This is a genomic window from Patescibacteria group bacterium (assembly GCA_027858235.1).
Taxonomy (GTDB): Bacteria; Patescibacteriota; Patescibacteriia; order Patescibacteriales; family BM507; genus BM507.
In genome coordinates this window covers 1-57,671 of sequence record JAQIDC010000072.1, presented here as the reverse complement: position 1 = coordinate 57,671, position 57,671 = coordinate 1, and the positions used below count along the sequence as shown (strand labels likewise).

General features: G+C 32.7%; 61 protein-coding genes, 1 tRNA gene and 1 pseudogene (1 of these 63 running past the window's edge). 61 read left to right on the top strand and 2 right to left on the bottom strand.

The window, feature by feature from the left end:
* From PF572_06755 to amrB, 11 genes are all read left to right on the top strand, one after another.
* Positions 1-2,573, top strand: partial view of an insulinase family protein gene (locus tag PF572_06755; protein ID MDA3840753.1) — the 3' portion only. It extends 325 nt beyond the left edge of the window; 2,573 of the gene's 2,898 nt are visible here — the last part of the coding sequence; its start codon lies beyond the left edge, outside the window; the stop codon is at positions 2,571-2,573.
* Positions 2,574-2,718: 145 nt separating this feature from the next.
* Positions 2,719-3,039 (top strand): hypothetical protein, encoded by a 321-nt coding sequence (locus PF572_06750; GenBank protein MDA3840752.1) that lies wholly within the window; start codon positions 2,719-2,721, stop codon positions 3,037-3,039.
* Positions 3,040-3,159: 120 nt separating this feature from the next.
* Positions 3,160-4,716 (top strand): sucrose phosphorylase, encoded by a 1,557-nt coding sequence (gene gtfA / locus PF572_06745; GenBank protein MDA3840751.1) that lies wholly within the window; start codon positions 3,160-3,162, stop codon positions 4,714-4,716.
* Positions 4,717-4,768: 52 nt separating this feature from the next.
* The gene (locus tag PF572_06740) at positions 4,769-6,130 is read left to right on the top strand and encodes a PIF1 family DEAD/DEAH box helicase (GenBank protein ID MDA3840750.1); all 1,362 of its coding nucleotides are present in this window, start codon (positions 4,769-4,771) and stop codon (positions 6,128-6,130) included.
* Positions 6,131-6,571: 441 nt separating this feature from the next.
* Entirely contained in the window at positions 6,572-7,372 is an 801-nt protein-coding gene (locus PF572_06735; GenBank protein MDA3840749.1) for a hypothetical protein, read from the top strand.
* Between the two features lie 41 nt (positions 7,373-7,413).
* A complete protein-coding gene (locus PF572_06730; protein MDA3840748.1) occupies positions 7,414-8,031 on the top strand; it encodes a histidine phosphatase family protein in 618 nt (205 codons plus the stop codon).
* 105 nt (positions 8,032-8,136) lie between these two features.
* Positions 8,137-8,898 (top strand): alpha/beta fold hydrolase, encoded by a 762-nt coding sequence (locus PF572_06725; GenBank protein ID MDA3840747.1) that lies wholly within the window; start codon positions 8,137-8,139, stop codon positions 8,896-8,898.
* 150 nt (positions 8,899-9,048) lie between these two features.
* Positions 9,049-10,542, top strand: coding sequence for a DUF2779 domain-containing protein (locus tag PF572_06720; protein ID MDA3840746.1), 1,494 nt, complete (start codon positions 9,049-9,051; stop codon positions 10,540-10,542).
* 75 nt (positions 10,543-10,617) lie between these two features.
* Positions 10,618-11,874 (top strand): tyrosine--tRNA ligase, encoded by a 1,257-nt coding sequence (tyrS, locus tag PF572_06715; GenBank protein ID MDA3840745.1) that lies wholly within the window; start codon positions 10,618-10,620, stop codon positions 11,872-11,874.
* Between the two features lie 113 nt (positions 11,875-11,987).
* Positions 11,988-13,805 (top strand): hypothetical protein, encoded by a 1,818-nt coding sequence (locus PF572_06710; GenBank protein MDA3840744.1) that lies wholly within the window; start codon positions 11,988-11,990, stop codon positions 13,803-13,805.
* Between the two features lies 1 nt (position 13,806).
* Positions 13,807-15,690 carry an AmmeMemoRadiSam system protein B gene (gene amrB, locus PF572_06705; protein MDA3840743.1) on the top strand — a complete coding sequence of 628 codons (1,884 nt, stop codon included), beginning with the start codon at positions 13,807-13,809 and terminating at the stop codon, positions 15,688-15,690.
* Between the two features lies 1 nt (position 15,691).
* Here amrB and PF572_06700 read toward each other — a convergent pair whose 3' ends face one another.
* On the bottom strand, positions 15,692-16,468 hold the full coding sequence (locus PF572_06700; protein MDA3840742.1) for a double zinc ribbon domain-containing protein: 777 nt from the start codon (positions 16,466-16,468) through the stop codon (positions 15,692-15,694).
* Positions 16,468-17,715, bottom strand: a complete 1,248-nt coding sequence (locus tag PF572_06695; protein ID MDA3840741.1) for a hypothetical protein — start codon at positions 17,713-17,715, stop codon at positions 16,468-16,470. Before PF572_06695 ends, PF572_06700 begins: the two co-directional genes overlap by 1 nt.
* 132 nt (positions 17,716-17,847) lie before the next feature.
* On the opposite strand from PF572_06695, the gene pilM reads away from it, so the two are divergent.
* From pilM to PF572_06445, 50 genes and pseudogenes are all read left to right on the top strand, one after another.
* The gene (pilM, locus tag PF572_06690) at positions 17,848-18,885 is read left to right on the top strand and encodes a type IV pilus assembly protein PilM (protein ID MDA3840740.1); all 1,038 of its coding nucleotides are present in this window, start codon (positions 17,848-17,850) and stop codon (positions 18,883-18,885) included.
* A gap of 8 nt (positions 18,886-18,893) precedes the next feature.
* Positions 18,894-19,664, top strand: coding sequence for a hypothetical protein (locus PF572_06685; protein ID MDA3840739.1), 771 nt, complete (start codon positions 18,894-18,896; stop codon positions 19,662-19,664).
* 155 nt (positions 19,665-19,819) lie between these two features.
* Positions 19,820-20,302, top strand: a complete 483-nt coding sequence (locus tag PF572_06680) for a hypothetical protein (GenBank protein MDA3840738.1) — start codon at positions 19,820-19,822, stop codon at positions 20,300-20,302.
* A gap of 2 nt (positions 20,303-20,304) precedes the next feature.
* The gene (locus tag PF572_06675) at positions 20,305-20,607 is read left to right on the top strand and encodes a hypothetical protein (protein MDA3840737.1); all 303 of its coding nucleotides are present in this window, start codon (positions 20,305-20,307) and stop codon (positions 20,605-20,607) included.
* 10 nt (positions 20,608-20,617) lie between these two features.
* Positions 20,618-22,357 (top strand): GspE/PulE family protein, encoded by a 1,740-nt coding sequence (locus tag PF572_06670; GenBank protein ID MDA3840736.1) that lies wholly within the window; start codon positions 20,618-20,620, stop codon positions 22,355-22,357.
* Positions 22,358-22,365: 8 nt separating this feature from the next.
* Positions 22,366-22,743: a response regulator gene (locus PF572_06665; protein MDA3840735.1), complete on the top strand. Its 378-nt coding sequence runs from the start codon at positions 22,366-22,368 to the stop codon at positions 22,741-22,743.
* A 3-nt stretch (positions 22,744-22,746) separates the two neighbouring features.
* Positions 22,747-23,781, top strand: a complete 1,035-nt coding sequence (locus tag PF572_06660; protein ID MDA3840734.1) for an ATPase, T2SS/T4P/T4SS family — start codon at positions 22,747-22,749, stop codon at positions 23,779-23,781.
* Between the two features lie 2 nt (positions 23,782-23,783).
* Positions 23,784-24,983 carry a type II secretion system F family protein gene (locus PF572_06655; protein MDA3840733.1) on the top strand — a complete coding sequence of 400 codons (1,200 nt, stop codon included), beginning with the start codon at positions 23,784-23,786 and terminating at the stop codon, positions 24,981-24,983.
* A 218-nt stretch (positions 24,984-25,201) separates the two neighbouring features.
* A pseudogene (locus PF572_06650) lies at positions 25,202-25,279 on the top strand (prepilin-type N-terminal cleavage/methylation domain-containing protein).
* A gap of 105 nt (positions 25,280-25,384) precedes the next feature.
* Positions 25,385-25,684, top strand: coding sequence for a hypothetical protein (locus PF572_06645; protein ID MDA3840732.1), 300 nt, complete (start codon positions 25,385-25,387; stop codon positions 25,682-25,684).
* Between the two features lie 143 nt (positions 25,685-25,827).
* Positions 25,828-28,131, top strand: a complete 2,304-nt coding sequence (locus tag PF572_06640) for an O-antigen ligase family protein (protein ID MDA3840731.1) — start codon at positions 25,828-25,830, stop codon at positions 28,129-28,131.
* A 77-nt stretch (positions 28,132-28,208) separates the two neighbouring features.
* A complete protein-coding gene (locus PF572_06635) occupies positions 28,209-29,030 on the top strand; it encodes an ABC transporter permease (GenBank protein ID MDA3840730.1) in 822 nt (273 codons plus the stop codon).
* 46 nt (positions 29,031-29,076) lie between these two features.
* Positions 29,077-29,745, top strand: coding sequence for a hypothetical protein (locus PF572_06630; GenBank protein ID MDA3840729.1), 669 nt, complete (start codon positions 29,077-29,079; stop codon positions 29,743-29,745).
* Between the two features lie 18 nt (positions 29,746-29,763).
* The gene (locus PF572_06625; GenBank protein MDA3840728.1) at positions 29,764-30,294 is read left to right on the top strand and encodes a hypothetical protein; all 531 of its coding nucleotides are present in this window, start codon (positions 29,764-29,766) and stop codon (positions 30,292-30,294) included.
* A gap of 59 nt (positions 30,295-30,353) precedes the next feature.
* Positions 30,354-31,586, top strand: a complete 1,233-nt coding sequence (locus PF572_06620; GenBank protein ID MDA3840727.1) for an ABC transporter ATP-binding protein — start codon at positions 30,354-30,356, stop codon at positions 31,584-31,586.
* 4 nt (positions 31,587-31,590) lie between these two features.
* On the top strand, positions 31,591-32,142 hold the full coding sequence (locus PF572_06615) for an acyltransferase (protein MDA3840726.1): 552 nt from the start codon (positions 31,591-31,593) through the stop codon (positions 32,140-32,142).
* A complete protein-coding gene (locus tag PF572_06610; protein ID MDA3840725.1) occupies positions 32,129-32,755 on the top strand; it encodes an FkbM family methyltransferase in 627 nt (208 codons plus the stop codon). The genes PF572_06615 and PF572_06610 overlap by 14 nt, the downstream gene beginning before the upstream one ends.
* Entirely contained in the window at positions 32,740-33,648 is a 909-nt protein-coding gene (locus PF572_06605) for a glycosyltransferase family 2 protein (GenBank protein ID MDA3840724.1), read from the top strand. Before PF572_06610 ends, PF572_06605 begins: the two co-directional genes overlap by 16 nt.
* Positions 33,639-34,526, top strand: a complete 888-nt coding sequence (locus tag PF572_06600; GenBank protein ID MDA3840723.1) for a glycosyltransferase — start codon at positions 33,639-33,641, stop codon at positions 34,524-34,526. The genes PF572_06605 and PF572_06600 overlap by 10 nt, the downstream gene beginning before the upstream one ends.
* A complete protein-coding gene (locus PF572_06595) occupies positions 34,523-35,407 on the top strand; it encodes a glycosyltransferase family 2 protein (GenBank protein ID MDA3840722.1) in 885 nt (294 codons plus the stop codon). Before PF572_06600 ends, PF572_06595 begins: the two co-directional genes overlap by 4 nt.
* Positions 35,408-36,211, top strand: coding sequence for a prepilin peptidase (locus PF572_06590; protein ID MDA3840721.1), 804 nt, complete (start codon positions 35,408-35,410; stop codon positions 36,209-36,211).
* A gap of 112 nt (positions 36,212-36,323) precedes the next feature.
* Positions 36,324-36,914: a prepilin-type N-terminal cleavage/methylation domain-containing protein gene (locus tag PF572_06585; GenBank protein MDA3840720.1), complete on the top strand. Its 591-nt coding sequence runs from the start codon at positions 36,324-36,326 to the stop codon at positions 36,912-36,914.
* A complete protein-coding gene (locus PF572_06580) occupies positions 36,904-37,452 on the top strand; it encodes a type II secretion system protein (GenBank protein ID MDA3840719.1) in 549 nt (182 codons plus the stop codon). Before PF572_06585 ends, PF572_06580 begins: the two co-directional genes overlap by 11 nt.
* Positions 37,453-38,079, top strand: coding sequence for a prepilin-type N-terminal cleavage/methylation domain-containing protein (locus tag PF572_06575; protein MDA3840718.1), 627 nt, complete (start codon positions 37,453-37,455; stop codon positions 38,077-38,079).
* The gene (locus PF572_06570; GenBank protein MDA3840717.1) at positions 38,072-38,503 is read left to right on the top strand and encodes a hypothetical protein; all 432 of its coding nucleotides are present in this window, start codon (positions 38,072-38,074) and stop codon (positions 38,501-38,503) included. The genes PF572_06575 and PF572_06570 overlap by 8 nt, the downstream gene beginning before the upstream one ends.
* 12 nt (positions 38,504-38,515) lie before the next feature.
* Positions 38,516-40,618, top strand: a complete 2,103-nt coding sequence (ligA, locus tag PF572_06565; protein ID MDA3840716.1) for an NAD-dependent DNA ligase LigA — start codon at positions 38,516-38,518, stop codon at positions 40,616-40,618.
* A gap of 59 nt (positions 40,619-40,677) precedes the next feature.
* Positions 40,678-40,968: an Asp-tRNA(Asn)/Glu-tRNA(Gln) amidotransferase subunit GatC gene (gatC, locus tag PF572_06560; GenBank protein MDA3840715.1), complete on the top strand. Its 291-nt coding sequence runs from the start codon at positions 40,678-40,680 to the stop codon at positions 40,966-40,968.
* 41 nt (positions 40,969-41,009) lie between these two features.
* Entirely contained in the window at positions 41,010-41,354 is a 345-nt protein-coding gene (locus PF572_06555; protein MDA3840714.1) for a four helix bundle protein, read from the top strand.
* A 44-nt stretch (positions 41,355-41,398) separates the two neighbouring features.
* Complete coding sequence (gatA, locus tag PF572_06550) at positions 41,399-42,850, top strand: Asp-tRNA(Asn)/Glu-tRNA(Gln) amidotransferase subunit GatA (GenBank protein ID MDA3840713.1); 1,452 nt, start codon at positions 41,399-41,401, stop codon at positions 42,848-42,850.
* Between the two features lie 27 nt (positions 42,851-42,877).
* On the top strand, positions 42,878-43,630 hold the full coding sequence (locus tag PF572_06545) for a DsbA family protein (protein ID MDA3840712.1): 753 nt from the start codon (positions 42,878-42,880) through the stop codon (positions 43,628-43,630).
* A 24-nt stretch (positions 43,631-43,654) separates the two neighbouring features.
* Positions 43,655-43,903 carry a GIY-YIG nuclease family protein gene (locus PF572_06540; protein ID MDA3840711.1) on the top strand — a complete coding sequence of 83 codons (249 nt, stop codon included), beginning with the start codon at positions 43,655-43,657 and terminating at the stop codon, positions 43,901-43,903.
* Between the two features lie 5 nt (positions 43,904-43,908).
* A tRNA-Ser gene (locus PF572_06535) sits at positions 43,909-43,992 on the top strand.
* A gap of 226 nt (positions 43,993-44,218) precedes the next feature.
* Entirely contained in the window at positions 44,219-44,512 is a 294-nt protein-coding gene (locus tag PF572_06530) for a hypothetical protein (protein ID MDA3840710.1), read from the top strand.
* The gene (locus PF572_06525) at positions 44,490-45,116 is read left to right on the top strand and encodes a nucleotidyl transferase AbiEii/AbiGii toxin family protein (protein MDA3840709.1); all 627 of its coding nucleotides are present in this window, start codon (positions 44,490-44,492) and stop codon (positions 45,114-45,116) included. The genes PF572_06530 and PF572_06525 overlap by 23 nt, the downstream gene beginning before the upstream one ends.
* A gap of 5 nt (positions 45,117-45,121) precedes the next feature.
* The gene (locus PF572_06520) at positions 45,122-45,580 is read left to right on the top strand and encodes a PH domain-containing protein (protein MDA3840708.1); all 459 of its coding nucleotides are present in this window, start codon (positions 45,122-45,124) and stop codon (positions 45,578-45,580) included.
* A 266-nt stretch (positions 45,581-45,846) separates the two neighbouring features.
* Complete coding sequence (locus PF572_06515; protein MDA3840707.1) at positions 45,847-46,152, top strand: hypothetical protein; 306 nt, start codon at positions 45,847-45,849, stop codon at positions 46,150-46,152.
* Positions 46,149-46,919 (top strand): sugar transferase, encoded by a 771-nt coding sequence (locus PF572_06510; GenBank protein MDA3840706.1) that lies wholly within the window; start codon positions 46,149-46,151, stop codon positions 46,917-46,919. The genes PF572_06515 and PF572_06510 overlap by 4 nt, the downstream gene beginning before the upstream one ends.
* Positions 46,920-46,994: 75 nt before the next feature.
* On the top strand, positions 46,995-47,537 hold the full coding sequence (locus PF572_06505) for a nucleotidyltransferase domain-containing protein (GenBank protein ID MDA3840705.1): 543 nt from the start codon (positions 46,995-46,997) through the stop codon (positions 47,535-47,537).
* The gene (locus PF572_06500) at positions 47,534-47,947 is read left to right on the top strand and encodes a hypothetical protein (protein MDA3840704.1); all 414 of its coding nucleotides are present in this window, start codon (positions 47,534-47,536) and stop codon (positions 47,945-47,947) included. The genes PF572_06505 and PF572_06500 overlap by 4 nt, the downstream gene beginning before the upstream one ends.
* A 5-nt stretch (positions 47,948-47,952) precedes the next feature.
* A complete protein-coding gene (locus tag PF572_06495) occupies positions 47,953-49,074 on the top strand; it encodes a glycosyltransferase (GenBank protein MDA3840703.1) in 1,122 nt (373 codons plus the stop codon).
* 588 nt (positions 49,075-49,662) lie between these two features.
* Complete coding sequence (locus PF572_06490) at positions 49,663-50,259, top strand: hypothetical protein (protein ID MDA3840702.1); 597 nt, start codon at positions 49,663-49,665, stop codon at positions 50,257-50,259.
* Positions 50,252-51,025 (top strand): nucleotidyl transferase AbiEii/AbiGii toxin family protein, encoded by a 774-nt coding sequence (locus PF572_06485; protein MDA3840701.1) that lies wholly within the window; start codon positions 50,252-50,254, stop codon positions 51,023-51,025. The genes PF572_06490 and PF572_06485 overlap by 8 nt, the downstream gene beginning before the upstream one ends.
* A gap of 310 nt (positions 51,026-51,335) precedes the next feature.
* On the top strand, positions 51,336-52,310 hold the full coding sequence (locus PF572_06480; protein MDA3840700.1) for a winged helix-turn-helix transcriptional regulator: 975 nt from the start codon (positions 51,336-51,338) through the stop codon (positions 52,308-52,310).
* A 601-nt stretch (positions 52,311-52,911) separates the two neighbouring features.
* Complete coding sequence (locus tag PF572_06475; GenBank protein MDA3840699.1) at positions 52,912-53,481, top strand: hypothetical protein; 570 nt, start codon at positions 52,912-52,914, stop codon at positions 53,479-53,481.
* Positions 53,471-54,160 (top strand): nucleotidyl transferase AbiEii/AbiGii toxin family protein, encoded by a 690-nt coding sequence (locus tag PF572_06470; GenBank protein ID MDA3840698.1) that lies wholly within the window; start codon positions 53,471-53,473, stop codon positions 54,158-54,160. The genes PF572_06475 and PF572_06470 overlap by 11 nt, the downstream gene beginning before the upstream one ends.
* A gap of 5 nt (positions 54,161-54,165) precedes the next feature.
* The gene (locus PF572_06465; protein ID MDA3840697.1) at positions 54,166-54,339 is read left to right on the top strand and encodes a hypothetical protein; all 174 of its coding nucleotides are present in this window, start codon (positions 54,166-54,168) and stop codon (positions 54,337-54,339) included.
* 651 nt (positions 54,340-54,990) lie between these two features.
* Positions 54,991-55,503: an NYN domain-containing protein gene (locus tag PF572_06460; GenBank protein ID MDA3840696.1), complete on the top strand. Its 513-nt coding sequence runs from the start codon at positions 54,991-54,993 to the stop codon at positions 55,501-55,503.
* Positions 55,504-55,692: 189 nt separating this feature from the next.
* Complete coding sequence (locus tag PF572_06455; protein MDA3840695.1) at positions 55,693-56,106, top strand: hypothetical protein; 414 nt, start codon at positions 55,693-55,695, stop codon at positions 56,104-56,106.
* Positions 56,107-57,035: 929 nt separating this feature from the next.
* A complete protein-coding gene (locus tag PF572_06450) occupies positions 57,036-57,221 on the top strand; it encodes a hypothetical protein (protein MDA3840694.1) in 186 nt (61 codons plus the stop codon).
* A gap of 1 nt (position 57,222) precedes the next feature.
* On the top strand, positions 57,223-57,671 hold a 449-nt coding region (locus tag PF572_06445), incomplete at its 3' end, for an NAD(P)-binding domain-containing protein (protein ID MDA3840693.1).

The window sequence follows — 57,671 nt, the reverse complement described above, 5'->3', positions numbered from 1 at the left end:
TTACTTCTGAGGATTGGACAGCCTATCCTTTTTCTACACAAAACAAAAAAGATTTTTATAATCTTTTATCAGTTTATCTTGATGCAAGTTTTTTTCCAAAAATTTCCGAATTAAGTTTTCGACAAGAAGGGTGGCGTTATGATTTTGAAGGGAAGCGATTGGTCCACAAGGGAGTTGTCTTTAACGAGATGAAAGGCGTAATGTCCTCTCCAGACCGCATCATGGCCGAAGCAATAAAACAATCACTTTTTGATAAATCAAGTTATAGAGTTAATTCAGGAGGAGAACCTGTAAAAATTGTTAATCTTGCATACGAAGATTTAAAAGCTTTTCATAAGAAATTTTATCATCCCAGCAATGCTTGGTTTTTTAGTTATGGAAATTTACCACTGAAAAAAACTCTAGAACAAGTTTCAATAAATGTTTTAAGTCGTTTTAAAAGAGAAGAACAAAATAATGAATTTATTCTTGAACCTCGTCGCCAAGAAGAAAATAAATTAACTATAGAATTTCCTGTTGATCGAGAAGAAGAAGCATCCAAAAAATATCAAACTTGTGTCAATTGGCTCATTTGTCCTGGAGAAGATACTTATCGTGTAATGTCTGCCAATCTATTGTTTGATATTTTGATAGGAAATACGGCTGCTCCCTTAAGACATTCTTTGATTGAGTCGGGTCTTGGTAATGACATGTCTGATAATACTGGATATGATTCTGAACTTAGAGACACACTTTTTAGTGTTGGTCTCAAAGAAATTAAAAAGGGAGATGTTTCAAAAGTGAAAAATTTGATCTATGAAACTTTGGAGGGGATAAAAGAAAAGGGAATTGAAGAAGATTTAGTTAAGGCGGCTATGCATAAATTAGAGATAAGCAGGAAAGATATTTCAAACCTACCTTATCCCCATGGTTTAAATGTTTGGCTTGATATGATTACACCCTGGATTCATTCTTGTGATCCTTTAACTTTAATTGAACAAGAAAAAAATATTGCAAAATTAAAAAAAGAAATAAAGAAAGGTAGATTCTTCGAAAATTTAATAGATGAGTATTTGTTAAAAAATAAACATTGCTCTCAAGTTATTTTAAAACCCAGCAAGGAGTTGCAAGAGGAATTAATTAAAAAGGAAAATTTTCAGTTAGATCAAGCTAGGAAGAGTTTATCTAATAAGGAAATTAAAGAGATAAAAGATCTCGCAAAAAATTTAGAAATACTACAATCTAGTAAAGAAGAGTTAAATGTTCTTCCTATTATTGAGCTTGAAGATATTGATAAAACTGTTGAAAAACTGGAGAAGTCAAAAAGAATATCAGAAAATTTTGTGAAATATAGAGTTGACACAAACGGTTTGTTTTATTTTTCCTGCCTTTTTGACGTTAAAGGAATTGAAAAAAAAGAAGAAAACTATTTGCCATTACTTTGCTATCTTTTTTCGAGAATGGGGACAAAGAAGAGGGGGTATAAAGATTTAGCTAATTATCTTGAAATTAATACTGGCGGAATAAATTTTTCTACTCCTATTACTTCAAATAAAGCGACAGGTGATCTTGTTTCCCCTTTCGTGGTTAAGGGGAAAAGTCTTGAAGTGAATAAAACAAAGTTGCTTGAAATTTTTGAGGAGATCATTTTGCAAACTGATTTCAGTAACTCAAGCTTGCTAAAAAGATTTTTACTAGAAAAAATAGCAGGGATTGAGTCACAAGTTATAAGTAGCGGCCATACATATGCTATAACCAGGGCAGAGAGTAGTTTGGGGGAAGTGGCAGAGACTAATGAGCGTCTACATGGTATTAGCCAGTTGGATTTTTTGAAAGAATTGGCAAAGGATTTGAGTCTAGAAAACTTGAAAGCTCTATCTTTAAGACTCGAAAAAATCGCCAAGAGTTTTATATCAAGCAATAAGGTGAAGTTTGTTATTTTTAGTTATAAAGAGGACGATAAAGTTGATAATTATGTAAAAGAGATCTTAAGTAATTTTCCCAAAGTTAACTTTATAGAAAAAGATAAACAAGTTTTTAGCTCGAAAAATTTGAAAGAAACTAAAGAAGTCCCTTCAGCGGTTTCTTTCGTGGCTGCATCAATTAAAATACCTGAAATAAACATTGAACAAAAAGCGACTTTCTTTGTCTTGGCCAAAATGCTTGCAAGAGGTTTTTTGCACAATGAAATAAGAGAAAAAGGCGGAGCTTATGGAGGCTTTGCAGAGTTCTCAATTTTTGAAAATATTTTTTCTTTTGGATCATATAGAGACCCGAACGTCGAAAATACTTTAAAAACTTATGCTAGAGCTCGTGATTATATTTTAGACCTTAGCATAAGTAAAGAAATGATGACCGAGGCGATTATAATGTCTATTTCAAAACTTGACAAAGCCAAAACCAAAACCGAAAAAGCTCAAAGTGACTATTTTGATGAATATGCTGGTTATGATATTGAGATAAAGCAAAACTTTCGTGACGCAATTTTTAGAGTTAACCCGGCAAAGATAAAAAAAGTTGTTAAGAATTATTTGCCAGGAGATATAAAGAAAATGTCCGTCGTTGTGTTTGGTCCGAGAAATATAAAGATATAAATAATTATGTAGCAACTGGGCCAGATCTAGCTTCCAGTCTTTCATAATTTATTATATTGAAATAAAACAAAGGATTTCATATAATGTAGAATGTGATATTCTAAAGATAAAGAAAAAATCATAATAAGTAATTGAAATAATAAGAATGGGTGAATTATTACAATTTCCAGGTGGTGGGAGAGAAAAAAAAGAACCAATCAAGGAATCTGAAGAGAGTCCTGATTTTTCAAGTTTTGACGAAAGAACTGCAATAAACACATTGTTTAGGGATAGGTTTGATTTTATGGTGAACTTAAAAAAAGGGAATCCCGTAAATAAATCTTCAGATACCTATGTGAATGCTTATGATCTTTTGAAAAAATCTTCAAGAGTGAGTATTGCGGAAATGATAAATAATGCTTCTGAAATTGAAATAAAGATGAAGCCAGCTTATTATACTGCTGCATTTAATATTCTTTGCGAGTAGTTGGGGACAGGCCTTTCTTTTCTCTTTTCTATAATTTTTTAAAAAAATATCAAAAACTTGATTACGTCACTTTATTGAGTGGCGTTTTTTAAATTATCTGACATATGTTAAAATGATATTATGAAAGATAACATTGAATATAAAGAAAATTCGGGCGTACAGTTAATTACTTACGCAGACTCATTGGGTAATAATTTGAATGACTTGAAATACGTTCTAGATACTCATCTTAAAAGTGTGGTGAAAGGTGTTCATATTTTGCCTTTTTATCCATCCTCTGGGGATAGAGGTTTTGCGCCTTTGACGCATAGAAAGATTGATCCAGCTTTCGGACGAGTTGAGGATCTTTCTGCTATCAGTGCTGATTACAATCTCATGGCTGATTTGATTGTTAATCATGTTTCCAAAGAATCAAAATATTTTCAAGATTATTTGGCCAAAGGGGATAGGTCCAAGTATCATAATTTTTTTATCAATGCTAGATATTTTTCCCGGCGTTGGTACAAAAGACCGAAATCGAAATTAGGTCGGTTTTTCTATTTTAGCATTGGTCAGATTGTGACAATTATGCGAAACCTGGATTTCATTTTTCATGAGCAAGGTGTAAACCGTTTGATATTGAAAAAGATTTATCGTCCACGTCCTGGTTCTCCTTTTGTGAAATTCATCCGTGCTGATGGTAGTAAACGCTACCTTTGGTGCACTTTTTCTCCCGAACAGATTGATTTGAATATTAAAAGCTTGGCGGTCCGTCGTAAATTCCGTCGGGACATTCGGTTTTTGGAAACTCTGGGAGTGAAATATTTGCGTCTGGATGCAGTTGCTTATGCTGGCAAACAAAGGAGTACAAATAGTTTTTTGATACCGAGAACCTATATTTTTATTAAATGGTTGGCTCGACATGCTCATCATCATGGTATGAAGGTTGTGCCAGAAGTTCATTTTCACTACAAAACACAAATCTCACTAGCTCATTTGAATGGGGTGGATTATGTTTATGATTTTGCTCTACCTTTTTTAATGCTGAATGCACTATTTAGCGGACGGGGGCAGTATCTGAAAAATTGGTTTAAGATTAGACCGCAGAACAGTATCTCGAACCTAGATACACATGACGGTATTGGTGTAGTTGATGTGGAAGACTTATTACCGCCAGAAGAAATTCAAAAGACCACAGATCAAGTCTATCGAAACGGTGGTAACGCAGCCACGCGAGCATCTGGCAGTAGTTCTGTGAATGTTGATGTTTATCAGATTAATTGCACTTATTACAGCGCATTGGATAAAAATGATAAAGCCTATCTGCTAGCTCGTGCTATCCAGTTGTTTTTGCCGGGCATCCCACAAATTTATTATGTAGGACTTTTTGTCGGGGCTAATGACAAAAAGCTTTTAAATAAAACAAAAAATGGCCGAGATGTGAACCGCCACTATTATACTTTAGCTGAGATAGAACAGGAAAAAGAAAGAGAAGTGGTGAAGAAATTATTTAAGCTTTGTAAATTAAGGAATTCGAACCCAGTGTTTAGAGGAAAATATAAATTAGACAATACGTCTGAAAATATTATTGGCATCACTTGGAGAAAAAACGGGAAAAGCTTGAGTCTAAAAGCTGATTTGGAGACTAAAAGTTTTGAAATCAGAGATGAATTAGAAAGAACAATTTTCTCGGTCTAGATTTAGAATTGAGCCTTTTATGGTTGATTAATATTGACATAAATATATTTGAATGATGAAACAAAAGGATGCTATCGACATTTTAAAACAGGGGAACAATGTTTTTCTTACTGGTCCAGCTGGGTCTGGTAAGACTTTTTTGTTAAATAAATACATTGAATATTTAAAGAAGAACAAAATTAAAGTTTCAGTAACAGCCTCAACTGGCATTGCGGCCTCACACATCAATGGTCGGACAATTCATTCATGGTGTGGAATTGGGATAAATGAAAAACTTACAGATTCACAGCTAAAAGGTTTAAAAGAAAAAGATAATCTGTCTTCTAGAATTATTCCCGCTAAGGTTTTGATTATTGATGAGATATCAATGCTGAATGCTAATAGACTCGACTTGATTGACCAAGTTTGCAAAGTATTTAAACAAGATTTGAGACCATTTGGTGGCATGCAAGTTGTTTTATGTGGAGATTTTTTTCAACTTCCCCCGGTGTCTAGAGGCAAGGAAGACGATAGATTTGTCACGGAATCAAAAATTTGGAAAAATATGGATTTGAAAATATGTTATCTCGAAGAACAGCATAGACAGGAAGATAAAAAGTTTTTAAGTGTGCTTAGCGATATTAGAAACAATACCGCTAACCTAAAAACTCACGAGTTATTACAGGGAAGATTGAACAAAGAAATTAAATCAAAAATTAAACCAACAATACTTCACACCCACAATATAAATGTTGATACACACAATAATATTGAGTTGGATAAACTAGAGGAGGACGGATATATTTACGAGATGCATTCAGAAGGCGTTCCATATTTGGTCGAGAGTTTAAAAAATGGATACTGCCTTGCTCCTGAAGCTTTAAAATTGAAACTTGGAGCAGTGGTGATGTTTGTTAAAAATAATTTTGTCAAAAAATTTGTAAATGGTACTCTGGGTCGTGTTGTCGGCTTTGATGATGATAATCACTACCCCATTATTGAAACTTTTTCTGGCGATCTTATTACCGCTTTTCAGGAGAAATGGATAATTGAAGAAGGGGGAGAGACTGTTGCCTCTGTTAGCCAAGTTCCCCTGCGTTTGGCCTGGGCTATAACTATTCACAAGAGTCAAGGAATGAGTTTGGATTGTGCCGAAATTGACCTAAGTAAAACCTTTGAATACGGAATGGGCTACGTTGCTCTTTCTCGTGTTCGTTCACTTGATGGAATAAAACTAGTTGGCATCAACGACCAAGCCTTAAAAGTTAATGACAAGGCCATTGATTTTAATAAAAAATTGATTAAAAATTCCAAAAAAGATTTGAAAGAATACAGCGAGCTTGGTAAGATTGCTGTAAAGAAAATGCAACAATCATTTTTACAAAACAATAAAGAAAGTAATTCAGTTGGGGGATTGTTTACAGCACGTTATTAGGAATGATTGAGGAAAGATTTTGAATTAAGACTTTTAAATATAGTAGTCCAGTTTTTGACAAAAAATTGATATAATGATAATCTATTTTTAGTTAATTAAAAATTAGAAAATCCATAATTAGTTCCTCGGGTTTGCCGGGGGTTGGGACTAGTTGGCAAATTTTGCAGGATGGCTTTTGCGTTAGTGAAAGCTCGGTTTCCTCCGTAATCATGGGATATCTGATGTCGCTTCATATGAAGGTCATGAGTCAGTAAAAGTGATTTTGAATCCGTTTTACTGACGGATTTTTTAATTCGTTAGTTTGATTCAAAATAATAAAGGTGGTACCGCGGGTGGTCTTGATCCCTCGTCCTTTTGTCAATTACTTTTGTAATTGGCAAAGAGATGAGGGATTTTTTTGTTCTTTTAAACTATCAATACTAACCAAGAGAGGAGTTAGCTATGAAGATTAATCTTGATAACTACAGTGCATTTAGTGAGTTCGGATTACCAATATATTTCTCAAGAAAAGATGAGAGAAGAATAAGAAAGATGAACGGGAGAGTACGTGTTGTTTCTACGGTATGTCCAGATTATCCCCATGATGGAGAGAAATATGTTTTTAATGGGGACCTAGGGGAGAGTGCGAGTCTGACAGCTATTAGACATTTGCGTGCAGTACCTGGTTTTCTGGATAGTCTCAGTGAGATTGGACTCGAGGTCGATTGGACGATTTTGGTCGCTGATTTACCAGAACTGGTTGATGCTCAAAAAGAATTTTTTGAAAGGGTAGCGGGAAGTAAGGAGGAATATATCAGAAGGTGTTGTCACTCAGTAATAAATATAGAGAAAATGGCTACGAGGAAATGCGGTGTAATGACCTTTAGTCAGTTTTATTCAGAGATTGATTATTTGTTTCATCAGGAAGAGGTAGCTAGAAATATATTAGCTGCTGCAGAGCATAGTGATTTCAGTTCAAAGTTCAATTCATTTGTAGCTGAGAGAGCTGAGCTGGCAAAACTTTTTCGAGGACGAGCGCTCTCTAGAGATGAGTTGCGTGAAGCAGCTGCACATGGCATGAGTTTGTATGTAACTCATGGTACACTGATTAGAGAGAGGTTTTTGGGTGATAATGTTATTATTGTTAATCACTTAACAACTAATCTGACGAACTTTCATCTTGCTAAGTTTTTCAAAGGACATGAAAGTCTTGAGAATACTCCTAAAATCCCTCTGGGAATAATTGATAGCCAAATGTATTAATTATATACTGCCTTATCTTCGGATGAGGCAGTATAAAAGCTATGTTCAAATTTATAAAAATAGGACCATATAGTCCAACAAAAAATAATTTATCAAAATTCGAAAGCGTCAAATTATTGACTCAGAATAAATATAATCCACCTCTTGATAAAGACCTGATAAAAGATTTTCAGCTAGACAGGGAGAGCTTGGCTAAAATTGATTTTGTTCTCTTTTCAAGTCTGGGTAGATCAACGCAGAGTTTTGAATATTTAAAAAACAATTATTTAAACACAGAAGTTAAATACAGGAAAACTGACTTGTTAAAAGAAATACATTTTGACATATCACAAGACTGCACAAAGGAAAGCTATGAAAAAGAAGGAAGCAATGAAGTGAGAAGAATATTTATCAAACAATTTATAAATAATAATCTTCTTGAAAAAAGAGAACAACTAATAGGAAGAATAAATTTATTAAATACTGAACTTGAAGAACTCTCAAAAGAATATAAAAATATTTTGTGTCTCTCTCATACATTTTTTATAAAAATATATCAAATCCAAAATCTCAACAAATATTTTCTCGGGAATAATCCCAAGTTAATAAATAAATTCATAAAACAAGAAAAAAAGATAATGGAATTTTTCGAAATTTCTAATAGTAATAAAATTTTATAGAATATGCTAATATATAGATATTAAGAAAATATTTAAAGTATTATAGATGTTCGTAACGAAAACATATTATCTTGAATATTGATAATAAATTTAGGATTATAGCCTATGGAAGTAAATAAAATAAAAATTCCAACTGAGAAAGGAAATATTTCTGCGGTCATAAATAAGTCTAGCTCTAAAACAGATCAGCTAGCTATTTTGTGCCCCGGTTTTTTAGATTCAAAAGATTATAATCATTTAGAAAAATTAGCTGTGTTACTGAGTGAGAATGGATATACTACAGTCAGATTTGATCCAATAGGAACATGGGAAAGCGATGGAAACATATCCGAATATACCAATTCTCAGTGTTTAAAAGACATAGAAAATGTTTTTGAATATATGAATAAAGAGAATGAGTATAAGAAGATTTTGCTTGGTGGTCATAGTCGTGGTGGACAACTCTCTATTTTGTATGCGGCACGAGATTCAAGGATAACTACAGTTCTCGGTATTATGCCATCTTCTGGTCCAATAAGAGATGGACAGTGGCGCAGAGAATGGGAAGATAGAGGGCTTCTTGTTGCAAAGCGAGATTTGCCAGCTAATGTGGAAAAATATATAGAATTTCAACTTCCATTTGCCCATGTAATTGATGGAGATAAATACAGCGCTTTAGTAGACATAAAAAATGTTAAAGTACCAATTATTCTAATTGCAGGAGAATTGGATGAAATGATATTACCAGAGAATGTTAAAAAACTCTATGACAATGCCAATGATCCAAAAAAGTTTGTAAATATTTCTGAGATTGGTCATAATTATCGCCACAACGATAAAGAGATAAAAATTATAAATAATGAAATCCTTAAACTAATTATTTCATAAAGATATTTATGAAAATATAAAATAATTACAATAATTGGGGTTAGGTCCATCTTTCCCACATTCATGACCTGTTGATATCGAAATAAAAATAGGGTACTCTATAGGGTACTCTATAGAGTACCCTATTTAAAGATTTAAAATTTAAAAAAAATGTTCATAACAAAAACAGATTATCTTGAATATACATTTTGTAAAAAGAATCTTTGGTTGAAGAAACATAAACCGAGTCTTTTTGAGGGGGTGGAATTGTCTGCTTTTGAGAAGAAGATTATTGAGGAGGGGAATATGGCGGATGCTGAGGCTAGGAATCTTTTCCCGGAAGGGGTATTGGTTGATTCTCAGGGTAATGATGCTGTTTTGGATACTAAGCAATATTTAGAAAAAAAAGAGAGTGTTATCTTTCAGGCTACTTTTTCGGAAGAGTCTTTTTTTATTCGAGCTGATATTCTTGTCTACGATAAGAAAAATGATGGTTATGAACTTTATGAGGTGAAGGCATCCAATGAGATAAAAAGAAAAGAGCCTCATCACTATATTCATGATCTTGCTTTTCAGAAAAGTGTTATAGAAAAAAGTGGAATAAATATTATTAAAGCAGGAGTTATTTATCTCAATAGAGAGTATAAAAAGAATGGCGAGGTAAATTATAGGGAACTTTTTATTATTGAAGATCTGAGCGATGAGGTGGCTGATTCTTTGGAGGGAGTTCAAAATCAAATGAGTGATATGAAAGAATATTTATCCATGGAGGAAGAAAAAGGTTGTGAGTGTTTGTATCGAGGGAGGAATAATCATTGTACGACTTTTCAATATTCAAACCCAGAAGTGCCCGAATACTCTGTCCATGATATCGCTCGTATTGGTAATAGTAAAAAACTTTTATTTGATTGGATAGATAGGCGGATTTTTTCTCTCGATGATATTGATAATCCAGAAGCATTAACTGGTGCCAAAAAAATGCAGTACGATGCCTATATCCTAGGTCGTCCCATAATTGATCCTGTCGCCATTAAGCAAGAACTCGATGCTCTAGAATTTCCCCTGTACTTTTTTGATTATGAAGGCTTTGTCTCGGCCGTTCCGATGTTTGATGGATTTGGAGCATATGAACAAGTGCCTTTTCAGTATTCCTTGCACATTATGCAGGCGGATGGAAGTATTGAACACAGAGAATTTTTGATAACTGAACCAGTTGGTGATATTACTAAACCCTTGGTTGAAAGAATTGTTGAAGATATAAAAACAAAAGGGACGGTAGTTTCTTGGTATAAAACATACGAAAAACAGCGTAATCAAAAATTAGCCGAGTTACATCCTGAACATGCGGAATTCTTTGAAGTGATAAACGAAAAGATGTTTGATTTGATGACAATTTTTTCAAATAATTATTATGTTCATCCAGCCTTTATGGGGAGTTCTAGTATTAAAAAAGTTCTACCAGTCATTGTTCCAGAGTTTACATACAAGAATCTAAATATTTCAAAAGGCGACCAAGCCAGTGAACGATGGGAGAGAATGATTTCCCCTGATACTTCCGAGGAAGAAAAAGAAATGATAAAAAGAGATTTACTTGAATATTGTAAATTGGATACTTGGGCAATGGTGAGAATCTATGAAAAATTAAAAAATATTTCACATGGATGATAATTGTTTTTTGAGTAATTTGACTAAAATAACCAAAAAAAGCTATTATTATATTAATATTATTAAAAACATTATATGATAAAAATCAGTTTAGCAGATGAATTAAAAGAACGAGGATATATATATCAATATTCAACAGATAAGTTGGAAGATATTTTGAACGAAAAAGAAAAAAGGACTATTTATCTTGGAGTTGATCCAACTGCTGGTTCTATTCATGTTGGACATCTAGTGGTTTATATGTTGACTTATCACTTGCTTCAGGCTGGGCACAAGGTTATCTTGCTTATCGGTGGTGCTACTGCTTTGATTGGAGATCCTTCCGGGAAAGACATGGAAAGACAATTTCTGAAGGAAGATGATGTGGCTAGAAATGCCCTAAGTTTAACAAAACAAATTGAAGGACTTTTGAAAATTGACAATATTGAAATGGTAAATAACTATGATTGGTTTTCTAAAATGAATGTTATGGAGTTTTTGAGGGAGGTTGGAAAGCATTTTACAGTTAACAATATGATTAAAAAAGAATCTGTTGCCAGAAGAGTGGAGGGAGAAAACGGAATATCTTTTACAGAATTTTCTTATACCTTGCTTCAGGGATATGATTATTTTTACCTAAACCAAGAAAAAAAGTGTGATTTGCAGATTGGTGGTTCTGACCAATGGGGAAATATTGTTTCCGGAGTTGAATTAATCAGAAGAAAAACAGGAAAAGAATCCTTTGGAATAACCGTGCCACTGCTAGTTGATAAAAATACAGGAAGAAAGTTTGGTAAGAGTGAGGGGAATTCTGTTTGGCTTGATCCAGAGAAAACCAGTCCATATGAATTTTATCAATTTTGGCTTAATTCAAATGATGAAAATTCCATTGAATATTTAAAGCTGTTTACAATAATGTCTTTGGAAGAAATTAAAGACATTGAAAATGAAATGAAAAATTATCCAGAGCAAAGAATGGCTCAAAAAAGTCTGGCTTATGAGGTGACAAAGTTTGTTCATGGAGAGGAATTGGCCGGGTCCATTAAAAAAATAGCTGAAATTTTGTTTAGCGGAGAGGGAACTAATAATTTGAATGAAGATGAAAAAGAGCTTTTACTAAAAGAAGCACCAAGTTTCAATGTCTATGAAGATATGAGTCTTGTGGATATTCTGGTTGATTCAAAACTTGCCTCAAGTAAGAGAGAGGCTAGAGAATTTATAGAAAATGGAGCTGTTAGTGTTGATAATGATAAAGTTACAGATACAATGTTTAGACTAAATCCCAAACTAACTACAAATACAATTGCGATTTTAAAGAGAGGGAAGAAAAATAAGATTATTTTAAGTTTTTAATTCTTGGTTTACATATAAAAAGCCTACGCAAATCTTTGTGTAGGCTTTTTTCTTTACTGTATTATAGATAGGGTATATTATATAAATATAAATATAAATATTAAGTTATTAATATGGAAAATATTGAAACAACGGAAGTAAAAACAAACAAGAGCAATGTTTTATTATATGTTATAGTAGCCCTTCTTTTAATTAGTAACGTTGTTGCATTTTATTTTTTGTTTTCAGGATTAAATAAAAACAGCGTTGTTGAAAATGTTAATACTAATCTAGATTCAGATGAAGTTGTGCAAGATAATAATGTCGTCGATGAAATTCAAGATGAAGTAGCGACTAGCTCGGAGGATATTGAAGAAGTGAATAGTGATGATGATAAACTAGTTTTAAAGGGAGATGAGATAACCGTAACCTGGAACAAGTGGCCAGTTGTTAGCACTTTTTATGATTTGTTCGATTATAATAAAATCTATGGTTTATTGGAGACTCATAATAACAAAAGTGAGAATAAATATAACCCAATAGCAATTGAAGAATTTTCAAGAATACACACTATATACAAGGTCGGAGTGATTGATAATGGTCCTTATTCAGGAAAAGATTTGTTTATAGTTACTTATAGGCCAGAGGGTCCAGTTCATAGAGATAGTATGAGCCGGGTAGTCAAAGACGAAGGCAGACTAGTTTTGTTAGCTAATTATTCAGATGCTCCGTGGGGAATATATGAAGATTTATACGTGAAGGACAGTGGGACAAAAATATTGAACTACAGCTCCCCAGAAAAAATCCAAATTCCTGATTCGGATATATTTTTAATAAAAAGAGAAGAGGAACCTTTTTTATTAAAAATGAATGTTGATAACCCCAAAGAAATGTTTAGTTATGAGGGAGGAGTTGTTTATAGAGACACGCAAGCAGATTGCTTTTTTACCGAAGAGGGCGATGGGACTATCAGATATTATAATATTGACTCAGCTACTGCTAAACTTGATAAAACTTCCGGAGATATAGCTCCTAGTGTTCCTGCGGTACTAGATATTGTTTGGAAAAATGGTGAGAAAAATATTGATGAGTATATATCAAAGGCAGGCGGATGTAGTTTTGGTACTTGTTATAATTATGTTGATTACGTAGGTATTGATGACTTAGCATTAATAGGAGAAGGCCCATCTGGAAAATATTACTATCTTAAGGACATAGCATTTACTATGGAGGGAAGAGATAAGTCATTGCTCCAAGAAATGTATGACATGTATTATGTCCCAGAGCAAAGTGAGAAGCTGAGCTACGAAGATTTTTTAACAAAAAAACCAATTATATATTGGCAAGACCCTTTTGGGGATTTTATAGAATATAGCAATGCTGCATTTATTCCAATGGCTGAATGTGGTAAGCCTGTTATTTATCTTTATCCAGAGCAGGAAATGAACGTGTCGGTTTGGGTAGAACCAAGTGGTGGATTTACGGTGACAGAACCAGCTTATAACAATGGCTGGAATGTTCGCGCTACACCTGATAGCGATATATATAATTACGGTGATGACAATGTTTATCCTTATCTTTTTTGGGAGGGTTATGGGATGGATTATATTCGTCCAGACGAGGGCTTCGTCGTGAAGAAAGAAAATGTTAAATCATTTTTAGAAGAGAAACTTTCCGAGATGAACTTAATTAAAAAAGAATACGATGATTTTGTAGAATTTTGGTTACCTCGAATGCAAGCTAGTGATTTTTATTTTATAACCTTTATGCCCCAAGTTGATTTTGAGAAGATGGCACCATTAACAGTCAACCCAAAACCAGATACAGTCATTAGAGTCTTTATGGACTTTGAAGGGCTAGATAATTATACTCAAGTTACAGAACAAAAAATTGAAAGAAAAGAAAGGCTAGGATTTACTGTAGTTGAGTGGGGCGGAGCTCTCCATAAATAAAATGGAAAAGATTGGTAAAATAGTTATATATTTTCTCCTTATTCTTTTTTTGATACAAATTGGAATTTTGACAGCTAGGAGTAGTAGTGATTCGGTCGAACAGAAAATATGGCTTTCAAAGTTATTCAAAAATGTAGAGCGAGTGCTTCCGAACCACTATTCGTATTTTTCAAAAAAAGAATTTTTTGATGAGGCCTACCAGAATGCAAAATTGCAAATAAAAAAGCCAGCAGGATTTGTTTCAGGTGGTATTATACCGCATCATCTCATAGTAAAAGATAAAATAGCAGCATTTTTTGCTGGAATAGAGGGCACTTCTTACGAGACCGTTGTTTTAATTGGCCCAAATCATTTCTCGGTAGGGGAGTCTAATATAATTTCCTCAGTTGCAAATTGGAAAACACCTTACGGTGTTCTAGAGCCAGATTTAGAATTGATTGATTTTTTGAGAGATAGTGACATCTTGAAAATAGAAGAAAAACCATTTGTTCAAGAACACTCCATTTCTGGGCTTGTATCTTTTGTAAAAAAAAGTTTTCCAAATGCAAAATTTGTTCCAGTTATTTTGAAAGTAGGGACTAGTGAAAAAGAGTCTGAAGTCTTGGCTAGCGTTTTATCTAAAAGTATTGAAAAAAAGAATGTTCTTGTTATCTCAAGTGTTGATTTCTCTCACTATCAGCCAGTCTCTGTAGCTGATTTTCATGACGAAAAAAGTAGGGCTGTTATAGAAAGTTTTGATTTTGAACGAGTCTATGACCTGGAGATTGATTCTCCTTCATCTATTTATGTTTTGCTTAAATATCTTGATTTGCAGGGCTTTCGACATTCGGAAAATATTTTTTCTACTAATTCTGGAAGATTAGTTGGTCTGCCTGACGAGCCCACGACTAGTCACAATTTATATTATTTTAGCGAAGGAGAAAAGACCGACACTCCTCTAGTAAATTTTCTTTTTTTAGGAGACTTGATGCTTGATCGTCATGTTGCCGAGAGGATTGATGATAAGGGAATTGATTATATATTTGAGAAACTGGCGGGGGATGAGAATAGATTTTTTCAGGGGATAGATGTTGTCGGAGCCAATCTTGAAGGAGTCGTAAGTGATGATGGTGAACATTATATGCCACAAAATATTTTTGATTTTGCATTTGGCCCAGAAAAAATATTTCAAATAAAAAAGTACAATTTCAATTTTTTCAATCTAGCTAATAATCATTTTGCTGATCAAGGAAGACAGGGGGAGGAAGAAACCAGAGAGAACCTAGACAAGCTAGATTTTTCTTATGTTGGTTGTCGAGATAAAGAAATTGGAGAGTGTAGCACGAAAATAATTGAAATCGGTGGAAAAAAAATAGGGATGGCTGGGTTCAGCATGGTATATGGTCTGTTTGACCAAGAGGCAGCTAAGGCAACTATTGAAGAGCTTAGGAGCAAATCGGATTTTGTGATTACCAATGTCCACTGGGGAGTAGAATATCAACACAATTTCAATCAGACACAAAGAATGGTTGGACATGAGCTGATTGATGCCGGATCAGATGTTATTATTGGCCACCATCCACACGTTGTTCAAGGGATGGAAATGTATAAAGGAAAACCGATTTTTTATTCTTTGGGTAATTTTGTTTTTGATCAATATTTTTCCAAGGATACACAAGAGGGTCTTGCAATTGGTATAAGCTATGAGAGCGACAAACTTGCATTATTTCTCTATCCTCTAAAATCAAATATGAGTCAGATTGATTTAATGCTCGGGAAAGAAAAGAATGAGTTTTTGCAAAATTTTATAAGCTGGTCTAGTGGAATAAATCAAATAGAAGAAATTCAAGAAGGACGAATTGTTCTGAAATTAGATAATAATACTAACCAAAACAGCAAGCAGTAGTTTATCCATGAGCAATAACTAAACCCCAGACTTTGTTGGCTCCAGCTTTTTTTAAAACTTTAGCGCACTCATTGAGAGTGGCAGTGCTAGTACTAACATCATCAATAAGTATGATGTTTTTTTTATCTATTTCACTACCGTTCCAGATAAAACTGTTTTTTATGTTATTAAATCTTTCATCTTTATCTAGGGCTGTTTGTGGTTTTTTGAATATTATTCTTTTTAGATTTTCTGCGTTTATTCTTAGTTTAAAATGTTCAGCAACTATTTTTGCTAATTCTTCCGATTGATTGAAGCCCCTCCATCTAAATCTTTTTTTGTGAAGAGGAACGGGAATGACAATATTTTTTGTAAAATTATTTATAATATTTTTTTGTGAACCATGCCAAAAATAATTTTTTTCAGGATCTTCTAAAATTTGAGTAAGCAAGTCAATTAATAGTTGAGAGAGGGGAATGGATAAGCCTTTTACAAGTTTATACTTGTAGGATTTTATTGCTTGAGACAATAATTTATCGTCATAATTTGAGGCAACCAATACTCCGTCAAGAAAGTTGTTATTTTTACATTTTTTACAGAATGATCCGAGAAGATTATTTTTACCGCAAGAAAGGCATTGCTGGGTTTGTTTTATAATAATATCTTTATAGCAATTATTACATATCCACTTGGATTCAATTGAGCAAGACAAGCATTCAATGGGGAAAATTAAATCTAATAAAAAATTACGCCAAATTGTGACGTAATTTTTTGCAGTATTTAAAGCACGACTAAGCATTATTTAAGGTTTATCCTGTGGATTCTACTTGTTGTTTCATCAGTAAAATAAAGATAACTTTCATCTTCACTTATTATTATGTTTGAAATATTGTAATCATTCTCAGGGATAGCTATTATTTTTTTAGCTCCAGTGTTTGTGTCTATCCTGTATAGTTTGTCCACAGTATTTTTAGCAAGTTCTGGGAAAAGACCCGCCCCTTCTTCAAGCTCGTTTGGTACAGCACAATATACTTCATTGGCGCTAGAGAAATTACATTTTTCTGCCCAGGTATCAATACGCAGACTTTTTCTGTTAGAGCCAATATCTTCTCCTTGGGAGTTAACTAGCCATAGAGATGGTTTCATTTCATTGTCGGAAGAATAAACGCTGTAGAGTAGTTGATCACCATCGGGGGACCATTTTGGTTGGAAGCCTCTACCTTCGATAACGGTGGATTTAAAATTCTCGTTATTTTGTCCAATGAAAAATACTTCTTGTCTATTAAAATCTATTCCTTCGGTAAATAGAGCAACAACTTGGTCATTAGGCGACCACGAAGGATAAACATCGTCGGCATTGTTTCCTATCTTATCAATAGTTTTTGCCATTGAACCGTCAGTGTTAGCCACTGCCAAGTATCTATTACTTGGGTCAAGCCCAATACTTTTCATTGTAATTTTGTCACCGCTTGAGGAAAATTGAAAATCTTCCCAATGTTTCGGGAGAGTTACTTGTTTACCTGTTTCGAAGTTGTAGACTATGTTTGAACCGTCTGGATATTCTAGAATAGCTTCATTTCTTTTACTTGACCAAGTAGTTTTTTCAACATTGTGAAAAACTTTATCCGACATTGGAGTAATGTTTCCTTTCGAATCAATATAATAAAACTTTCCATCACTGTTGTCGTAGAATTGAAGTTTTTTTCCATCAGAGCTAAGAACAACATCAGAACTTTCTGTTTTGTTTAACTTAGTCGTTTTTGTTAAGCCTCCTCGAGCTACTTCACTGGCTATTAGTTGGGGAAAATCATTGGTTTTTAAATCCTGAGTATAGTCGTTGTTTGGAGTGCTTACTACATTGGGGTCACCACCTTCATTTGCAATTGGGAGAGATCCAGTGCTCGGGGTGGTGGTGGAGACCTGTTGGGCAACAGGTTCATCCAACATTTGTCGAAAAAAAGTTAAATATAAAAGAAAACCAAGAAAAATAATCAAGGAAGTAAAACCGAGAATCATTAATATTTTTTTTTGATTTTGACTAAGCATTTATTGGGGATTAAAATTTTGCCTCTAATGAGTGAAATATGTTATAATAGCTACAACATATTTAAATATATTATTATTATATAATTTTATATAAATACTGTAAAGTAAAGAAATTAATTATTGCAAATATTTATGGGTTTATTTTCTTCAGTTGATTCATATCTCGGAGTTGATATTGGTAGTTCTGGGATAAAAGTAGTGGAGTTAAAGAAAGAGGGAAGAGGGGCAAAACTTGTTTCATACGGTTTTTCGGAAAACTCAAAAATAAAACCAGGCTTAATGGATGATGTTTCTTATGCTGCCCAGCTTTTAAATAAGGTTTGTAATGATGCTGGTATTCACAATAAGGCTGCTGTTGCTGCTCTGCCAACATATGCTGTTTTTTCTTCTATTCTAAGCCTCTCTAATGTGGCAAACAAAGACATGGCCTCAGCTGTTCACTGGGAGGCTAAAAAAGTTATTCCTCTTCCACTTGAAGAAATGATATTGGACTGGAAAGTGATAGAAGAACCAGAAAAAAAAGATAATAAAAACATAAAAGTTCTTTTAACTGGTGCTCCAAAAACTCTAGTGAAAAAATATGTTGAGATATTTAAGGTAGCACAAATGAACCTGCTTAGTCTTGAAACAGAAACTTTTTCCTTGATAAGATCTCTTATGGGGCATGACAAATCAACAGTAATGATAGTTGAAATTGGAGATAGTACTTCAGATATTACAATAGCTGATAATGGAATCCCTTCTTTTAGCAGGAGTGTAGAAGTGGGAGGGCTTACTATCACTCAAGAGATAAGCGAAAAAGGGTCGATGGAACTAGAGATGGCTGAACAGTTTAAATATGATTTGGGGATAAGTTCTATTAAGAACGAAGATGCAACTATCCCAAAGGTAATTGAGGACGTTATATCACCTGTAGTAAATGAGATAAAATACGCCATTAATCTTTATCAAAATAAGGATAATAAAAAAGTTGAGAAAATAATTTTATCAGGAGGAGGTGCTTTGCTTGTCAATCTTTCCAACTACTTATCCAAGGTATTGGATATAAAGGTTATTATAGGTGACCCTTGGGACAGGATTTCCTACCAAGAAGAATTAAAGCCACTTCTGGGCGAAGTTGGCCCAAAATTGGCTGTTGCAGCTGGACTAGCTCTTAGAAGCATTTATTAAGTAGAAATATGTTTGAGAAACAAGGAGAAAACGACAATTTAGAAGAAAAAAAAGACATATCCAAAGGAGGAGTAATAAAAAACAAGGAGGTCATTGCAGAATATGATGAAGTTTTGAATAAGGAAAATGAAGAAAAAGGAGCCTATATTAGTAAGCTAGAAATGCTAAAGAATAAGCTTGGTTTAGGGGACGGGTTCTCTGCTAGTTCGGGGATAAAAACCAATTTAATCGATAATGATGACGTAGCGACATTTGTTGATTGGAAATCAAATTTGAGTGTGTTTGTAAGTTATTTTCTAGTGTTCCTTTTGCTCCTTAGTGGTAGCTTGGCCTATTTGACGTTTCTTGAAAAAGAAGAGAATAAAAAAGCAAGCATATATGACGAGAATATTTTAAATGCAAAAGAGGGTATTGCAAAAGAAGAATTGTTAGTAGATGAAGGAATAAAATTTCAAGAAAAGATATTTGCCCTTGAATCTTTATTGGATAAACATGTCTATTGGTCAAATTTGTTTTCGTATTTAGAAAAAAATACCCTAGAAGAAGTTAGTTTTAGTGGTTTTTCTGGAGATACAAGCGGGAGTTATGGATTTACATCCAAGGCCAAAGATTCATATTTTATTGCCACCGAGCAAATTAAAATTTATGAAGAAGATGAAAATACTAAAAAAGTTGTTTTCTCATCTATAACCTTAAATGAAGATGAAAAAACAGGTGAAACAAATGTCGATTTTAATCTAAATTTGGAAGTTGATCCAGAAATATTTTATAAAAAATAAAGACTATGAGTAGTGCTTTTAAAAATATAAATAGTTTGAATAAAAGAAAATTTTCCCTTCTTCTATTTAGATATTCAAAATTCCTTACAATTATTTTTCTTTTATTTATATTCATTTTAGGTTATATCTTTATTATAAAACCGAAATACAATAAAATGAAAAGTATTTCAGAGGAGTTAACAGAAATAAAAATAGATGAACTGCAAAAGCTTGAAACTTATTTAGAGCGTTTAAGAATTTTTAATCAATCATATAAAAAAGTTTCCGATTTAGACAGAGAAAGAATAAATAAAATAATTCCCAGCGAAAATGACTACGAAGACCTTGTTATTAGTGTAGAGGATATAATCAAAAACAGGGGTTTAATATTAAATTCCGTAACAATCAATTCAGATGAACAGGCGTCTGGGGCCTCGAGGTCAAGAGCAGTCCCCAAGAGTACTACTAGTACTGCATTGTCTAAGGGAGTAAAAGAAATTGTTTTAAATTTAAGTGTTTCAGAGACCGATTATATGACAATGAAAAATTTAATCTCTGATTTTGAAAAAAATCTTAGATTGATGGATATAAAAAATGTTAGCTACTCAGACGGAGAGGGTGTTAGTTTGGTCTTAAGTGCCTATTATTATAGTTTGTAAATATGATTATTCAAAAAGCAAATAAGAAAAAAATGTATATCAATATCGTAGTTCTTGTTGTTGTTTTTGGTCTAATTGCATATTTATTGATATCTAATTTTGGGTCATTTGGTTCAAGTGAAGAAGAAAATCCCTTAGCAACTGATGCAGGTGGTCCGGTTCCCGTTGTTATTAAGTATAGCAATTTAAAGAAAATAAGCTTAGATATTTTTGAAGATAAAAGATATAAAGATCTAGTTGAAATGCCAGAGGGTTTCCGCCCGAATTTTAAAAAAGGTAATTCTAATCCATTTAGTGCGGAATAAATTGAAAATTATGAAAAATAAAGATATTCTAGACATTTTGGCTGAAAAAGAAATACTCGGCGCAAAGGACGTGATAAGTATAAGAGAAGAAGCTGAAAGTCAGAAAATTTTAATAGAAGATCTTCTGGAAAGAAAAAAAATAATAGACATAGAGGGTTTAACAAAAATAAAAGCAGAGACATATGGGTTTCCCTATAAAAATCTTTTGGACAAGGACTTATCAGATGATGCGCTCCAGACGATTCCTAGTGAGGTTGCCCAAAATTATAAGATAATTTGTTTTGCTAAGGAAGATAAAAAAATTAAAGTTGGAATTATTGATACGAATAATTTCAAAGCGATAGAGGCGGTTGATTTTTTAGCCAAGCGGGGAGGTCTCTTAGCAGAATATTTTTTAATATCAAAAAAAAGTTTCAATTCTGCATTTAAAAAATACAAAATTTTATCGAAAGAATTAACCAGTGCCCTAGAAAGCAAAGAGGAGTCGGAGGAAAAGGAGAAGAAAAAAGAAGAAGATGACTCAGGGGGAATGGAAGAGATAACCAAGAGTGCTCCTGTAGCCAAAATTGTTTCTGTTATTATAAGGCATGCAGTTGAGGGAAAGGCATCAGATATTCATATAGAACCATTGGATAAGGAAACGAGAATTCGGTATAGGATTGATGGTATTCTACATACTTCTTTAGTTTTACCTAGAAATATTCATACGGCTATTGTGGCGAGGGTTAAAGTAATGGCAAATTTGAAATTAGATGAAACTAGAATACCCCAGGATGGTCGTATTAGAATGGCAATAGATGACAAGGAGTACGATTTTCGTGTTTCTATTCTCCCCTTAACCGGTTCTGAAAAGGTTGTAATGAGAATTCTAGATACCAACAAGGGAGCCCCTAGCTTAGTTGACCTTGGTTTTCAGGGACATGCCCTAAGGGTTATTGAAGAAGGAATAAAAAAAACAGAAGGTCTTTTCCTAGTAACAGGTCCAACTGGTTCTGGTAAATCAACAACACTTTTTTCTGTCTTAAGTAGTCTGAATAAAGAAGGAATAAATATATCAACCCTAGAAGATCCCGTAGAGTATCACTTACCTGGAGCAAATCAGTCTCAAGTTAGACCAGAAATAGGATATACTTTTTCAAGTGGTTTACGTTCTTTTTTAAGACAAGATCCAGACATTATAATGGTTGGTGAGATTAGAGATACAGAAACAGCTGAATTATCAATCCATGCCGCCATGACTGGACATTTTGTTCTCTCGACTGTCCACACCATTAGCGCTGTGGGCGCCATTACTAGACTAGTTGATATCGGAGTAGAGCCATTTTTGGTAGGGACAACACTTAGAATAATTGTTTCACAAAGGTTGGCCCGTAAAATATGCGAGAATTGTCGTGAGGAAATTAAAATGACAAAAGAAGTTAGTGAATCCCTAAGAAAAGAATTAAAAAAGATTCCAAGTGATTATGTAAAGGAAATTATTCCAGAATATGATGTAGATAATTTAAAAATGTTTAAAGGGATGGGATGTGTAAAGTGTGGCAATACCGGATATAAAGGTCGTGTCGCTATTTCAGAAGTAATTGATGTTAATAAAAAAATGCAAGAACAAATTTTGGATGGAAAAAAATATTTTTCTACAGAAGAAATAAGAGAAAATCAAAAATATATCACCATCACTGAGGATGGTTTAATTAAAATAATTCAGGGTAAAACTACAATGGAGGATGTTTTGAGGGTTACCCAGGATTAAATAAATATATGTCTATTAATAAAAAAATCTTAATAGTGGAGGACGATGAATTTTTATTGAGTATGTATTCAACAAAGTTTGAAATTGAGGGTTACGAAGTCGTAATGGCTAGCGATGGAGAAATGGGAGTTGAAAAGGCTCAGAAGGAAAAACCAGGTATTATTCTTCTGGATATCATGCTTCCGAATATGGATGGTTTTGATGTTTTGAAAAAGCTAAAAGCAGACACAACAACGAGCGCTATCCCTGTTATTCTTTTGACCAATCTAAGTCAAAAACAAGACGTCGAACAAGGTCTTTCAATGGGGGCCGATGATTATTTAGTAAAAGCACACTTTATGCCTTCCGAGGTGGTAGATAAAATAAATCGCTTATTAGGTCAATAAAATATGGAAGTTGTATCAATATTTTTAAATAGAATATTACTCGCTGGTAAAAAAAAGAGAGCAGCTTCTCTTCATTTAAGCGCTGATAGTGTTCCTATAATTCGAGTTCATAATGAGTTAATAGAGCTTGAAGGGGAAGAGAAGCTTGAAAATGATTTCTTGATGGGTGTTATAAAATCAATTTTATTTGAAGATGAATTGACAATTTTAGGTGAGAAAAAAGAAATAACCATTTCAAAAGACTTGGCTGGAGAGCTTCGGTTTCGCATAAATATTTTTAAACAAAAATCATCATACTCAATTTCTTTTTATTATGTTCCAAATAAAATTAAAACAACAAAAGAGATTAATCTGCCAGAAATAGTTTCTCGTATAGTAGACAGGAAAGCCGGCCTTTTGGTTGTTGCTGGTCCTTATGGTTCAGGAAAAACAGCGACCTGTAGTGCTTTGGTTGAAGAAATAAATAATAATAAAGGCGGACACATAGTAACTATAGAAGAACCAATTGAGAATATTTTCGTTCGCAAAAAATCTCTAATAGAACAAAGACAGATTGGTCGTGATGTAAAAACTGCTGAAGACGCTCTTAACTACTGCTTGAATGACGATGTTGACCTCGTTTATGTTAGTGAATTCAAACAACATTTTGAACTTGCCTTTCCTCTGATGGCCGAACTTTCTTCCGGAAATGCTTTTGTAATACTTGAATTAAATGCACCGAGTTCAGTTCAAGTAATTGAAAAATTAATAAACGCCCTTGAATCAAAATACAATGAAGAAGCCGCCCGTTTTATGCTAGCTGATATTTTGACTGCGATTGTTGTTCAAAAATCATTCTTCAAAAAACCTTCCGGGAGAGCCATGGCTTACGAGGTGATGATAAATAATTCAGCCATCCAATCTTTAATCAGGGAAGGTAGATATTTTCAACTAGACAATATTATCCAAACCTCTAGAAAAGAAGGAATGATAAGTATGAGCAAATCGATTGATGCCTTGATTTATTCTGGGGAAATAAGAGAATCAGAAATCTATTAAATATGTCATTATATAAATACAAAGTATTAGATCCGTCGGGGAAAGCCTTAGCAGGCCTTGTTGATGCTGTTACTGAGGATATGGCGGCCGATACCTTGCGAGAAAAGGGTTATTCGATTGTCTCTCTTTATCTTGAGTCTAGTGGGGAGCAAGCCAAGGGGGCTTTTGTGATAGATAGAGTCAAGCCGAAAGATATGGTTATTTTTTCTCGTCAATTTTCTGTTTTGATTTCAGCTAATGTTGCCATCGTTCAAGCTTTGCGGATATTGGTCGACCAAACAGAGAATATGAAGCTAAAAATGATATTATCTGAAGTTGTTGACGAGATTGATGGAGGATCAACTCTTTCGGGATCTCTAGCAAAGAGGCCTAAGGTCTTTGATAATTTTTTTGTAAATATTATAAAATCTGGTGAAAATTCTGGTAAGCTAGATGAAGTTCTTGATTATTTGGCCAATGAGATAGAAAAAGAATACGACATGATAAGCAAAGTTAAAGGAGCAATGATCTACCCAGCCTTCGTTATGGCGGGACTTGGCACCGTCGGGATTGTTATGATGGTTTTTGTTGTTCCTAAGTTAACAACAGTTCTTGAGGAGAGTGGAGGAGAGCTACCCATGGCTACAAAAATTCTTATTGCCACCTCAAGTGTCCTGCAGAATTATTGGTGGTTAATTATTATTTTGTTATTGGGAGCATTTTTTGGCTTAAAAGCATTTCTCAGAACAAAAGTAGGCAAAACTATTTTTGATAATATTGTTTTAAGACTTCCGATATTTGGAAGACTTTTTAAATTAATATACTTGACTCGCTTTACGCGTTCTTTTAATACTCTTTTAATCGGTGGCGTTACTATGACTCATGCTCTTAAAATTACAGGAGATATTGTAAACAATTCAGTTTATAAAAATTTGATAGATAAAACTATTGTGAGCATCGAAGATGGACATTCTATTTCTAAGGAATTTTCCCAAAGTGATCAAATACCAAAAATGGTTAGTCAGATGATGAGCATTGGTGAAAAAACAGGAAAGCTTGATGTTATTTTAGAAAAAATTACAGAATTTTATACCAGAGAAATTGACAATATTGTGGCCAATTTAATGACTCTAATGGAACCAATTATTATGGTTATCATGGGAATTGGTGTTGGGATAATGGTAGCAGCAATTATTATGCCAATGTATCAAATGGCCGCTTAGCTCATTAGTTCATAGGCTGTTTTAGTATATAACATTTTGTGGTATAATGTGGATAAGTTTTGGAAATTTAAAATTTAGAATTTAGAGCATGAAATTATACTTGCGTTTTAAATTCTAAATTTTAAATTATAAAATTTAATTAATTAAATCCCCATGCTTGTTTATTTAAATTCTAGGATTAAATGAATATAGTATGTAAATTAGCTAGGAGGTGAATTATGAAAAAAATTAATCAAAAAGGTTTTACACTTATTGAGTTGTTAGTAGTAATCGCTATTATCGGATTACTATCAACACTGGCTGTTGTTTCTCTAAATAACGCCAGAGCAAAAGCTAGAGATGCAAGACGTCTATCTGACATCAAGCAAATCCAGACAGCACTGGAGCTTTACTTTACTGACATGAGTCAATATCCTCCAACAGGAGAGTTCGCTACGGGGAGTCCTATTGCGTCATCAAGTATTACCTACATGGGTGTTATTCCGGATAATCCAACACCAAGAACTGACCAAGGCTGTCCTAATGTAGATTACGCTTATTTATCATGTGATGTAGATGGTAGCAACTGTGGCTCATCAGTGATTCACGGTAGTTACACACTACGTTATTGTATTGGTCAAACAGCAGGCTCTGTAACTGGTGCAGTTGTTACTGGTGTAACTGGTCATTATGCTACTCCAGCAGGTATTGTAGACGACTAATAAAAGATTTCGAATTCTATATAAAAAAACCTCCCAACGGGGGTTTTTTTATATAGATAAACTGATAATATACACATGGTGAGGTGTAAAAAATATAATCGCTAGTCTTTCTCCTATCTCTTATTACCTGTTATAATACAAACATGAAAAAATACTTAAGCTATAAGAAAATATTGGATATCTTAATTCAATTTTTTATATTAGAAATATTGTTTTTAACACCATTATTTTTTTCTTTTGTTGTTAAAACAAATAATGTTTTTGAGTTAAATAAATTTATTCTTTTCAAGATTTCTGTAATATTTTTACTATTTTTTAGTTTTATTAGATTTTTTTTCTATGGTAACCCAGAAAGCATAAACTTGTTTTGGGATAAGGTTAAGAAATACAGAATGGCAATCATAATTTTTGTCATATATTTTACCTCTCTATTTGTGTCAACTGTTTTTTCACGATTTTATAGCATTAGCATATGGGGCTCTTATGATAGATTGTTCGGGCTTGAATCAATTGTATTTTTCTTCCTGTTTTTCTGCTTAACCTTTTTAAACCTAAAAGACAAAAGGAGCATCAATCGGGGGCTCATTGCATTGATATTTTCTTCATTTTTTGTGTCCACCTATGCCATTGCTCAAGCTTTTGGTCTCGACCCTTTTCGTTGGATCGAATCTACAGAGCTAAGAGTGACGTCGACTTTCGGTCAACCAAATTTCTTGGGTGCATTCCTTCTCCTTGTAATTCCGTTGAATATATATTTATTTAGAGAAACAAAACAATATTTTAGATATTTCTATCTTCTAGTATTATTTTTAAATATTCTTTCTCTCGGCTATACATATAGCATAGCTTCTTGGTTGGGATTTTTATTTGGACTTTTTCTTTTGGGATTGTATTTTATTTATAATTCAAAACTAAAATTTTTAAACAAAAAAAATCTTACAATTGCAAGTATAATTGTAGTCATTTTATTTTTGTTTATTAGTGCTTCCTCTGTGTTTAAAACAAAAATAAGCTCCGTTTTTAATTTTGAGAACGGAAGCACTGCTGCAAGAGTTGATTTTTGGAAAGCGGGCATTGATGGGATAGGAGAAAAACCATTTTTTGGGCATGGACTCGATTCACAAGGAGAAATTATACCTAAATATTATGAAACGAATTGGGCGGTCCACTCTAGCATTGGGGTTAGACCAAGTAGGGCTCATAATATATTTCTTGATACTTTATTAACAACAGGTATTTTTGGACTTATTTCCTATATTCTTCTTCTCTACTTATTTTTTAGCTTAATAATTGAAAATATTAAAAAAAATAGAGAAAAATTTTTAAATATTTCCCTTGGAATAGCTTTTGCCTCATATTTTGTTTATCTTTTGTTTAATTTTTCATTTATCACATCAGAGATTATCTTTTGGTTTTATTTCGCAATTATTTTATGGATAAATTTTCAAGAGGATGAGAATGAAGATAAGGGACAAAATATAAAAAACGAGAAGAATGTCTTGTTCAAAACTTTATTAAAATTAATGATTGTTTTTTTGTTAATATTTTTCCTTTTTGGACAATTAAGAATAGAAATAAACAAAATAATTGCCGATCAATATTATCTGGAGATTAGACAGGCGAGAGTCAATGAAGAATATTTCAAAGCCCTCCTTTTGTTTGATTACATAAAAGAATTAGAACCAAAAACAAATACCTATGATATAGGTTTCGGCGAGATGCTCGCTGAATGGACTCCAAAGGTAGAAAAATATGGTTTAGTGTATAGTTTTAAGGGGACAGAGTATTTAAAAGAAATAATCAAAAATATAGATAGAGATAAATACGAAGAGAGATTAGCTCGGGCAAACATATATTCTTACCTTTCAAATGGGGATGAAGAATATTTTGCCAAAGCAATAAAGGAATATGAGAATTTAATATTAGATTATCCAGGAATACCCAGAAACTATTATAAGTTAGCTAATATTTATTTTAAAAACAATAAACTAGAAAAAGCTGAAAAGCTATCCAATATTCATTTTAGTAAAATTCCAGATAGAAACAACGAAAATATTAATCGTGACCACCTCCAACAAGTTGAGGGTGAAATTCTTTTAAATAAGATTCTTCTTGGAGAAATAAATGGTAAAAGGGGAGATATTGGTATAGCTGTGAGATATTTTGAAGAAGCTAATCAAATCATTGAGTTGCCGGGAGTCTATAACAAAATGGCAAATTTGTATCAAGAAAAAGGTGATTTTGAAGAGGCTATCTGGTATAATAAAAAGGCAGTGGAAATAGGAGACGGGGGTCATCTTTGGAGCTACTATCTTGCAAAATCATATTTCGAGGCCAGTGATTTTGAAAATGCTTTATTCGAAGTCAATAAATCCCTCGATATCTTCCCTGATTATCAGGAGGCAATCAATCTAAAAAAAGACATAGAGAATAAATGGGGAAAATAACAATAATAAAAACAAGAACAACCCAGTCATCCTCAGCTTGACTGGGGATCCAGAATCTAGAAATATAAAATTAAAACATGGAAAAAATAACAATAATAAAACCAAGAACGGCATTCGATTTTTCTGACCTAAAAGAAATCTGGGAGTATAGAGAACTTTTGTATTTCTTCACCTGGCGTGATTTAAAGGTTCGCTACAAGCAAACAGTAATTGGAGTAGCCTGGGCTATATTCCAGCCACTTATGACCATGATTATTTTTTCGATTTTTTTTGGCAAATTTGCTCAAATGCCATCCGATGATATCCCTTATCCTATTTTTGTTTATGTAGGACTTCTTTTGTGGCAATTTTTCTCTGGGTCAGTAACAGAAATCAGTAATAGCTTGATAAACAATAAAGACATTATTACTAAGGTTTATTTTCCGAGAATAATTTTGCCGATTTCAGCAACCATAACAAAATTTATAGATTTTTTAATAGCATCTGTAATTTTGATTTTTTTAATGATATATTATGGTTACTTGCCTCATTTAAGCGGTTTTTTGATACTTCCCCTGTTATTGTTAATTACTTTTATTGCAGCACTGGGTCTCGGACTTTTTTTAGCAGCGCTCAATGTAAAATATAGGGATGTCAGATATATACTGCCATTTTTTATCCAAATCATGTTATTCCTAACCCCTGTTATTTACCCAGCCTCAATTACAGGTATTTGGTCTTGGTTTCTTGCAATGAATCCAATGACAGGAGTAATAAAGGCAGCTAGGGCCGCTCTTTTGGGTAATTTTCCAATAAACTGGCCACTCCTGGGTATTTCAACAATGGCTTGTTTAATTCTGCTGGCTGTTGGTTATTACTATTTTAGAAAAACAGAAGAATTCTTTGCGGATATTGTTTAGAGTATTCATTATGTGCTATAATGTAGTTATAAATTAACTTAAAAACATGATAAAAAATAGCAATAAAAATCATTTTTTAGTCTTTTCTCTAATAATCTTTTTTTCTTTCTCTGTGAGTATTCTCATTTTTAGTCCAATTTCATTTATTAATATTGCTAAGGCCCTAAATCCATCAGATTACAACAAATTAACAGGAGATTCCTTGGGCGTGGTTGACTGGAATAGATTGGACGCTGATTTTGTAGCAAAGAGTGGTGATACTATGGGTGGAAATATAGACATGGGGAACAATAGAATAACTAATCTAAACAATCCAGCGGTCGATTCTGACGCAGTAAGTAGAGGATCTATGAATACTTCTATCGCAACCGCAATCTCAGCAATTCCTTCTCCAACGTTAGTTGACACATCAGGGAACCCATTGAAAGTAGTTTGTGGAGGAACGGTTCCAGGTTTAACAAATTGGCAAGTTCATACAATTGACGCAGTTTATGTTGATGTAGATACATCTTTAGCTGGTTTTACGACGACACCAAATTATTTTGTCAGTTTAAATGGAAGCGGTTATCACCATAGAACAACTGGATCAAACAGTATCTTTAATCCTGGTTCTTCAACTTTTAGACTTTATGTTATGTATACTGACGGAGCATGGTCTCCTACGGATGCTAATACATGGCAATGGAACATTAGATGGTGCGGAGTTGGTTATTAAAATCTATATTATAAATTTATGAAAAAAAATATAATAATTTTAGTGTTTATTCTATTCCTTGTTTCTTCTTTTTTGTTAGGGTTATTTTTAGGAGAAAAAAAGCAAAAAACAAATTGCCTGCTTGATTTAAAAAAAACAGTTGAGGAAAATGGCTATTTTTCAGACACATTAAATAACGCGCCCGTTACTTCTTTGAGTGGAACGGTTCTGGAAGTTTTTGCTGATCATCTTTTAGTAAAATTTAATCCAGTTTCTCCTTTTTCGTCACCTACGCTAAATGAAAGAAATGTTCTTATTTCTAATAATTCTACGATATATAAAATAGTTTCTAAAGCAGAGGATGAATATAATATGGAAATGAATGAATATCTTGAGAAAATAAAAGCTGAGAATTTTTCACCCGAATCATCTATCGTACCACCTCTGGCATTCATCAAAGATAAAATAAACTTAAACAATTTAAAGGTTGGAAGTAGAATAGATGTTTTCTCTAGCGAAGACGTAAAAGAAAAAAAAGAATTTATTGCAAAAGAAATAATATTAAAATAGTAATTTTAATTGACCTTCAACATCTTATTTAATTATTTATATAAGATGTTGTTTATTTTATGAAAGTTATAGATGTAAATAATTTATCAAAAATATACTATCAGGTTTTAGCGGAATCTAGTTACTTGTCTTTGCGTGATAAATTTTCAAAAATGGTTCTTTCCCCGAAAGATTTTTTAAGCGAAAAAAGAAAAAAAAACTTCATCGCACTTAATAATATAAATTTTCATGTTAACGCCGGCGAGGTTCTTGGTGTAATTGGGCCAAACGGAGCTGGAAAATCGACTCTTTTAAAAATTTTATCAAGAATCACTATGCCAACATCTGGTAATATTTCAATAAAGGGGAGAATTTCCTCTATGCTAGAGGTTGGCACTGGGTTCCATCCCGAGCTAACCGGGAGAGAAAATATTTTTATAAATGCTATTTTATTGGGAATGACCAAGAAAGACGTTTATAAAAAATTAGATGAAATCGTTGACTTTTCTGGAATTGAGAAATTTTTAGATACTCCAATTAAATACTACTCCTCAGGGATGTCTGTTAGATTGGCTTTCTCTATAGCAGCACACCTTGATTCAGACGTTTTGTTAATTGACGAAGTTTTAGCGGTGGGTGATGTAGATTTTCAAAAAAAGTCTTTAAATAAAATTGATAAAATAACAAAAGGAAATGGTAAGACTGTTATTTTTGTAAGTCATGACATGTCTTCAATAAAAAAACTTTGTAATAAAAGTCTTTTGCTTTCAAATGGGGAGGTTTCCTATATTGGGGATACTAATGAGACAGTAGAAAGATATTTAAAAAACAATAAATCAATATCTAAAATAGGCCTCCTTGAAAGAAGTGATAGAAAAGGAAAAAATAATATATTTTTTGCTGGGATAAAATTAAACAAAGGTAATCAAGTCGTTACAGGGGAAGAATTAGAAATTGAAATTAATTATAATTCAAACTTAAAAAATACTTTAAATAATTATAGAGTCGGCATTAAATTTAACAACCAGAATGGCGATTATTTGTTTGCTTGTTTAACGGAGGTTCATAGTGAGATAAAGGGTAAATCCATAGAACCAAAAGGAAAATTAGTTTGCAAAATAGAGAGGCTGCCACTACCTGAAGGAGAATATGTCATTGATTTGTTTTTCGAAGTAAATAAAGAAGTTGAAGATTGGGTAAAATATGCCATTGTTTTTGATGTTAAAAGTGGTAATTTTTACTCTGGAGAATGCCAGTTTCCTAGCGGATATAAAAACAAGGGTGTTTTAGTTGATCATAAATGGGAAATATAAAATCATGAATGATAGTTTTTTTAATAAAATTTTAAGTAAAGCAAGAAGCCTTAAATTCTTATTTAATAGTAATATTATTATTGGTAAAAATGTTTATTTTGGTAAAAGTATTAAATTAGATACCTCTAAAGGTGGGATGATTAACATCGGAGATAATTCTGAATTACACGATTTAGTTAATTTACTTTGTTATGGAGGTGATATAAAGATAGGTGAGAATTCATCCGTTAATCCTTTTTGTGTAGTGTATGGACATGGCGGAGTCGTTATTGGTGATTTTGTAAGGATAGCGGTTCAGACAATTATAATTCCAGCTAATCATTTATATGGCGATCTAAGTAAAAAAATATCGAGACAAGGGATAACAAAAAAGGGAATTCTCATTGAAGACAATGTTTGGCTGGGGGCAAATGTCAAGATTTTGGACGGAGTTAAAATAGGGAGTGGAGCAATCATTGGCGCTGGGGCAGTAGTCAATAAAAATGTTAAAAAAAATTCTGTTTACGCTGGTGTTCCAGCTAAATTTATAAAAAATAGAGAAGATGAAAAAAAATAGAAGAAAGATATTTATAGACCTAGGTGCATATAACGGAGATAGCGCTGAAAAAGCGCTTGAGATATATAATGATTTTGAAAAATTTTATTTGTTTGAACCAACAAAAAATAATTTTTTAATTCTTAAAGAAAAATTTGGAAGAGATCAAAGATTTTTATTATACAATTCAGCTGTAGATATAAAAAATCAAGAGGGAGTAAAGCTTTATTATGGCGACACATACGGGGAAGAAGGGAACTCCTTACTTAAGGAAAAAATAAATTGTGATATTGAAAAATTTGAGCTGGTTAACACAATAAATTTTTCAGATTTTTTATTAAAAAATTTTGAGAAGAAGGATTATCTTGTATTGAAAATAGATATTGAGGGGAAAGAGTATGAAATACTTGAAGACATGATAGAGTCTGGAGCAATTAAATTAATTAACAAAATTTATTGTGAATGGCATTTTAATAGGATTAATATGACCATTGAAGAACACAGGACTTATATAAAAAAATTTAAAAAAAATAATATCAAAGTAGTAGGGAATAATAAAAAAGATGAATTTTTATTACAAGCATTTAAGAGAGATATATTTATTAAAAAATTAAAAGGATGGCTAAGGAATTAAAATTTTCAATTATTTTAGCAAATTACAATAATGCTGCTTTTATTTCAGAGGCCATAGAGTCAGTTCTTGAACAGACCTTCGTGCACTGGGAACTAGTTATAATTGATGACTGCTCTTTTGACGATTCTTTTTCTGTTATTGAAAAATATTTAAATGATGATAGAATAACATTTTTTAAAAATACTTCCAACGTTGGTTATGCCGCCTCTCTAAAAAGAGGGGTGGAGCTCTCTAGCGGTGATGTTGTCGTTATTCTTGATTCTGATGATGCACTAATTAATTCTTCCCTGGAAGAACTGGATAAAGCCTATAAAAAAAACAAAAATATTGGGTTTGTTTATTCTACTTGTTATAACTGTGATGAGCATTTAAATATTGTAGAAATTAATCCCTGGATTGGTGAGATTAAAGATGGCAGCACAAATTTGCATGAGATTAAAGTAGGACATATAAAATCTTTTAAAAAAGACGCCTACTATAAAACTGCTGGATTTGATATTAAGCAAAAAAAATCAGTCGATAGGGATATTATATATAAATTAGAAGAAGTGACAGGCTTTTATTTTATCAATAAACCCTTGTATAAATACAGAATACATACCGGAGGTATATCTCAGAAAAAAAATGCAGTAGAAGCAAAATTATATAACTTAAGAAATAAACTCAACTCTTTTAAAAGAAGAAAAAAAAATAATTTATCAAAAAAAGAGATAACAAGTATTTTGATTGATATTCTTCCATATTATTTGAAGAAGAGAAATTGGGGAAAATTTAAATATTATTTAACAGAAATATTTAAAATTTATCCATACAATTTTAAAGCATGGTTAATTTTTTTGTTTAGGATTGTTAAATTCCCATTTGCAAAAATATTTAAAAAGATATGGATATAAAATTTTCTATTATAATGGCAAGCTATAATAATGCCAATTTTGCGCGAGATGCTATAGAAAGTGTCTTGGCACAAAGTTATCAGAATTGGGAGTTATTGATTGTTGATGATGCTTCAAACGATAGGTCTGCTGTAATAATTAGAGAATATTTAGGAGATAAAAGAATAAAGTTTTTTCAAAATAAAAAAAATCTTGGAGTCGGGGCAACAAAAAGAAAATGTGCTGAAATGGCTACCGGGGATATCTTTGCAGTTTTGGATATTGATGATGTTTTAGATAAGAACGCATTACTTACCATGGAAAGAGAATACAGAGAGAACCCGGAGGTTGATTTTGTATATAGCGATACTTATGAATGCGATGAAAATTTAGCTGTTAAAAGGGTTCTACCATGGGTCGGTGAGCTTGAGAGTGGGAAAACAAACTTACATACTTTCAAAGTTTGCCAGCTAAGAACTTTTAAGAAAGTATTATATAAAAAAACAGAAGGTTATAATCCTGAGCTTAAATCAGCTGTCGATAAAGATATTATATATAAACTAGAAGAAAAAGGTAGGTTAAAATATATAAAAATTCCCTTATATTATTATAGAATTCATCAAAATGGTATCTCAAAAACTCCTGATGTTAATTTGAAAAACCTAGGGAGACTTTCTGGAGTTTTAGCTGAAAGGAATGCTTACAGGAGGAGAAAAAAAAGTGGATTTTGCAATTTAACGAGAAAAGAGATGTCCGTAAAACTGTTAGATGGGTTAAGTCCAGCTATAAGGCTAAAGAAAATTATTTTATTTTTTGAGCTATTTTTTTATTCAATTTACTTATATCCGTTTAATCTTAAAAGGTACAGAATATTTATAAATAACATAATAAAAAAATGAAAATATCAGTAATAATTCCTAATTGGAATGGAAAAAATTTTTTAGGAGATTGTCTTGATTCACTAAGAAAAGTTAATTTTGACAATTTTGATACAATTATTGTTGACAATGGTTCCTTGGATGGTTCTCTCGATTTAATAAGTAATAATTATCCAGAAGTTATTTTAGTCAAGAATAGTGAAAATTTAGGTTTTTCTGCAGCTTGCAATCAGGGAATAAAATATGCATTTGATAATGGAGCAGAAGCAGCTCTCTTGTTGAATAACGATACAGTAGTAGACCCTGATTTTATAACCAAAATGGTTGAGGCTCTAGAAGATGATAAAGTCGGGATAGTTGGTTCTAAAATATACTACTATGACGAACCAAAAAAGATTTGGTTTGCTGGGGGGAGATATATTTGGTGGAGAGTTTCTGGGCAACATAAGCTATGGATGAGAGATGAAAATAAAGTTTTAATTGGGGAAGAGGAAGCAGACTTTATAACTGGCTGTTCAATGCTAATAAGAAAAGAAGTCCTTGAAGACATCGGTTACTTATTTGAGCCATATTTTTTGACGGTTGAAGATTTAGATTTCTCTATTTTAGCAAAAAAAGCTGGCTGGAAGATAAAAGTAGCTCTTGATTCAATGATTTGGCACAAAGTAAGTTTTTCAAGAGATGGGGAATTTTCTTTTTCAAACGGATATTATGGAACTAGAAATAGATTATATTTTGCTTTTAAGAGAATTAATAATTATATAGGCGGTTTTTTTCTATTATTTATAGTTGTCCCGATTAGAATTATTCAGTGGACGATTCAAGGGAAAAATAAAATGGTATATGGTATGATATTGGGAGTGAGAGATTTTTTGCTTGGTAAAATGGGTAAATATAAATAAATGACATATTTAATACTATTCTACATTTTAACTCTCGGCCTTATTATCGGTTCTTTTTTGAATGCATTGCTTTATCGTTTACATGAAGGGGAAACTATAATGGGTCGCTCTTATTGCCCGAAATGCAAAAAACAGATTGCTTGGTATGACAATATTCCAGTTTTTAGTTTTATATTTTTGAGAGGCAAGTGCCGAAAATGTCATGAAAAAATCAGTTGGCAATATCCAGCGGTTGAATTTATAACTGGGATATTGTTTTTATATGCATTTTGGAATATTTTTGAATTTCGAATTTTGAATTTCGATATAGCCTATTTTCTTTCTACTTTTAACTTTCATCTTTTAACTCTCGCTCGCGATTTATTTTTTATCTCAATCATGATTATCATTTTTATCTATGACTTAAAGTGGTATTTGATTCTAGATAGAGTTACCTTGCCGGCCATTGCAATAATATTTGGGATTAATTTATTTCTTGGCTTGTCTTGGACAAATCTTCTAATTGGGGCATTTATTGGTGGGGGATTTTTCTTGGCTCAGTTCATTGTTTCGAGGGGTCGCTGGATTGGGGGAGGGGATATTCGTCTTGGTTTGTTGATGGGTGTGATGTTTTCTTGGCCCATGATTTTACTTGCCATCCTTTTGGCCTATCTTATTGGTTCAGTTATTTCTATTTTCTTGGTTGTTTTTGGGATGAAAAAGTGGGGGTCGGAAGTCCCTCTTGGGATATTTTTGACGACAGCTTCAATTATAACTCTTTTTTGGGGTAATCAAATACTTAGTTGGTATATTGCTTTGTTGTAAAGTATATTTTTATTCTTCATGCCATGACCTTACGCCGTTCTCTTTAGGGCGTTTTTTTGTGTTACAGGGAGCGTGTTTTGTGGTATAATAGATAATATTATAATTTTTTTAAATGAATATATTTAAAAACAGCAACGGTTTTACTCTAATTGAACTTATAGTTTCTATTGCTATTATTGGTCTTATATCTGGTATAATGGTCGCTAATTATCGCCAAGGAGGATCATCTGAAGAGCTTAATATCGCCACTCAGAATCTTGTTAGTGAAATAAGAAAAGCTCAGGGATATGCTTTGAGCTATAAGGAATATGCTGGGAGCATTTCTGATGTAGGAGGGTGGGGAATAAGGCTCACAGATGATACTGCTGGCAACCCAGAGAATTTTATCTTATTTTTTGATCTCAGTAATTCTGGAAAATCAGATATATTACCAACGAATGAAGTTTTTGTTAATAAGGTTATTGGGAAAAATGTACATGTTTCAGATATTAGTGATGGGACAGATCACTCCAGCTACTTCTGGGCAATTTTTTATCCTCCTGATCCAATAATTATGCTAAGAGGGAGTGATCACCCAACAGACGGGAGCTTTGTTTTTGGAGCCACTGATAGCGCTATTGAAGTAACAATAACCTTGGAGCACTCCAGGGGTGCTACAAAATCTATTATATTAAATAAATTTGGCCTTGTTGATGTTGACTAATATTTCTAAAAAAATATTCTTATTCCCCCCCTCAAACAAAAGAGGTTTTTCTCTTATGGAAATTATTGTTGTTTTGGCTATGTTCTCTTTTGGCTTAGTTGGAATATCATCTCTTATGCTCATGACTATGCGAGCGGAATCATTAAATGCTGGTTATCTAAAGGCGTCCTTGTTTGCTCAAGAGGGCCTAGAACTGGTTCGGGGTTACAGAGATGAGAATTGGCTCAATTCATCCCTTCCTGATTGGGATGATAATTTTGGAGGGACTGATAGAACTTTTACTATTTACTATGGTGACAGTATCACGACCAATGATGTGGCCTCAATCAATGACTCTGACACCATTCTGAGATATAATGGTAATTTTTATGACCATGTAGCAGGAGGGGCACCTTCGACTTATAGAAGATTAATAACTGTAAGTGATTGCACTCCCTCTAGTTCAGATTGTTGGGAGGTTGAGTCTAGGGTCAATTGGGTGACTTCTGGAAAATCGAATGACTATATCGCAAAAACATTATTATATAATTGGAGATAAATGATAAAAAATATTATTAAAAATGAAAGGGGGTATTCTCTACTGGAAATGATAGTGGCTATTGCCATATTTGCGGTCGTTTTTTTAATGATAACAAGTATTTATCTGTCAATGATTGAGTCTCAAAAAAGCGTTATAGCGACTCAGAATATTCAAGAAAGTATGAAATTTGTTTTTGAGATGGTAAGTAAAGAAATAAGAACAGCAGTGAAAAGTGAAGACTCTTGTGCAGCGACCCTTGGGTTGACTGCCGATATTATTGCTCCAGCAACTGTACCAAATAAAATTTTTAATATAGATTCTACAACATTTCCTGGCTATCATGTTCTCTATTTTATGAATAGAAAAGAAGAGTGTGTTTCATATGCTATTGGAAATAATGGCGATGTAGATAGTTGGACAATTAGAAGAGTAAAAGGATTGGATGATGAAGAGATGTTCGTGACTCCCAATGAGATAAGTTTGGAGAATTTATATTTCAATGTCTGGGATGATGAGATTGGTGCTTTTCATTCAAGGCAACCCTCAGTGACATTAAAGGTGGATGTTGAAACAAGCAAGGGAAGAGAAATTCATAAACAAAAAACAACTTTGCAGACGACAATAACTTCAAGATATTATGAATAATTTAAAAAAAATATTAACAAACAAAAGAGGTGCTACTTTATTGATGATAACATTGTTGATAATGACTAGTATTTTGACAGTGGGCTTGTCTCTTGGTAGTGTTGTTATAAATGGATTGAAAGTGTCTAAGACTCAGGCCAATGCGACACAAGCTTATTTTGCGGCTGAGGCTGGCGCAGAGAAGTTCCTTTGGGAGGTTAGGAAAGGGGTATTTGATCCGCCAACTGGGACGCCAACTTGTGAAGATGGAGAGTATATAAATACAGGCTTTGATGGCTGTGTGGGCACTGAACAAAGATCAACTCTCTTTGATGGTGCCGAATATTATATTTTATATAATTACGATACAGTTGATGCCACAACAACATTAACTAACTTCGGAGAATATAGGGGAACCAGAAGAGCAGTGCGTCTAGTCTATTAGAAATTATTAACCATGAACAAAAAAGAAGCTAAAGAAAGAATTGAAAAGTTAAAAAAAGAAATCGATTATCATCGATTTCTTTATCATGTGGAAGACAAGCAAGAAATAACTGATGCCGCTCATGATAGCTTGAAAAATGAACTTCAAAAGCTTGAAGAAGAAAATCCAGAATTTATAACTCCAGATTCACCAACTCAAAGAGTCGGAGGGCAACCTTTGGAGAAGTTTGAGAAAATAAAACATTCCAAACCCATGATGTCAATTTTTGATTCATTTACTGAAAATGAAATGTTTGAATGGGAGGAAAGGTTAAAGAAAATAATTGGCCCTAGCTCAAAGAAGATAGAATATTTTTGTGAATTAAAAATGGATGGTCTCGCGGCTAGCCTTGTTTATGTTGGGGGCAAACTCACCAAGGGAGCCACAAGAGGTGATGGGGTTGTTGGCGAGGATGTAACTGCAAATTTAAAAACGATAGAAGCCATTCCTCTCTCTCTGAGAAAGATAAATCTTTCGGATATTGAAAAAATTGGCATTGAAAAAAATAAAGCACAAACAATATTAAAAGCAATAGAGTCGGGGACCATAGGACTAAGAGGAGAGGTTATTATGACAAAAAAGGTTTTCGATGAACTTAATAAAAAATACAAGAAAGAAGGGAAAAATATTTTTGTTAATCCTAGGAATGCAGCCGCAGGGACAATTAGGCAGCTTAATCCAAAAATAGTTTCTGAGAGAAATCTAGATTTTTTTGTTTATAGTCTTTTGCTTGGAGAAGATAATTTATTGGACAATCACGAACAAGAGCATGAACTGGCTAGCATTTTAGGATTTAAAGTTTTATCACAAAACAAAATTGAAAAGAGCCTGAGCGAAGTTATAAAGTTTCATCATTATTGGGATGATCATAGAAATGGCTTGCCCTTTGAATGTGATGGCATTGTTGTGAAAGTTAACAATCTTCATCTCTGGCCCGTCCTTGGGCATATTGGTAAAGGCCCCAGATATTATATGGCCTACAAGTTTTCCGCCGAACAAGTCACAACAAAAGTTCTTGATGTTGTTTGGCAAATTGGTCGGACCGGAACTCTTACCCCGATTGCAAGTGTTGAGCCAGTTTTTGTTGGCGGAGTAACAGTTAGTCATTCCACTCTTCACAATATGGATGAGATAAAAAGACTTGGTTTAAAAGTTGGTGATACGGTTATTCTAGAACGAGCAGGAGATGTTATTCCCAAAGTTGTAAAAGTCCTAGACAATCTTCGTGATGGAACGGAAAAAGTAATAAGTAGACCGAAGAAATGTCCGATATGTGAAAGTAATGTTGAAAAAGCTTCAGGAGAGGTTGCCTACAGATGTACCAATAAAAATTGTTATGCTGTGAATATTCGAAGGTTAATGCATTTTGTTTCAAAAGGAGCTCTTGATATTGAAGGTCTCGGACCAAGCATAATTGAACAATTAGTGTCAGGGGGTTTAATAAAAGATATAAGTGATTTTTATAATTTGAAGAAAGAAGATTTGCTGTTGCTGGAAAGATTCGCTGAGAAATCAGCTGATAATTTGCTTAAATCAATTGAAGGGAAAAAGAACGTAGATTTAGCAAAGTTCTTGATTGGTCTCGGGATAAGGCATGTGGGAGAGGAAACAGCGATTTTTCTTGCTACTAAGTTAAAAGTTAAAAGTAGAAAGTTAAAAGATTTAATAAAATTAGTTCAAGAATATGGTGCAGAAGATTTGGAAAAAATGGAAGATGTTGGCCCAATTGTAGCTAGGAGTATGTTTGAATGGTTTCGGGATGAACATAATTTGGCTATTTTGGAACGATTAGAAAGTCATGGGGTTCAGATAATTATTGAAGATAATTTAGCTAAGCAGGAAAATAGTAAATTTTTAGATAAAACCTTTGTTTTAACGGGAGCAATGTCAAAATTGACAAGAGACGAGGCAAAAGCTAAAATAAGAGAGCTGGGAGGCTCTATTTCCTCTTCTGTTAGCAAAAAAACAGATTTTGTAGTTGCTGGAGTAGAGGCGGGGAGTAAACTAGAAAAAGCCAAAAATCTAGGTGTAAAAATATTAAATGAAGAAGAATTTTTAGATATTGTTAAAGGCTAGAAATATAAAGAATTAATAAGTAACTTTTAACTTTCATCTTTTAACTATTAACTAAAACTATGAAATTAGAGAAAAAAGATATAGAACATATTGCAAAATTAGCTCGTCTTGAGTTAAGCGAAGCAGAATTTATACAGTATGGTGATCAATTGTCAGATATTCTAGGTTATATTGACCAGCTTCAGGAAGTCGATACAAGTCAAGTCGAGCCAACTGCTCAAGTGACAGGACTTTTAAATGGACTAAGAGAAGACAAAGATGAACAATGGCTTAATGACGAAAGAGAGGATGCTTTGAGCCAAGCACCTGAGTTAGAAAATCATCAAGTGAAGGTAAAGAGAGTACTATAGTGCACAAAACATGTAGCACAAAACATGTAACATAAAAACATATGACATATCATGAAAAACTAAGAATTAGAATGGATGAATATGCTCATTTGGTTTATGGATTTACTAAAAATTTTCCTAAAGATGAAATTTACGGGATTACATCTCAATTAAGAAGATCATCTTTGTCGGTTGTTCTCAACTACATTGAGGGCTATGCTAGGAGGAAAGGTGATAATTGTAAAGTTTATAAAAATTTCTTAGAAATATCTTACGGATCCCTAAAGGAATCAAAATATTTACTGCATTTCTGTCTAGTAGAAAAGTATTTACAAAAGAGTGATTATGAAAAAGCACTAGTATTGTCAGAAGAGATAGGGGCTATGGTATATAAAATAATAAAATAAATTTTTTGTATGTTACATGTTTTGTGTTACATGCTACATGATCTATGTTAAATGAACTTAGCTTAACTCAAGCGCAAACTAAACTAAAAAGCAGAGAAATAACTTCTGTTGAATTAGTGACCGCTTGTCTTGATAGGATAAAAAAAGAAGACGGAAAAATAAAGGCCCTTATTACTGTTTTGGAAAAAGAGGCTTTAGAGGAAGCTAGCATTGCCGATGAAAAAATAGCGAAAGGTGAATGGACAGAACTTTTGGGTATTCCATTTATTGCAAAAGACAATATTCTAACAAAAGGAGTGAAAACAACTGCTTCATCAAAAATATTAGAAAAATATATTGCTCCGTATGATGCAACGATTATAAAAAAACTCAAGGAAGCAGGGGCAATTTTGCTAGCCAAATCAAATCTAGATGAGTTTGCTCATGGGGCTTCAACAGAAAACTCTGCTTTTGGGACCACTCACAATCCATGGGATTTAACACGAGTTCCAGGTGGATCTTCTGGTGGCTCAGCAGCTGCCGTGGCTTCTGACATGTGCGTATTTGCACTAGGAACAGACACCGGAGGTTCAGTTCGCTGTCCAGCATCTTTTTGCGGTGTAGTTGGATTGAAACCAACCTATGGGAGAGCTTCACGTTTTGGGCTTATTGCAATGACTAGTTCTACTGACGTTCCGGGACCTCTCACAAAAACAGTCGAAGACGCTGCTATTGTTCAGGAAATTATTTCTGGAATAGATAAAAATGATTTAACAACAGTAGACGAAAAAATAGATAAGTATAGCGAAGAATTGTCAAAAGACATTAAAGGATTAAAAATCGGCCTACCAAAAGAATATTTTGAAGAAGGAATGGAAGGGGATGTTGCAGAAGCGCTAAACAATTCTATTGAAAAACTAAAAGAGCTAGGAGCAGAATTTGTTGATATTAGTTTGCCTCACACAAAATATGCTGTTCCTGTTTATTATATTATAACTCCTTCGGAAATAAGTTCGAATCTCGCTCGTTTTGACGGCATTCGATACGGCCTATCTGAGCAAAATGGAAATGATTTGTTTGAAATATATTCAAAAAGCAGGGGTAGGGGTTTTGGGCCAGAAGCAAAGAGAAGGATAATGCTTGGAACATATGCTTTGTCGGCCGGCTATTACGATGCTTATTATTTGAAAGCTCAAAAAGTCAGAACATTAATTAAGAATGAAATGGATGAGGCTTTAAAAAAAGTAGATGTTATTCTTACCCCAACTTCACCTCATACAGCTTTTAAGATAGGGGAGCAATCAAATGATCCACTCAAAATGTATTTGGAAGATATTTACGTGACGAGTGCATCATTGGCTGGTTTGCCAGCTGTATCGGTTCCATGTGGTTTTTCGGAAGGGCTTCCCATAGGGATGCAATTGATTGGTGCTAGGTTTGATGAAAAAACAATTTTGAGAGTTGCGGGGAATTTTGAGAAGAATTATAATATCACAAAACCAGAAATTAGTTTTTAAATATTATTTATTATCTAAATAAAGTGTATGAAAAATAATAAAGGTTATTCAATAGTTGTTTTATTGGTAGTTTTTGCGTTAATAGGTCTTGCTTATGCCTACTCTTTTAGAGAAGACAAGGTGGCCGTTGAAAATATATTGGGAGACACTGGATTGATTGATGATTCCGAATCCGAAAATCCATATATGCAAGCAATTGATGCAGCCAAGAGGGTTCAACAGTTACAAATGAGACCAATTAGCGAAGATGATAATTATATTGGTAATTTGGACGCCCCAGTAAAAATAATATATTATTCAGATTTTGAATGTCCTTTTTGTAATACATATGTTAGTGACTTAAAAAGAATTAGTGAAGAATATGCCGATAATGTTGTGTTCGCTTTTAGACATTTTATTTTAAGTAACCATAGTCTAGCTCTTGATGCTGCATTTGCATTTGAATGTGCAGTTGAGCAAGGCAGTACATGGGGAATGTATGATAAACTCTATGAAGACAGTGCGAATAAATTACAAAGTAGATTAGAATATATAAAAGACGCAGAAGAGCTTGAGTTAAATGTTGAGCAATTTACAGAATGCCTTGAATCAGAAAAGTATAAAAATAAAATTGAAAAATTAGTCCAAGAAGCAAAGAGTTACGGAGTGACTGGAACCCCAACTACTTTTATAAACGGCAAACCATTAGCAGGGGCTTATCCATATGATGATTTCGTTGATCAGTTAGGGAAAGAAAAAAAAGGATTAAAAACTATAGTTGAGGAAGGGTTGAGAAGATAAAAAAATTGAAAACAAAGGAAAAATATGTTTTATGTTTATGTTCTAAATAGCGAAAAAGATGGGAATAGATACACTGGGTTTAGTTCAGACTTGAAAAAGAGAATAGAAGATCATCAAAAAGGAAGAATCGAAATCACTAAAAACAGAAGACCATTAAAACTTGTTTATTATGAAGCATTTATAGACGAAAAAGCGGCAAGAGATCAAGAAATTTTTTATAAGACAAGTCAGGGTAGACGTATTTTGGATAAAAGGTTATATTTTTTAAAATAGTATTTGGAAGGGTCGCCTAGTGGCCTATGGCGCCTGCTTGGAAAGCAGGTGGGTGAAAGCCCACGAGGGTTCGAATCCCTCTCCTTCCGCAGGAAAACCTATGCTTGTCCGTTCGGCAGAGCGAACGGATCCGTTCACTAGCAAAGCTAGCTGAACGGAGAAAGCGTGTGTGCTGTCAAAGGTACCACGAGTTCGAATCTCGTCCTCTCCGCATAACAAACTCTTAAAATTCCCCTAGTTGTAGGGGAATTTTTGTTTAAAAAAGTATAAATTCTTTCTTGATTTTTGGTTAAATATGTGATAATATAGCGTTATATGGAACAAAATCAAACAGAAATTTTAAAAAAATTTAAGCCATTTCTTTGGTCATTTGATGTTTCCAAAATGGATATTTATAAAAATAAAAAAAGGATTATTACCAATATTTTAAATCTAGGCACAAAAGAAACAACTGATTTATTGTTTAGTATTTATGGCAAAAAAGACATAAAAGAGCAAGTCGAAAACCCCTTACCCGGTGAATGGAACAATAAATCATTAAATTATTGGTCAATTATTTTCAAGTTAGAACCTAAAAAAACAAAACATGTTTTACGACATTTTAGATAAAAAAAGAATTAAGATTTTACCTCTTTTAAGTTTTTTTAAAAAAGAGTTTTACTTGGCTGGAGGGACTTCTTTGGCTTTGCAAATCGGGCACAGAGATAGTGTTGATTTTGATTTCTTTAAACAAGGAAATATTGATACCACGGAATTATTCACAGCAATAAAAGAGGTGTTTGTTGATTATAAAGTTTTGAAAATTCAAGAAGATAAAAATACGCTAACTGTCTTGATTGACGGTGATGTTAAATTGAGTTTTTTTTCCTATAGATATAAACTGCTAAAGAATTTGATTGAAGAAGATTATTTGGCCCTAGCCTCAATCGAGGATATTGCCTGCATGAAGTTGTCAGCTATCTTAAGCAGAGCTACAAATAAAGATTATATTGATTTATATTTTATTTTCAAAGAGCATGATTTTGAAGAAATTTTAGATTTATGTCAGAAAAAGTTTGAGGATATTGATGTTAATTTAATCTTGAAAAGTTTGGTATATTTCGATGACATAGATACTGAGCCTATTATGTTTAAACACGACAATAAGGTCGAGTTAGAAAAAGTCAAAAAGTTTTTAATTGGGCTACTCGATAGTAAAAGAGTTAATATTTAAAATTTATGAATTACGAAAAAATTTGGAAAAAAGTTTTGGGAACTGATGAAAAGATAGAATATGAATTCTCAATAGGGGAAAGATATCTCAAGATTGGCCTTGTCGTCTTGACTGTTATTTCTGTTTTGATGATGTTCATTGAGGTGTATTCAGCAACGATGCTTCTGCTTTCTGTTTGGTTTTTCTTTGGTTTTTATTTCCGAGTGGCCAATGCCTATGCACTCACGAACAAACGGATATTGATTCACAGGGGTTGGCTGTCAACCAATTTGACCAGCATAGATTATTCAAAAATTACTGATATAAATGTAGGAGAACCTTTTTTTGAAAGAATAATAACTCACACAGGACATCTTTCCATAAATACTGCTGGAACAAGTCAGGAGGAGGTTTTTTTAAGCAGTATAGAGAAACCTCATGAAGTAAAAAAGAAAATTGATATATTGAAAGACAAGAACAGGTAACAGAACCCTAAACTCTTTTCAGAAGGAGGGCAAAATGAACAGAATATAAAATGATAAATCCTTTGATGAATATTTAAAATAACATTTTCTATGTAGCAAATTCAGTTCCTAATGATGAAGTTGATGAATTTTAATAAATAAAGCCCTTGAGAAACGGGGCTTTTTGTCTTGGAAGCCAAACTTCTGTGTCATAGGCCAATAAGCTTAACTATGTCATAATGAAAGTAGCTAGCCCTTTTTAACCCAACCTTTGAAAGGAGTTTGTTATGAGACAGATCAATAAAAATAATATTGATATATCAAAAATATCAACTCCAGAAGACAACAATTCAGGAAACAAATTCATACCACAAGACAATATTTTTTCACTAGATGAATTGTTGGATACTTTCATGTATGTACATCCTTCGAAATTTTCTGAATATATGGTTGAAATTGAAAAAAAGAATGGTTGCGTACTTTTATTCCCATCTCCAAAAAAGATATTTTTTAAGTTCAGGGATGACGACAACGGAGAGTATTGCATAGTAGACTATCTATGGAATGACGTTCTTAAAAAGGAAGACTTATGAAACAGAGCAAAAAAAGCCCATCAGAAAACGATGGGCTTTTAAAATGTCAATCCAAACCCAATCCAACCCAACAAACTAGTGACATGTATGTTAAATATGTTAAAATATTAAGAATGAATAAAAATAACAACCAAAATATACAAGTAAATATGCCAATATCAAAAAGAATACTTGATATTGTTTTTTCTTTGATTATTATTATTGCAACATTACCGTTTACACTTCTTATTGCGATTCTTGTATTTATTGAACATATTACACTCCACCGTACTTTTGCGTCTTTGTTTTATGTGGAAAAGAGAATATCTCAAGGAAAACCATTCAATCTGATAAAATTTAATATATTTAAACCAAGAGTAATAGAAGATTTAAGAAAAAGAGGAGTTCTTATTCACACGAAAACCTTGGAGCATAATGGCCATAGTTTGACGTATATGGGTAAACTTCTACAAAAGACCTATATCGACGAATTTCCGCAGTTTTTAGCCATTCTGATAGGTGATATTAGCTTTGTTGGGCCAAGACCAGTGAATCTTGAAGTGTATCAAGTTTTACTCGACAGGGGGGATGATTGCAAGAAAGTTATTAAGGCAGGTTTGACAGGTAATTATCAGTCACAAAAAGGAATAGCAAAAAAAAGTCATATTGAGCTGGATAATGAATATATAGATTTTTGTCGCAACAATTCAGCCCTGAAGATATTGATGTTTGACATGAAGATAATCTATAAAACTGTGAATGTACTCTTTAGAGCGGAGGGTATATAGTTTATCTTTTAGAGTTGACAAAAAATAAAAACATGGTATATTTATACCATAATCATAGTAATTATTTACCACAATATGTTTAATAAAAAATCTCAAATAATAATAAAGGTGCTGGGATATTTTTTTATGAATCCAGAGACAAGGAAACATCTTCACGATTTGGCAGGTGTTCTAAAGCTGGATGTGAGTAATTTAAGTAAGAAACTTAAAGAACTAGAAGATGAAAAATTACTAAGTAGCGAGGTGGATGGAAATAGAAAAATATATTTTTTAAATAATAATTTTCCGCTTATCGAAGAATATAAAAAAATTTATATATTTAAGTATGGTTTTGAAAACAGAATCAAAGAAGAATTGAAAAAAATTTCAGGGATAGATTTGGCCTATATTTTTGGATCATTTTTAAGAAGTGATTTTAACAAAAATAGCGATATTGATTTATTGCTTGTTGGAAAACATTCTTCAATAGAAATCATTAAGGCAATGTCTAGTCTTGAGGAAGATTTTGGAAGAGAAATAAATGTTGTAAATTATTCCAAAAAAGATTTTTTAGAGAAAAAAGGGGAAGATGATTTTTTAAAAAATATCTTCGCAAACGAGTATTTAAAAATAATATGACATTCAAAAAGTTTAAATTTACTGAGAATCAAATTACAAAATATTTTAGTGCAGCAAACAAAGATTTTAAGATAGCAAAAAGAAGCGACAACAATGACGTTAAATTTAGATTTGCCTATGATGCTCTCTTGAAGCTAGCTATATCGGTTTGTGCAAAAGAAGGATTGAGAGTTGATTCAAATAGAGGTCACCATAAAGAGTTGATAGATGAATTAGCAATAGTACTTAAAAAGAAGGATATTAAATCTGTTGGGAACAAGATAAGAAAAAAAAGAAATTATGATTTATATTCTGGCGGACTAGCAGTTTCTGATAAAGACGCGCAGGAGACAATTCTATGGATCGAAGAAGTATTTAATAAATCTGAGAACTATTTTAAAGAAAAAAACAATCAAGATAAATTACTTTAAAAACAATGGAAAAGACTCTAAAAAATATTTTATTAGTAATAACAAAGGGTGAACTTGGCGGTGCTCAGGTTTTTCTTTTGAATTTAGCGAGATGCTTAAAAGAATCAGGGCAGACCGTGACAGTCGCATATGGCGAAGATGGCTATTTGCCAATTAAGTTAGAAGAAGAGGGGATTGAAAGTGTAAAAATAAAAAATCTCAGAAGATCAGCAAATCCTTTTTCGGGGGTTAAATATATTTTTGAATTGAAGAAATATATAGAAAATAAAGATTTCAACGTAGTACATTTCAATAGTACTAATGCTCTACTTGGCGCAATGAGCGTTAAGTTACTAGATAAAAAATTAAAAACAATTTTCACCTTTCATGGCTTATCACTCCTGGATTCCGGCTACAAGAAAAATATAATTTTAAAAATCGCTAACTATATTCTGTTCAAGTTTTTACTTATTTTTGTTGATGAAAAAGTTTTTGTGAGTGGACTAAATCAAAAAAGAGCACAAGACATTAAGTTAGTTCAGGACGGAAAGACTATTTATAACGGTATAAACACAAGTGAAGAAGATTTTTTAGTGAAAGAAGACGCCAGAGATTATTTAGAGGAGAGATATAATATTTATCTAGAAGATAAGTTTATTATAGGAACTGTCGGCAGGCTTGATTATCAGAAGAATCATGCATTTTTATTAAATAACTTTGAAGAAATTGAGAAAATCATTCCTAATCTAGCAATGGTGATAATAGGAGAGGGGAATGAAAGAGGTAGTTTAGAAAAAATAATTGAAAAAAAGAATATAGGAGAAAAAGTTTTTCTTCTTGGAGAGCTCAATGATGCTGTCAAATATATTAGAGCCTTCGATGTATACGCCCTACCTTCTCGCTATGAAGGGCTATCTATTTCTTTGATTGAGGCTCTATTCTCAGGTGTTCCCATTCTAGCTTCTGATGTTGGAGGCAATAAAGAGGTTATCAGCAATATAAATAATTTATTTCTTGCAGGCGATAAAGAAGATTTTATAAAAAAACTAAAAATAATTTCAGATTATTCCCTAAATAAGGCTATTGAAAAAGAAAAGTTTACCTCAAATAAAATGACCGAAAGTTATTTGGAAATTTATAAAAATTAAATGTCATCCTGAACTGGCTCGCGCGTGAGCGATGTCTCCCGTAGTCACAAAGTGTCGTAAACGGGACGATTCAGGATCTTCGTTTTACTCTAAAGTAATACAACAAAACCTCACCTTGTCATTCCAAAATTTTTCTATACCGTAGCAAAAGAAAAATATATCCCCGCCCGAAACGCCGTGAACGAATTAAATTAATAAAACATGTTAAAATTATTTTACAACAATTCACAAATAATGCTTACTATTCTCGAGGTGGTCGGGCCCGCCCGAAACGCCGTGAACGAATTAAATTGAGAGAACGTGATAAAGTATCTTACAACAAACCATAAATAATGCTTGCTATTCTCAAAACTGGCGGGCAGAAATAATTAAAGAAATAAATAGTAATGATATTTCTTGTATTAGTTAAATATAACTAATACAAGAAATGAGATGTTTCAGATTTAATTTAAACTGTCTTTAAATATAAAATAGTGAGAAAAAGGAGTGGACCCCTCCTAGAAGCACTTTCCTAGATATAAAATAGCCCCTTTACAAAATAAACTTTTTTTGATATAATTTTAGTATATTATTAAAATTAATAAAAAAATGAAATACATTGATTTTATCAACACAATTAATGAACCTGTCTTTTCGTTGCAATTATTGCGATTAATGAATATTAATGTGTATCCATATCAGTTAACAATGTGGTCAAATAAGGGCTATATTGCAAAGCTAAAAAATGGAATATATGTAGTTCTGGATAAAAAAAATAAAATAAAAAAAGAACATATTGCCTATAGGTTATATGAACCGAGCTATATTAGCCTAGAGTGGGCTTTATCCCTCTATGGTTTGATACCAGAAATGGTTTTTAATGTTACTTCAGTGACAACAAAAACTACCAGAACTTATAGCAATAAGCTCGGTTTATTTATTTATCGCCACATCAAAAAGTCTTTATTCTTTGGATATAAAAAAATAGACACCGAAGATCAACCGTATTTAATAGCTACACCTGAGAAGGCCTTGATTGATTATTTATATTTAAACTCTTCGAAAATAAATAACGAAAGTGAATTAGAAGAGCTTAGATTGAATATGTCAGAAATAAAAAAATTAGATTATAAAAAAATAAAAGAATATAGAGATCTAACGGGAAGCAGTAAAGTTAATAGAATTATTAAAATGATTTATGTATAGTCTAGAACAAATAAAAAGTGAATATCCTGAAAGTTTAAGCCAACATCATATTAAAAATCTTCTTGTAGAATATTTGCAATACGAGTTGCTTGATTCAATATATAAACAAAAGGGAAGCGAGAAGCTTAGTTTTATTGGTGGAACAGCGATAAGAATAGTTTATGGTACAGAAAGGTTTTCTGAAGATTTGGATTTTGATAATTTTGGTCTTAGCTACAAAGAATTTTCTGGCTTACTCGAAAAAGTAGTTACTGACATGGAAAACAAAGGGTATAAAGTGGAATATAGATTTATCGAGAAAGGAGCTTATCATTGCTATATTAAGTTCCCAGATTTATTATTTGACAATAATTTATCAGGAAATAATGATGAAAAAATATTAATTAGGGTTGATGCAGTTCAAAAAAAGAAATTAGCCGAAACAAAGTCTTTTCTCTTAAATAAGTTTGGAGTATATAGAAGAATAATAACGAATACGGAATCAGTTATTTTAGTACAAAAAATTATTGCAATACTCGACAGAAAGAGAGCAAAAGGAAGAGATTTTTATGACGTGTCTTTTCTTCTCGGCAAAACATTACCTGATTACCAATACCTAGAAAAGATTAGAAAAATCAATAAAGAAAAGCTCAAGAGCATATTGATAAAAAGAACCGATGAAATAAACCTGAAACAATTGTCAGTCGATGTTCAGCCATTCTTAATAAATCCAGACGACATTGAAAGAGTTCTTAGTTTTAGAGAATTTATTGAGCAGAAATTATAGGACAATAAATCGCAAGAGAGTCGCAAGTAGAGAAGATTAAAAATCTATTTACCGTTACGAAAATTATATGATATCCATATAAAAATGATACGATTTATATGTAGCAGATTAATTGTATATTTGTAATGAAATTATTACGAATATGTGTAAATATGTAAAAAATATAACACATTTTTCAAAGAAGAAAATGTTAAATTGATAAAAACAGAGTAATATCTTCCTGCGCGAGAGGATAAGAAAAGTTAGAATAATGCAACAGATATAAGTGTTTACAGTTGACAGTAAACTGTAAACACTGTATAATTATTATATGCATAGCACTAAAACTAAAATAATTGAATATATTAAGGAAAGAGGACAGGTCACTGCAAGTCAATTGTCGGGTAATTTTAATATTTCTAGACAAATGGTCCATAGGTATTTATTAGATTTAGTAGAAAAAAATTATATAAATAAGGTGGGTAAACCACCAAGGGTGTATTATTTACTCAATGAGGATAACAAAGAAACATCAGAGAATGTAGCATTGGAAAGAGAAGTAGAAGAAAAAATAAACAAAAACTATTTAATTATAACTCCTGATGGGAAAAAGATGGATGGAGTTGATGGTTTTATTTATTGGTGTAAAAAACAAAATTTAGATATATCAAAAACAGCCAAAGAATATATTAAAACTATTGATAAATATGATGCCTATAAATTAGATGGATTGATAGATGGTGAAAATAAAATGAGAAATTCTTTTAATAATTTAGCTCTAGATAAAACCCTATATTTAGATTTTTACAGTATTGAACGTTTCGGTAAAACTAGATTAGGACAACTATTACTTTATGCAAAGCAAAGTCAGAACAGGACCCTTATAAAAGAGCTTGTAAGCATTATTAAGCCTCAAATAGAAAAAACTATTAAAAAATACAATATAGACGGGATAGCTTTTATCCCGCCAACCGTAAAGAGGGAAGTGCAGTTTATGAAAGAATTAGAAGGTAATCTAGATTTAAAGATAAGCAAATTAAACTTAGTAAAAATAAAAAGTGAAATAATGATTCCTCAAAAGACTTTGAGTAACATGAGCGACAGAATTGATAATGCAAAAAAAACTATATTTATTGACAATAATTTTAAGTTTAGAAATTTATTATTAATAGATGATGCTGTTGGATCGGGAGCTACTTTAAATGAAACTGCAAAAAAAATAAAAAAACAGAAATTGTCTAAAAAAATAATTGGATTAGCAATAACAGGTAGTTTTAAGGGCTTTGATGTTATAAGTGAGGTCTAAATAATTCACAATTCAAGACCTGTCCCGTGAAACCCTCTTTATTTCACTGGGATTTATACCGTTAAACCATCTCTATTTCACTGGGATTCATCCCGTGAAATCATCTTTATTTCACTGGGATTCATCCCGTGAAATCATCTTTATTTCACTGGGACGTGACCCCAGGAATGCCTCGCCCGAAACGCCGTGAACGAATTAAATTGAAAGAACGTGTTGAAAGTACTTTACTATAAGTTCTAAACAAAGCTTGATATTCTCGAGGCGGGCGGGCAGAAAGAAAAAAACACCACCCTGTCATTCTGAACTCGATTCAGAATCTAGAAAATAATAAAATACCTCCCCTTGTCATTCTGGAGGGAGCGAAAGCGACTGATAGAATCTCGTGGCGATGCAGAAAACAAGACCTGTCCCGTGAAACCTTCTTTGCTTAACTGGTATTTATCCCGTGAAATAACGTCTATTTAACAGGGATTTATACCGTGAAACCTTCTTTGTTTAACTGGGACGTGACCCCCAGGACCCCAGGAACCAAATCCTTTTGACGATTTTTATACAATAATGTATACTGTAAGTATACAAATCTATATACTTATATACTAATATGATTAAAAATTTATCTTGGAGATTAAAAGCTCTGAACAATACCAGAAGAACTGTTTTTAGGACAAAGGATCTACAAAAAATATGGGGAGACAATGAAAGAACTACTGTTTTTACGGCTAAAAGAATGGTCCAGAAAGAGTTAATTTTTAAATTGAGCAAGGGGTATTATGCGTTATCTGAGGATTACAATCATTACGAATTGGCGAACACTTTGATTATCCCATCTTATGTTTCTTTTAACTCAGCATTATTATTGCACGGAGTTTGTTTTCAGATTGGTAATGATATTCAGTCTGTTTCCACCATACATAAAAAGAAGCGAATTGATGGAAAAGATTTTCTTTATCATTCGATGAAAGATGATTTATTTTCAAACAATGAGGGAATCGAGCGGAGGGACAATGTTATCTTGGCCACCCCAGAAAGAGCTATCCTTGATTCATTCTATTTTGGTTATAATCCAAATATAGATAATGAAGATAAAATAAATAAAACATATTTGAAACGTTTGACAAAATTATATCCTCAAACTATTCAAAATAAAATAAAAAAATATTATGACAAGTAGGGGATTTAATCCCGATAAACACAAAGCTGTTTTGAGAGATTTGTTATACGAAATAATAAAAGTTGTCGGTTCTAAGGTTGTTTTTAAAGGAGGAACAGCCGCAATGATGTTTTATGATTTACCACGATTATCACTTGACCTAGATATTGATATGCTTTTTAGTCCAAGTGATGAAATATTAGATGAATTAAATTTAGTGATAAGGAAAAGTGGTGTTATAAAAGAGCATAAAGATAAAAAATTTACTCTTTTTTATCTCTTATCGTATGAAGAAAATTATCCAAATATTAAAATAGAATTCAATAAACGAATTTGGAAAAATAATTCATCTGATATTTTTTTATTGTCTGACCTAGAAATAAAGGTGGCTGACAAAAAAACATTATTTACCAATAAGCTTGTAGCTTTAACCGACAGAAGGATTTCAGTCTCAAGAGATCTTTTTGATGTAAATTATTTTTTAAAATTAAACTTTCCTATTAATGAATCTCTTATTTATGAGAGAACAGGAAAGAGCAAAATAGAATACATGAAGTATCTAATAAAATATATTAAGGATAATTATAATGAAAAAAATGTTCTACATGGACTAGGTGAATTTTTGGATAAAAATCAGAAAACATGGGCAAAAAATAATTTAATTAATGAAACAATAAGTCTCTTAAAGACCAAGTGCTAAGAAGAGTGTTAAAAAAGTATTTGTCTGAATGTGTGGCACATATTGAAATTAAAGAAAACCAAATCCTAAGAGGGCTAGGAGAGGTCGTTGATGGTGGCAATGAAAAAAAACAAGACCTGTCCCGTGAAACCCTCTTTGTCATTCTGGAGGGAAGCGATAGAATCTATCGTGTTAATTAATTCACAATTCAAGACCTGTCCCGTGAAACCCTCTTTATTTCACTGGGATTTATACCGTGAAACCTTTTTTGTTTAACTGGGATTCATCCCGTGAAATCATCTTTATTTCACTGGGACGTAACCCCATTTGCTTGTCATTGCAAGGAGCGACAGCGACGCGGCAATCTATTTAAAATGCAAAAAACAAGACCTGACCCCAGGACCCGCAATGAGGAAACTTTGTATAAAATAATCAAAGATGTTAATATATAAACATATGATATTTACTAAAAAAAAGAAAACCTTTAAATATTCCGATTTATCATCCAGAGAACAAAAGAGTATTCTAAAAGAATCTGTCCATAAAGCGAATGAAGAACAATTAAATCTTGTTAGAGAATTTGATCGACGCTATAGCGCTAAGAGTGTAAATTAAAATCTTCTATTTTGTCATTGCGAGTGCACCCGAGCGCGCCCGAGCGAAGCGACAAAGTACTCTTGGGGTGAACGATAGTAAACGTGGCAATCTTTTAATGAGAGAGTCAGAAGCAGAGTAAAACCTCTGCTTTTTTGTGCTTGAGTATAGAGAGTGGTCTATTTCCCGTAAACCTTTATTTTTTGCTAATATATGTTAATATAATGATATTAAATATATGATTAGAAAAAGAATAGATGAATAAGGGAAAAGGAAATAATAATATTGCATTTATTGATGGACAAAATTTGCATATGGGGACAAATTCAGAAAGTCCTTCGTGGACAGTCGATTTTGTGCAATTTAGGAAATATTTAAAAAAGAAATATGGTGTTTCTAGGGCTTATTATTTCCTTGGATATGTGATTGATGAAAAGGAGGATCTATATGATAAACTTCAAGAAGCTGGGTTTATTTTAAAATTTCGTGAACATAATTCTGCTATGCTTGGCAAGAAGAAGGGGAACGTTGATTCAGATATTATCTTTTTTGTAATGAGGAAAATGTACAAGCAGGAATCGTTTGACAAGATAGTTCTTATTTCGGGAGACGGTGATTATAAAATGTTAGTTGATTTTTTAATTGAAGAGAATAAATTTGAAAAGATATTGTTTCCAAATAAAAAGTTTGCTTCATCTTTATACAAAAAAATAACAAGGAAATATTTTGATTACCTTGCTAACATTAAGCATCTTATTGAGTATAAATAAAAAGGGGGCCATTGATTTTGCAATCGCAGGGACCCTTTTCGTCTTGATGTTTATATGATAAATTATTTTTATATAAAAGTCAATAATAATACTGGTGAATTCTATAGCACTACAAATGTTAAAGAAAAAAAGGATGAAAGCTAGACCTGACCCCAGGAGCTTCTTTCTTATGGTGATGGCGACCATAATATTAAAATTGAAATTAATACTAGAGAATTGCATGAAAATATTGGTGATTATTATGAGGTGAAGGGCTACCTTGGTGTTTCTATGTTGATTGCCAAAAAAGATTATATGTTTGCCAGTAAATTAGCAGCTTTAACTTCAAGAAGTGAAATAGCAATGAGGGATGTTTATGATATTTATTTTTTTGCTAACTTGGGTTGGGATATTAATTCAAAAATAATAAAAGAAAGAACTGGGAAAAATATTAAAGACTATTTGTCTGATTGTGTTTCTTGTATTAATAACATTAAAGATAATCAAATTCTACGAGGATTAGGAGAGGTTGTTAGTAGTAATAAGGAAAAAGACTGGATTAAAAATCACTTAAAAACAGACTCTATATTTATGTTAAAAAATTATAGATCTGTTATTAAATAAATATTAGTATCAGTAATTCACAATTCAAGATTTATACCGTGAAACCTTTTTTGTTTAACTGGTACGTAGCCTCATTTACTTGTCATTGCGAGAAGCGACAGCGACGCGGCAATCTATTTAAAATGCAGCAATTAAGCAATATAATAAAAACCATGGGCAAAAAAGAAAAATGTCTGGAATCACCGCCCGAAACGCCGTGAACGAATTAAATTGAAAGAACGTGTTAGAAAGTACATTACAATAATCCATAAACAATACTTGCCATTCTTGAGGCGGGCGGGTAGAAAAAAACGAGAACGTTTAAAACGAACACATTTCAATTAAAGCAGAGCAACTTCTGCTTTTTGTGTTTAAGGATGTAGAGTGGTCTATTCACTATAAACCTTTATTTTTTGCTAATATATGTTAAAATAATGATATAAAAATAAATAGGTATAGAGTTAATTCTATACCTTCTCCTCTGTCATTCTGAGGAGCGATAGCGACGTGAGAATCTCGTTAGCTTAACATTACAATAATATGGCAAGAACAAATCTAGAATAAAGTATTACTTGTCGTAATAATAATTCACAATTCAAGACGTGACCCCATGGACCCTCGAAACGCCTTGAACAAATTAAACTGAAAGAACGTGTTAAAAATATATTACAATAAGCCATAAACAATACTTGCTATTATCGAGGCGAGCGGGTAGAAATAAACAAGGACATTTAAAATGCATAAATTTAATTAAAGTAGAGTAAAACCTCTGCTTTTTTGTGTTTAAGTGTAGAAAGTGGTCTATTTTTGCTAAACCTTTATTTTTTGCTAATATATGTTAAAATAATGATATAAAAATAATTAGGTATAGAGTTAATTCTATACCTATCCTCTGTCATTCTGAGGAGCGATAGCGACGTAGGAATCTCGTTCGCTTAATATACAAAAATATGGCAAGAACAAATTTAAACGACAGAAACATACGAAAATTATCCCGAGTAGGAAATGGAAAAACTTACGCAATAACCCTACCAATAGAAGCTATCCGGGAGTTTGGATGGCAAAAAAAGCAAAAATTAGTGGTGGAGATTGACAGCAAGAACAAGAAGCTAATAATTAAAGATTGGGATAAATAGTATGAAAATAGGATTTATTGGGCAGGGATGGATTGGCTCATCTTATGCTGATGATTTTGAAAAAAGAGGATATGATGTTGTTCGCTATGCTCTTGATGCACCATTTAATAAAAATAAAGAAAAAATATCAGAATGCGATATTGTTTTTATTGCAGTTCCAACGCCAAGCACACCTGAGGGTTTTGATGATAGTATTATTAGAAATGTTGTTAAACTTGTCGGTAAGGGTAATGTGGCAGTTATTAAATCAACCATTGTACCAGGGGCTACAAAGTCTATTCAAGAGGGTAACTCTGAGATATTTGTTATGCATTCACCAGAATTTTTGACTGAGGCAACAGCTGAGCATGATGCAGCTAATCCTGAAAGAAATATTGTAGGAATTCCTGTTGACTCCGTTCACCACAGAGAAAAAGCTAAAAATGTTCTAGACGTTTTACCTAGAGCAAA

Excerpts from the sequence above, each read along its gene's own strand:
- PF572_06750 (MDA3840752.1), top strand. The coding sequence starts at position 2,719 with ATGGGTGAATTATTACAATTTCCAGGTGGTGGGAGAGAAAAAAAAGAA.
- gtfA (MDA3840751.1), top strand. The coding sequence starts at position 3,160 with ATGAAAGATAACATTGAATATAAAGAAAATTCGGGCGTACAGTTAATT.
- PF572_06740 (MDA3840750.1), top strand. The coding sequence starts at position 4,769 with ATGATGAAACAAAAGGATGCTATCGACATTTTAAAACAGGGGAACAAT.
- PF572_06735 (MDA3840749.1), top strand. The coding sequence starts at position 6,572 with ATGAAGATTAATCTTGATAACTACAGTGCATTTAGTGAGTTCGGATTA.
- PF572_06730 (MDA3840748.1), top strand. The coding sequence starts at position 7,414 with ATGTTCAAATTTATAAAAATAGGACCATATAGTCCAACAAAAAATAAT.
- PF572_06725 (MDA3840747.1), top strand. The coding sequence starts at position 8,137 with ATGGAAGTAAATAAAATAAAAATTCCAACTGAGAAAGGAAATATTTCT.
- PF572_06720 (MDA3840746.1), top strand. The coding sequence starts at position 9,049 with ATGTTCATAACAAAAACAGATTATCTTGAATATACATTTTGTAAAAAG.
- tyrS (MDA3840745.1), top strand. The coding sequence starts at position 10,618 with ATGATAAAAATCAGTTTAGCAGATGAATTAAAAGAACGAGGATATATA.
- PF572_06710 (MDA3840744.1), top strand. The coding sequence starts at position 11,988 with ATGGAAAATATTGAAACAACGGAAGTAAAAACAAACAAGAGCAATGTT.
- amrB (MDA3840743.1), top strand. The coding sequence starts at position 13,807 with ATGGAAAAGATTGGTAAAATAGTTATATATTTTCTCCTTATTCTTTTT.
- PF572_06700 (MDA3840742.1), bottom strand. The coding sequence starts at position 16,468 with ATGCTTAGTCGTGCTTTAAATACTGCAAAAAATTACGTCACAATTTGG.
- PF572_06695 (MDA3840741.1), bottom strand. The coding sequence starts at position 17,715 with ATGCTTAGTCAAAATCAAAAAAAAATATTAATGATTCTCGGTTTTACT.
- pilM (MDA3840740.1), top strand. The coding sequence starts at position 17,848 with ATGGGTTTATTTTCTTCAGTTGATTCATATCTCGGAGTTGATATTGGT.
- PF572_06685 (MDA3840739.1), top strand. The coding sequence starts at position 18,894 with ATGTTTGAGAAACAAGGAGAAAACGACAATTTAGAAGAAAAAAAAGAC.
- PF572_06680 (MDA3840738.1), top strand. The coding sequence starts at position 19,820 with ATGAAAAGTATTTCAGAGGAGTTAACAGAAATAAAAATAGATGAACTG.
- PF572_06675 (MDA3840737.1), top strand. The coding sequence starts at position 20,305 with ATGATTATTCAAAAAGCAAATAAGAAAAAAATGTATATCAATATCGTA.
- PF572_06670 (MDA3840736.1), top strand. The coding sequence starts at position 20,618 with ATGAAAAATAAAGATATTCTAGACATTTTGGCTGAAAAAGAAATACTC.
- PF572_06665 (MDA3840735.1), top strand. The coding sequence starts at position 22,366 with ATGTCTATTAATAAAAAAATCTTAATAGTGGAGGACGATGAATTTTTA.
- PF572_06660 (MDA3840734.1), top strand. The coding sequence starts at position 22,747 with ATGGAAGTTGTATCAATATTTTTAAATAGAATATTACTCGCTGGTAAA.
- PF572_06655 (MDA3840733.1), top strand. The coding sequence starts at position 23,784 with ATGTCATTATATAAATACAAAGTATTAGATCCGTCGGGGAAAGCCTTA.
- PF572_06645 (MDA3840732.1), top strand. The coding sequence starts at position 25,385 with ATGAGTCAATATCCTCCAACAGGAGAGTTCGCTACGGGGAGTCCTATT.
- PF572_06640 (MDA3840731.1), top strand. The coding sequence starts at position 25,828 with ATGAAAAAATACTTAAGCTATAAGAAAATATTGGATATCTTAATTCAA.
- PF572_06635 (MDA3840730.1), top strand. The coding sequence starts at position 28,209 with ATGGAAAAAATAACAATAATAAAACCAAGAACGGCATTCGATTTTTCT.
- PF572_06630 (MDA3840729.1), top strand. The coding sequence starts at position 29,077 with ATGATAAAAAATAGCAATAAAAATCATTTTTTAGTCTTTTCTCTAATA.
- PF572_06625 (MDA3840728.1), top strand. The coding sequence starts at position 29,764 with ATGAAAAAAAATATAATAATTTTAGTGTTTATTCTATTCCTTGTTTCT.
- PF572_06620 (MDA3840727.1), top strand. The coding sequence starts at position 30,354 with ATGAAAGTTATAGATGTAAATAATTTATCAAAAATATACTATCAGGTT.
- PF572_06615 (MDA3840726.1), top strand. The coding sequence starts at position 31,591 with ATGAATGATAGTTTTTTTAATAAAATTTTAAGTAAAGCAAGAAGCCTT.
- PF572_06610 (MDA3840725.1), top strand. The coding sequence starts at position 32,129 with ATGAAAAAAAATAGAAGAAAGATATTTATAGACCTAGGTGCATATAAC.
- PF572_06605 (MDA3840724.1), top strand. The coding sequence starts at position 32,740 with ATGGCTAAGGAATTAAAATTTTCAATTATTTTAGCAAATTACAATAAT.
- PF572_06600 (MDA3840723.1), top strand. The coding sequence starts at position 33,639 with ATGGATATAAAATTTTCTATTATAATGGCAAGCTATAATAATGCCAAT.
- PF572_06595 (MDA3840722.1), top strand. The coding sequence starts at position 34,523 with ATGAAAATATCAGTAATAATTCCTAATTGGAATGGAAAAAATTTTTTA.
- PF572_06590 (MDA3840721.1), top strand. The coding sequence starts at position 35,408 with ATGACATATTTAATACTATTCTACATTTTAACTCTCGGCCTTATTATC.
- PF572_06585 (MDA3840720.1), top strand. The coding sequence starts at position 36,324 with ATGAATATATTTAAAAACAGCAACGGTTTTACTCTAATTGAACTTATA.
- PF572_06580 (MDA3840719.1), top strand. The coding sequence starts at position 36,904 with ATGTTGACTAATATTTCTAAAAAAATATTCTTATTCCCCCCCTCAAAC.
- PF572_06575 (MDA3840718.1), top strand. The coding sequence starts at position 37,453 with ATGATAAAAAATATTATTAAAAATGAAAGGGGGTATTCTCTACTGGAA.
- PF572_06570 (MDA3840717.1), top strand. The coding sequence starts at position 38,072 with ATGAATAATTTAAAAAAAATATTAACAAACAAAAGAGGTGCTACTTTA.
- ligA (MDA3840716.1), top strand. The coding sequence starts at position 38,516 with ATGAACAAAAAAGAAGCTAAAGAAAGAATTGAAAAGTTAAAAAAAGAA.
- gatC (MDA3840715.1), top strand. The coding sequence starts at position 40,678 with ATGAAATTAGAGAAAAAAGATATAGAACATATTGCAAAATTAGCTCGT.
- PF572_06555 (MDA3840714.1), top strand. The coding sequence starts at position 41,010 with ATGACATATCATGAAAAACTAAGAATTAGAATGGATGAATATGCTCAT.
- gatA (MDA3840713.1), top strand. The coding sequence starts at position 41,399 with ATGTTAAATGAACTTAGCTTAACTCAAGCGCAAACTAAACTAAAAAGC.
- PF572_06545 (MDA3840712.1), top strand. The coding sequence starts at position 42,878 with ATGAAAAATAATAAAGGTTATTCAATAGTTGTTTTATTGGTAGTTTTT.
- PF572_06540 (MDA3840711.1), top strand. The coding sequence starts at position 43,655 with ATGTTTTATGTTTATGTTCTAAATAGCGAAAAAGATGGGAATAGATAC.
- PF572_06530 (MDA3840710.1), top strand. The coding sequence starts at position 44,219 with ATGGAACAAAATCAAACAGAAATTTTAAAAAAATTTAAGCCATTTCTT.
- PF572_06525 (MDA3840709.1), top strand. The coding sequence starts at position 44,490 with ATGTTTTACGACATTTTAGATAAAAAAAGAATTAAGATTTTACCTCTT.
- PF572_06520 (MDA3840708.1), top strand. The coding sequence starts at position 45,122 with ATGAATTACGAAAAAATTTGGAAAAAAGTTTTGGGAACTGATGAAAAG.
- PF572_06515 (MDA3840707.1), top strand. The coding sequence starts at position 45,847 with ATGAGACAGATCAATAAAAATAATATTGATATATCAAAAATATCAACT.
- PF572_06510 (MDA3840706.1), top strand. The coding sequence starts at position 46,149 with ATGAAACAGAGCAAAAAAAGCCCATCAGAAAACGATGGGCTTTTAAAA.
- PF572_06505 (MDA3840705.1), top strand. The coding sequence starts at position 46,995 with ATGTTTAATAAAAAATCTCAAATAATAATAAAGGTGCTGGGATATTTT.
- PF572_06500 (MDA3840704.1), top strand. The coding sequence starts at position 47,534 with ATGACATTCAAAAAGTTTAAATTTACTGAGAATCAAATTACAAAATAT.
- PF572_06495 (MDA3840703.1), top strand. The coding sequence starts at position 47,953 with ATGGAAAAGACTCTAAAAAATATTTTATTAGTAATAACAAAGGGTGAA.
- PF572_06490 (MDA3840702.1), top strand. The coding sequence starts at position 49,663 with ATGAAATACATTGATTTTATCAACACAATTAATGAACCTGTCTTTTCG.
- PF572_06485 (MDA3840701.1), top strand. The coding sequence starts at position 50,252 with ATGTATAGTCTAGAACAAATAAAAAGTGAATATCCTGAAAGTTTAAGC.
- PF572_06480 (MDA3840700.1), top strand. The coding sequence starts at position 51,336 with ATGCATAGCACTAAAACTAAAATAATTGAATATATTAAGGAAAGAGGA.
- PF572_06475 (MDA3840699.1), top strand. The coding sequence starts at position 52,912 with ATGATTAAAAATTTATCTTGGAGATTAAAAGCTCTGAACAATACCAGA.
- PF572_06470 (MDA3840698.1), top strand. The coding sequence starts at position 53,471 with ATGACAAGTAGGGGATTTAATCCCGATAAACACAAAGCTGTTTTGAGA.
- PF572_06460 (MDA3840696.1), top strand. The coding sequence starts at position 54,991 with ATGAATAAGGGAAAAGGAAATAATAATATTGCATTTATTGATGGACAA.
- PF572_06450 (MDA3840694.1), top strand. The coding sequence starts at position 57,036 with ATGGCAAGAACAAATTTAAACGACAGAAACATACGAAAATTATCCCGA.